Below are 56,397 nucleotides of genomic sequence, written 5' to 3' on the forward strand. Positions count from 1 at the left end.
GGCCGGCGAGCTGGGCGCAGTAGATGCCGTAGCTCGAGTCGGCGGCCCCCTCCGTCAGCTTGCGGAGGAAGGTGACGCCGTCCGCGCTCTCCTTCACCGCCATACAGCCGTTGCGCAGCCGGACCAGCGAATGCTCCAGATGGGCAAGCTCGTGAAAATGGGTCGAGACCAGTGCTTTGCAGCCGACGACGTCGTGAACGTACTCGATGACCGCCTGCGCGATCGCCATGCCTTCGTCCGTCGACGTGCCGCGCCCCAGCTCGTCGATAATGACGAGGCTCCGCTCGGTGGCCTGCTCGGTCATCACCTGGATGTCCTTCATCTCGACCATAAACGTGCTTTGTCCCCCGACGAGATCGTCCGCCGCGCCGATCCGCGTGAAGATCCGGTCCACGAGCGGCAGCTCGGCGCGCTTCGCGGGCACGAAGCAGCCGATCTGCGCCATGATCGAGATCATCGCTACCTGGCGCATATACGTGCTCTTCCCCGCCATGTTCGGACCGGTGATGAGCAGAATGGCCGCGTCTCTCGTCAGCGAAGCGTCGTTCGCCATGAACGGGACGCCCTCGGCGACCGCTTCGACGACCGGGTGCCGGCCGTCGGCCACGGACAGCCCGTATCCGTCCTCGCTCCAACCGGGACGCACGTACCGGCGCTCCGCGCTTACCTCGGCGAACGATTGCAGGACGTCAAGCGAAGCGACCTGCTCCGCCAGCTGCTGCAGGCGGGGAATATGGCCGGCGACGCGATCGCGGAGCTCCGCGAACAGCTCGTATTCCAACCCGGTCATGTTCTCTTCCGCTTCGAGGATGAGCGCTTCCTTCTCCTTGAGCTCCGGCGTGACGAACCGCTCCGCGTTGGCAAGCGTCTGCTTCCGTTCGTACCGGCCTTCCGGGAGCGCGGTCAGGTTGGCCTTCGTCACTTCCAGGTAATAGCCGAACACTTTGTTAAAGCCGACTTTTAGCGATTTGATTCCCGTCGCCTCGCGTTCCTGCCGCTCCAGCTCGGCGATCCACGCCTTGCCGTCGGTGCTGGCGACGCGAAGCTCGTCCAGTCTGGCGTTGAAGCCGGGACGGATCAGACCGCCTTCGCGCACCGACACCGGCGGCTCGTCGGCGATCGCCGTTCCGATCGCCGAGGCCACGTCCGCGCAATCGTCCATCGCGCCGGCCATCTCCGCCAGCGGAGCGGAGCCGAGTCCCGCGCACAAAGCGCGAATGGCGGGAATGCGGAGCAGGGAGCCGCGCAGCGCGTTCAGGTCGCGGGCGTTCGCCGTTCCGTAGGCGATTCGCCCTACGAGACGCTCCAGATCGTACACTTGCTTCAGTTCGTTTCGGAGCTCTTCGCGCTCCATCCACCGGCCGTTCAGCGCCTCGACGGCGTCCAGCCTCCGGTCGATCGCCGTCCGGTCGAGCAAAGGCTGGTCGATCCAGCGCTTGAGCAGACGGGCGCCCATCGCCGTACGCGTCTTGTCCAGCAGCCACAGCAGCGAGCCTTTGCGGGAGCGGTCCCGGACGGTCTCGGTCAATTCGAGGTTGCGCCGCGTGAACGCGTCGAGCGCCATGAACTGCTGCGGATCGTAGAACCGCACCGCGCGAACATGCCCGAGCGACCGCTTCTGCGTCTCTCCAAGGTAAGCCAGAAGCCGGGCCAGCGCATGAAGGCGCACCGCATCCTGGGCGTCCCAGGCTTCCCCCGGGAACTTGGCGGCGAGCTCGCTCGCCGAGCCGTTCTCCTCCCGCAGCGTGCAGAGCAGCGCCCCCTGCGAAGCTTCGCGGAGGCGCCGGTTCGCCGCTTCGTCCCCGACCGCTTCAGCCGGCCGATAGACGTTCAGCTCGTTGCGGGCCTTCTCGGTCGACGCGTCGAACGACGTAACGTACAGCTCGCCCGTCGTCAGGTCGCACGCGGCCCAGCCGAAGTTGCCGTTTTGCTCGGCTGCGCCGACGATGAAGTTGTTCGCCGATTCCCCGATCGTTTTCGTCTCCATGACCGTACCGGGGGTGACGATCCGGACGATCTCGCGGCGCATCATGCCCTTGACGCTTCCGGGATCGTCCACTTGCTCGCAGATCGCGACTTTGTATCCTTTGTCTACCAATTTCGATATGTATCCTTCCGCCGAATGGAAGGGAACGCCGCACATCGGAATGCGCTCTTCCTGCCCGCCGTCCCGTCCGGTCAGCGTAATCTCCAACTCTCGCGATGCCGTGAGGGCATCCTCGAAGAACATCTCGTAAAAATCGCCGAGCCGGAAAAACAGCAAGGCGTCCTTCGCCTCTTCCTTGACGGCGAGATACTGCTGCATCATCGGTGTGTAACCGGCCATCGGAATCCTCCCGGGTCGTGGGAGCCGTCGCCATCGGCTCTCCTTTTCTCCTATCCTAGCATTATAGCAAAAAAAACGGGCGGGTGCTCGGCGCAAAAACCGAGACATCCCGCCATTCTTGAGCAATATCCGACGAAAAAACGCAGCTCATTCGACACGGACGAGCCGGCTCGTCGCCTTAAGCGCCTGCAAGTCTTGCGCCCCGATTCCGAACATGGCCGCCCTCAATTCGAATTCGACGACCGCAAGCGTCTGGTCGAGCTTCTCGAGCGAATCGACCGCCGATGCGAGCAGCGAACGGCCGAAGCCGGCCAGGTCAGCTCCGAGCGCCAAAGCTTTGGCGGCGTCGAGGCCGCCGGCGAGCCCGCCGCTGCCGATAATGCAAGCCTCAGGCGCCGCTCTTCTCGCTTCGACGATGCTCTCGGCCGTCGGAATGCCCCAATCCGCGAACGCTTCCGCGGCCTGCCGCCGCACCGCATCCGCATGCGCTCTCCGCTTTTCCACTTGGCTCCAGGAAGTGCCGCCCGCCCCCGCCACATCGACGAAAGCGACGCCGGCGTCCAGAAGCCGCCCGACCGTTTCCCCGTCGAGCCCCCAGCCGACCTCTTTGACGCCGACGGGCTTCTCCGCTTCCCGGCACAGCCGTTCGATGCGCCGCAGCAAGCCGCCGAAGTCGGTGTCTCCGCCCGGCTGGAATACCTCCTGCAAGCCGTTCAGGTGCAGCACGAGCGCATCCGCCCCGGTCACGTCCAGCAGCCGCCGGCACTCGTCCGCGCCACAACCGTAGTTTAGTTGAACCGCGCCGAGGTTGGCCAGCAGCGGAACGGTCGGCGCCGCCTCGCGCACCTGGAAGGACGCGACGGCTTCCGGCCGCTCCAGCGCGGCGCGCCCCGAACCGAGCGCCATGGCCCATCCCCGCTTCTCGGCCGTCTCCGCCAGACGCCGGTTGATCCGGTTCGCCTCCGTCGTTCCGCCGGTCATCGAGCTGACGAGCAGCGGCACCTTCAGGGGAAGGCCGAGGAACGACGCGCTCGTGTCGATCGCTTCGAAGCTCGTCTCGGGGAGGGCGTTGTGCCGGAACCGATAGCGGGAGAGGCCCGTTCCGGAGCCCGTCCCCGCTACGTTCTCGTTCAGGCAGATGTCGATATGTTCGTTTTTGCGCCGTTCGATATCCGTCAATTCTCGTTCGTTATGCATGCAGGCCCGCTCTCTTTCGTTCCGCTTTCCGATTCGTCCGCCGTCATCGCATGAGACGCCATTCGGATGGCGTCGCGAATCGGCGGCAGTGACGGTTCAAGTGTACCACACTCTTCCATCGGATCGCGAGCGTCCGGCCAGGCCGGTCATCCGGGGACCTCGGCCGGAATGCGGCGCCGTTTGCGGCACGGCGTGCCGCAAACCATTCCCGAGAGCGCGGGCTTCGTCGAAAGATCAATAAGGCGCGATCCGCCACGCCCGGCGGATGTCCCTCGTCTCGTCCCAGCGCCACCCTTGCTCGATGGCGCGGAATACGGGTTCGATCTCGCGGCGGTACTCGGCGTAGCCGGCCGTGCGCCGCAGCGCCTCGTGTACGCGGCGAACGCCTTCCAGCAGCCGGTCGCGGTCCCCGCCGTAAAAGGCGTCGCGCATTCCGTCGTCGTCCAGCGGACGCGACGCGGCCAGCTCGCGCGCATGCTCGGCGGCGACCTTGGCCAGCGCGAGCGCCCCGCGCGCCAGCAGCGGCGACACGAGCCAGCTGGGCGGAGTCCGGTACTCGAAGCCGCCGTGCGGCTTCGGGCGGAAGTCGCCCAGCGCGCCGTAGCGCGGCCGGCGGCCGGCGGCTCCCGGCGGCTCGAGCAGGCGCAGCGGCAGCGCCACGGCGTTGTCGAGCGCGCGCAGCCGTTCCCCGGTCAGCAAGGCGCCGCTGATGTGCAGATGGCCGCCGAGCGGGAGACCGCGCACGGGCGAAGCCCCCGCGAGCCAGCGCAGCTGCGGCTCCGAAGCGGCGCGTCTGGCGGCGGCGGCGAGCAAGCCGCGCAGCCGGACGGCGACGGCGCGCGGCTCCCGCGAAGGCGCGGGGCGAAGCTCGGCAAGCGGCCAGCGCAGCACGCCGCCGATGAGGGCGGAGTCCGAGCCGGCGGCGGCGCGCGGGGAGAAGAAGCGCGAAGCGGGGACAACTTTGCCGGACGGCGATACGAGCACGAACTCCGCGTCCGCGCCGACCGTGACGTCCGGTCCGTATCCGCCGAGCTCATCCCGCCAGCCCGCCGCGAACGAGGCGGCGGCCTCCCGAAGCCGCCGCTCTCCCTCCTCCGTGCGGATCCGAAGCTTCGGAGTGAGGCCGACGATCGTGCCGCGACGTCCGCCGCCGCCCACCCGCCAGCGCACGGTCCCGAGATCGAGCCCGAGCGCCAGAAGAGCGCGGGCGGAGGCGCGCGAAAGCCTGCGCGCGAGCGATTCGGGGCGCGCGAAGCCGGACGGCGCGGGAACGATCTCAACCGCCTCCAGCCCGAACACCGCTACCGATATCTCGACATGGCCGCGCCAGTTCGGATCGCCCGCATCCGCGACATTGGCTGCTCCCGGCGCGCCGCCCCCTTTTCCCGAAACCCGCCTCTTCCCGGAACCAGGGCCGGCAGCGGACAGCTCCGCGGCGAAGCCTTCGCGCCGCAGCCGGCGTGCGATCTCCGCCGGTCCAAGTTCGGCCACCCGGTCCGCGCCGGCGTTCCATACCCATGGCTGCCTCCGCTCCGCCGCTTGTCCGGTTCCGGCGCGCGCTTGCGGCCAGCTCCCCAGCGCAAGCACCGCGTCGTCTTCGCCAAGCTCCGCCGGGCGGCGTTCGAGCAAGCGCACCCCGTCGACCTTCGACCACCACGCTCCCTCTCCATGCCGCGCGGACCCGGCCGACTCGCCCGTCCGCCCTCGCGACGGGCCTTCCGGCTCCTTTTCCCGGGCATGCGTTCCCGTCCAGACCCATACGCTGCCGCTCATGCCCGTCCCCCCTTCGAGCGAACCTGCCGGACCGCCTCCGGCGACGCCCCGTAAAAAGAAGAAGGGCCGTCCCGCCGGCGGATAAACGCCAAAGCCGAATGACCCTTCCCCATACGCGATCCGACGCGGCCGCTGGGCCGCATCCCGAAAAATAGGCTGCCTGCGATGTCTCGACCGGGCATCCGCCCTCGACTGTTCTCCCGTTTCGGCATAAGCTTAAGTACCGACCGCAACCGGGCCGCTTACAGGTCGTCTTCGAGCAGATCCGCATCGAGGTCTTCGAAGTCGCCTTCCTCCAGGCTGAAATCGATGTCCTTGGCGTCATCCTCCAAGCCGTTCGGATCGACGACGACGAGTACCTTCGTCTCGGCGATCATCTCGACCGCGTACTCGCGTTCCACGCGGATGAGCACCGACGACCCGCTCGAGCTGACCGTCGCTTCCACGCAGTTCGGCTCGTGCGTCGCTTCGGCGGACACTTCCTCGGTGGATGCCCGGTGGCGCGGATCTACATAAGAGAGGGGAACCAGCTCCGAATACGAGATCGTTTCTTTGGCGACGTCGGTTTGCGAGTTTTTGTCATAGGAGTACCAGATGTTGATATCATAGGACCCGATGACCTCGACCCCCGTGCCCGATTTCGCCGCTTCGTACTGATGGTTGATGATCCACGCGCCCAGAATGCTGGTCGGGTGGTGCGGCGGCGTCACGGTGTGGGTAACCGTCGAGAACTTCCGGCCTTTGCCGCAAACCGCCTTCGTGATGATCTCCCTGCGTTGCAGCCGTTTATCCGCAATAGCCATACGGTAGACCTCCTCCATACAATCAAGTCAATTAAGTCTATGCAGGACATTCGTCTAGAGTGACAAAAATGTATCCGTGCACGAGCGCTTCCGATTCATTCTATGACTGATTGTTGGGAAGATGACCGGCGTTTTTTCTCCCTCTTGGCGATGGACAAGTACCTTCTCAGTTCCCTGCACAGCTGCAGCAGCGCCGCCCTCGTCTCGAACTCGTCCCGCGTGGCCGGCAGCGCCATGCTCTTGAACTGACGTTCAAGCGAATCCAGGCCGGTCTCCGTCTGTCCCTCGTAATAGTCCGACCTCACGTCGTCCGCCAGCCGCTCGAACAAACCCGCGATGTCTTGGGCTTGCGGGACCCGCTCGGAGGCGAGGGCGACCGATTCCATCATCGATTGGATCGAATCGAGCTGTTGGCGCCGCATGTGAAAATAGAGCAGCCACGGCTCCGTCTGCGGAAGGAGCCGGTTCTCCCGGGCCCGATTGGCCACCGCCATCCCCTCTTCGACCGCCGACTCCGTCGCCAGCAGCTCGCCTCCGCTCCAGATGCGGTCCGGATTCCGCAGGTAGCGCGCCAGCTCTGCGAACACGGCGGCGAATCCCAGCTCCGTCTCCTCCCGGAGCTTCTCCAGCGTTTTTTTCTCCTTCGGCATGTAGACGAAGTTGAAGAAGGTCGCCCAGCCGAGCCCGATCAGCAGCAGGAACAGCTCGTTGCTTATCGTATGGACGCTGACGACGCCGGTCGCGAACAGATGGAAGACGACGACCGCGCCGGTCACGATGCCTTCCTTGAAGCCCGCGCGGGCGACGAGCGGGAACGCGATCAGAATATAGACCGATAACACCCAGATATGAAAGCCGAAAAAGTAAAACAAAGCCGAAGCGACGCCCAGCCCGACCGCCGAAGCCCCGAAGCGGGCCAGAACGGTCCGCACCCCGCGCCAACGGGTCGTATCCACGCCCATGATGGCGAGAATGCCCGCGGCCAGCGGGTTGTCGACATTCAGCAGCATCGCCGCATAGATGGCTGTCAGCGTCGCCACCGCCGTCTTGATGACCCGTATGCCCATCGATTGCGCTTCGTCCGGCCGAGATTCGACCCGCGAAGCGATCCCTCCCTCTCCTCGTCCTGCGCATGAAAGAAGGAACCGCCGGCGCCGGCGACGGCGCCAAGCGGTTCCTCCCGTTTCTTCCTTTACTTCAATCGGTATATCTCGCGGTATTTGCCCTCGAGGTAATCGGCCAGGTAGCGGGACTGCAGCGCCTCGCCGCTGACCCGCTCGATGATCTCGGACGGCTGCAGCAGCTTGCCGAAGCGGTACACTTCCTCTGTCAGCCACTGTTTGAGCGGCAGCAGGTCGCCGGCTTCGATCTGCTCTTCGAGCTTCGGCAGCTTCGTCTTCGCCGTATTCATCATCTGCGCGGCATACATGTTGCCGAGCGAATACGAAGGGAAGTAACCGAACGATCCGCCCGACCAATGAACGTCCTGGAGCACCCCTTCCGCATTGTTCGCGGGCGTCACGCCGAGCGCTTCCCGGTACTTGGCGTTCCAGACTTCGGGCAGATCTCGAACCGGCAACGCTTCATTAAAAAGCATCCGCTCGATCTCGTACCGGATCATGATGTGCAGATTGTAGGTGAGTTCGTCCGCTTCGATGCGGATAAGCGAAGGTTCGACCACGTTGATGCCGCGGTAGAACGCCTCTGCCGTTACGCCGTCGAGCCGGCCGGGGAACGTCTTGCCCAGCTCGGGGAAATACCGGTTCCAGAAGGCGCGGCCGCGGCCGACCATATTCTCCCACAGCCGGGATTGCGATTCGTGAATGCCCATCGACGTGCCGGCGCACAGCGGCGTTCCCGCGAGTTCCGCGCCGATGTTTTGCTCGTACAAGGCGTGCCCGCCTTCATGGATCGTGCCGAACAGAGCGCTCGTCAGATCGTGCGGCAGGTAGCGCGTCGTAATCCGCACGTCGCCCGGGCTTAAGCCCGTCGCGAACGGATGGACGCTCTCGTCCAGCCGGCCGGCTTCGAAGTCGTAGCCCATCTGGCCGAGGATATACAGGCTGAACTTCTTCTGCGCCGCGACGTCGAACGTTCCTTGCAGGAACGTCGTGTCCGGCCGGTCGCCGTCCCGCGCGATCGCTTCGGCCAAGGGAACGAGACGCGACTTGAGCTCGCCGAACAGCCGGTCCAGCTCCGCCGTCGACATTCCGGGCTCGAACAGGTCGAGCAGCGTGTCGTAAGGCGTTCCTTTGGCCCCCCACAGCTCGATGAACTGCCGGTTGTACCCGACGATCCGCTCGAGATAGGAAGAGAAGCCGGGAAAATCGTCATTCGCTTTCGCGAGTTCCCAGGCGGATTCGGCCTGCGAGGTCAGCACGACGTATTCGCGGTGCAGCTGCGGCGGAATTTTCCGGTTGCGGTCGTATTCCTTGCGCGTCTCTTCCACGAGACGGCGGTCGATCTCGCCCAGTTCGGCGTATGTATCCGGCTCCTCCAGCTTCTGCAGCAGCTCGCCCATTTCCTCGGACGAGGCGATGCGGAACAGCTCGGACGAGAGCGCTCCGACCGCTTCGGATCTTTGCTCGATGCCTTTGCGCGGAGCTCCCGTTCTCATATCCCAATACACCACGCCTAGCAGCTCTTCGTACTGCTTGATCGTCCGCATCCGCTCGCGGAACGGGCCGAGCGCTTCCGGCTCCCGCCTTTGTTCGTTCGTCATCCTCTCTCCCATCCTTTCGCTTCGGTTCGGCCATTCCCCTTGATCATACCTTCCGCTAAATTTATAATCAACATCATGAGTCGCGTTGCCTGACGCGAACAAGCTCTTCAAACCGGAAGAGGAGTGTGAAGAGATGAACGTAACGTGGAGCGACGAAGCGATCGCTGCCTTGCGGGACCGGCTCGGCCCCGGCAGCGCGCAGATCAGGCTGGTCTACGATACCGAAGGCTGCGGCTGCGCGGTCAACGGCGTTCCGGCGCTGTGGGCGGCGGATCGGCCCGAGCCGGGCGAAGTTCAGGCGGAAAGCGCGGTTTTCCCGCTGTGGCACCAGAAAGAGCATGAGATTTATTTCGACCCGGAGCTGCGGATCGGCTACCGGGCTCGGGAACGCGCTTTTACGCTGTCGAGCGACAGCCAGATTTACACGAACCGGCTGGCGTTTACGGACCGCAGGAGCGCCGCGGCGGAGCGCTGACGCCGACCGGTCTTGGGAAATACGAAGGGAGATCGAAACCATGCGGAGAGTCGAACAAATTCTTAAACACAACCGAGATTTCGTTGAAGGAAAAGAATACGAGCAATACTTGCCCCAGAAGCGTCAGGAGAAACGGATCGTCATCGTCAGCTGCATGGACGCCCGCCTGACGGAACTGCTGCCGAAGGCGTTCGACATTCAAAGCGGAGACGCCAAGATCATCAAAGTCGCGGGCGCGATCATCACCTCTCCGTTCGGCAACGTCATGCGAAGCATCCTGGTTGCGCTGTACGAACTGAACGCCGACGAAGTGATCGTCTGCGGCCACTACGACTGCGGGATGACGGGGATCGATCCGAAGGTCGTCGTCGGGCATATGGTCGAGCGCGGCATCCCGAAGGACGTCATTCGGACGCTGCACCATTCCGGCATCAACTTCGACCGTTGGCTGACCGGCTTCGAGGACGTCCGCAGCAGCGTCGAGAACAGCGTCGACATCGTGCGGAATCATCCGCTTCTGCCGCCGGGCACGCCGGTGCACGGCATGATTATCGACCCCAAGACCGGCAAGCTGGATTTGGTGGCCGACGGTTACGACCACCTGGAACAGGCAGCCGCAGAAACCAAATAAACGGCAAGAAAGCCGGCTTCCGATTTTTCGTCGGGGCCGGCTTTTATTTTTGCGGCGCATAGCGCCGGGCACAATCGTTAATCCTTACTCTGCCGCTGCGCCGATTTGGCTTCGGCCGCTTTCTCCCGAGAGGCGATCACTTCTCTGCGGTCCCGGAGGTGATGCCGGTGCACCACTTCGTCCGGGACGGCATGAAGCGGCGTCCGCCAGCTCCAGCCCCGCTCCTCGCAAGCTTGCCGGGCCAGCCGAAGCAGTTCGGGGTCGGCGATCGGCAGCTCGAACTCCTCGTAGACCGCCCGGTCCGGTGCGGTCCACTTCTCCCTCCGCTCGCGCAGCATGTCGGCCAGCCGCGTTCCGTCCAGCCCCATCATCCCCATCCATTCCGGCTCGAACTCCTCGGCCGTTTTGACGAGCAGCTTATAGGCGCCGGCCTGGTTGCCCCTGCGCGCATGATACTGCATGACCGCGATGCGGATCAAGGCCAGCCAGCAGCGGGCGAGCGGCGACTCCCCGTCCCGCTTCCAATGCTCTTCCATGATCTCATGGCACTCGAAAAAATCCCGCGAGCCGAAATATTCGGCCAAATAATCGATAAGCGATTCGGGATAGGGCGATAATGTCAACAGCATCGTCTCCTTTGCTCTACCAGCATAACGCAAAAAAACGTTTCAGGCACGCCGGATTTGAAACCGATCGCTTGTCCGCGCGTATGAGTTACCGTACAGACAAACAAACAGATCAGAAGGAGTCTGAGCAACATGTGGAAAAAAATCGTTTTGCTGCTTAGCCTGTTCGCGTTTACGGCAGCGGTGACCGTACCGGTGCACGATGCGGACGCCGCGCGCAAGTCGTTCAGTTCCGGCAAGAGGTCGTATACGAAAACGCCGGCCAAATCGCAGGACCAAGTATCCAACAGCACGAGCGGAACGAAGACGGGAACGTCGTCCTCCGCGACCGGCGCGAACGCGAAGCGCGGATTTTTCAGCGGCGGCAGCCTGATGAAAGGACTTATGATCGGCGGACTGGCCGGCCTGCTGTTCGGCAGCATGTTCAGCGGCATGGGCTTTTTCGGCAACTTCCTCGGTCTGCTGGTGAACGTCTTCGCCATCGTCGTGCTGATCGGAATCATTCAAGCGGTATTCGCCTCGCTGCGGCGCAGGCGCGAGACGCGGCATCGGCCGGACGATTCGCGCCGCTGGTAACGCCGATGAGACTGACCATGGACGAGATCGTCAACGCCGTCTGCCTTCACATGGCCGAGCGGCATGAGGTCCCGGTATCGGCCGTCGAGGTCGAGCTGCTGTGGGACGAGGAGCAGGGCTTCGGCGCCGAGGCGTGGGTGCAGGGACGAAGCCGCCTCCTGGTGGAAGCCAACCTGAAAGAGTCGATCGTGCGCTACGTCCTTGCGGAATACGCGGAGCGGGTCTACCCTTCGCAGATTCGACTCGAGGTGGATGACGAGATTTGGGCGGACATCGCCGTGTGACAAGGAGCAGACCGCTCGCCGGGCCGAAATGGCCGCAGGCGGGCGGTTTTGTTTTGGAGGGCTTGCTTGTCTGGGCCGGAATTTCGCCATTGACTTGATGCGGACGCGGTGTTATTTTGAAAAAGGAAGTGGTACTAAAATGGTATTATCATCTGTCGAACGCCGGTTGGCGGGAAGGAGCGGGTTATGCAGGAGCAGCCATTGCTGAAGGAGCGGATCGCGGAAGAGCTGCGCGCCCGGATCGTTCGGATGCAGTCGGACGGCTACGTCAAAATCCCGTCCGAGCGAAGCTTGACGGAATCGCTCGGCGTCAGCCGGATCAGCGTGCGCGCCGCGATCAAATCGCTCGTGCAGGAAGGCTTGCTCGTGCAGGAGCAAGGGCGCGGCACGTACATCCCGCCCCGCCGCGGCATCCGCGGCTTGCACATCCTTTGCTCCCCGGGCATCAAGCAGACGGACCCGTTCTACAACGAATTTCTCGTGCAGATGACGAACGCGGCCGCGCTGCGCGCGATTCAGCTGCGGATCGTCGATCCGGACCGTCTTCCGGCCGATGCGCAAGGCGACCCGCTTGTCGTCGTCGGGCAATTGGAGAGCGGCGTGCTGAAGCAAATCTCGGGCGTGTACGGACGGATGGCCGTCCTGCTCGGCGAGTCGGAAGAACCGGGCGGCGCGGTCTCGATCCAGTTCGACGACGAGAAGATCGGCCGGACCGCGGCGGAAGCGATGCTGGAACGGGGCCACCGCCGCCTGGCTCTGCTCGCCGGACCGGAGAAGTACCGATCGGCCCGGCTGCGGGCGAAAGGCTTCGCCGATCGCGCCGCCGAGGCGGAAGCGCCGCTGACCGTCCTCGCCGCCAAGATGAACTGGCAAGGCGGTTACGAGTCGGGCGATGCCATCGCGGAGCGGATCCGTTCGGAAGCGGCGCCGACCGCCCTGTTCGCCGCCAACGACTGGATGGCCGCGGGGCTCATCCAGCGCCTGAAGGAGCTTGGCTTGCGGGTGCCCGAAGACGTGTCGGTCGTCGGCTGCGACGATATTCCGCTGGCCGCCGAGTTCGTGCCTTCGCTCGCCACGTTCCGGCTGGACATGAAGGAGATGATCGCCCGAACGCTGACCGTGCTCAGCGGGGCTTCCGAATCGCGCGAGCGTTCTCCGGATTTTTCCGAAGGCGACGACGCGCCGGAGTCCCCCGCCTCTTCCGCCGCCCCGTCTGCCGTCCGTCTGGCCGCCGCGTTCATCCCCAGAAAGTCGCTCGCGAACCATCATTCCTGAGAGGAGAACGATCCGCATGATTCCGATCAAAATCAAGGCCGGCAACCGCCAAGGCCGCATCAGCCGCAACATTTATTCGCATTTCTCCGAGCATCTCGGCCGCTGTATTTACGAAGGGTTCTGGGTCGGCAAGGATTCCCCGATCCCGAACACGGAGGGCATCCGCAACGACGTCGTGGAAGCGCTTCGCAAGATCAAAGTGCCGGTTCTCCGCTGGCCCGGCGGCTGCTTCGCCGACGAATATCACTGGAAAGACGGCGTCGGCCCGTACGAGCAGCGTCCGCGCATGATCAACACGCATTGGGGCGGCGTAGAGGAAAACAACCATTTCGGCACCCATGAGTTCCTGCGCCTCTGCGAGCTGCTCGGCGCGGAGCCGTACATCAGCGGGAACCTCGGCAGCGGAACGGTGCACGAGATGCAGCAATGGGTCGAGTACATGACGTTCGACGGGGAATCGCCGATGGCGAACTGGCGCAAGGAGAACGGCCGCGCCGCGCCCTGGAAGCTGACGTATTTCGGCGTCGGCAACGAGAACTGGGGCTGCGGCGGCAACATGCGGCCGCAATATTACGCGGACGAGTACAAGCGCTACGCCACTTATGTGCGCAATTATTCGGACAACCAAATTTACAAGATCGCCTGCGGTCCGAACGATAGCAATTACGAATGGACCGACGTGCTCATGCGCGAAGCCGGCCGCCATATGAACGGCCTCAGCCTCCACTACTATACGCTGCCCACCGGCGAATGGAAGGACAAAGGCGACGCTACCGGCTTCGACGAGGAAGCTTGGTTCGAGACGCTGCGCCGTACGCTTTATATGGAAGAACTGCTGACGAAGCATTCCGCCATCATGGACAAATACGATCCGGAGCGCAAAGTCGGGCTGATCGTGGACGAGTGGGGAACGTGGTACAACGTCGAGCCGGGCACGAATCCGGGCTTCCTGTACCAGCAGAATACGCTTCGCGACGCGCTGGTCGCGGGCATCAACCTGAACTTGTTCCATGACCACTGCGAGCGCGTGCAGATGGCGAACATCGCGCAGATCGTCAACGTGCTGCAGGCGATGATTCTGACCGAAGGCGAACGAATGGTCGTGACGCCGACCTACCACGTGTTCGACTTGTACCAGGTGTTCCATGACGCCGAGCTCGTGCCGGTCGAATTCGACAATCCTTCTTACCGCTTCGGGGACCGCAAGATCGGCCAACTGAGCGTCTCGTCGGCGATCGGAACGGACGGCAAGCTGCATCTCGCGGTTTGCAACTTGAGCCATTCCGACGGAAGCGAGCTCGTCTTCTCGCCGGAAGGCTACGACTGGACGCGTGCCTCCGGCCGCATCCTGACGAGCGACAAGCTGGACGCGCACAATACGTTCGACGCTCCGGAGACGCTGAAGCCTTCCGCTCTCGAAGCTCCCCGTTCCGAAGACGGCTCGCTGCGCCTGTCCCTTCCTCCCGCTTCCGTCGCCGTTCTGACGCTGATCTGACGCATGGAACGGCTGGAGCGGACGGCGACGGACGGCGGGTGCAAAGGGTGTTCGGAGACCGTTCGCCGATCGCCGCAGGAGATCGAGGATTGGATGACCCGGCGCATGTCGGGGCCGGAATGGCCTTCGGTGCCCGACGACGAATACGAGCGGCGGCTGGATCGGTGCCGAAGCTGTCCGGAGCTGGCGTACGGCACGACCTGCAAGATTTGCGGCTGCTTCGTGCAAGTCCGGGCGAAGCTTCCGGACGCCCGTTGTCCTTATCCGTACGAGCCTCGGTGGTAACGGAAGCCCTAACATGCGCGCGGGCGGAATCTCGCCCCGGCCGGCGGAATTAGTGCCGAAATGCAACAACTCGCGCGGAATGGCGTCAGGCCGGCCGGTTTTGAGCGGCAACAAAAATGGCGGTGCGGGGGCAACCCATGCACCGCCGTTTTTTCGCATTTAAGAATCCAGACCAACTTCCCGTTTATAAGCAAAGATCTCGTCCACGGCCCTGCCGTACCCTCCCGCGGCCCGGAACGAATCGCCGATTTCGGCGCATGCTTTTCGAAACGACTCCTCCCGGAGCACTCGCTCCGCCGCCGCCCGAAGATCTTCTGCGGTTAACCCTTCTTGATCCAGATGGATGCCCGCGCCGATCTCCGCCACGCGTCGCGCCACGACCGGCTGGTCGGCGTTTTGGGGAAGCACGAGGAGCGGCACGCCGTAATAAAGCCCCTCGCTGGCGCTGTTCATGCCTCCGTGCGTGATAAACAATTGGGCTCGCTGCAGGACTTCGAGCTGCGGGACATAGTGGCGAACGATAAAATTCCCCGGAATGTCTCCCAATTCCTCCATGCCGGTCTGCGAGCCGACGGACAGAATGACCGTGTACTCCGTTTCGCCGAACGCCGCAAAACTTAGCTTGTAGAAATCGACCGCCCGATTAAAAACCGTTCCGAACGAGATATAGATCAGACGGCTCGTATCCGTCCGCGACCAATCAAACGGATCGTGCGAACGAGGCGCGACGGACGGTCCGACAAACTTGTACGTCTCGTCGAAGCTTTCTCCGTCGGGTTGAAAGCTTCTTGACGTATACACGATGGTCATAGGCGCGGGATTGGAGTAAGCTTCGTAGGCAGAGCCTACCTGCACCTTGTATTTCTCTTGAACTTGAAGAGCTATGCGTTGAAACTCGAGCCGATCCCGCTCGTTTACTTCATCCGGAAACGGGCTCGAGAGGTGGTCGAACAGACCGTCAAAGCCGCTTGGTCGAAAAGCAAAGCTCGAGCACGAGCTGATGGCCGGCAGGTTGAGCAATTGCGCCAATAACCGCCCGCAGCCGAACATCGAATCGTGAATGAGATAATCGAATCGTTGTCCGTCTATTTGCTCCATAACGCCCGGAATGACGATGTCGGCGGTGCGCAACAATCCGCCCACCCGGGCCCAGGGACTTCTTCCGCCGGCAATGAACGCCTTCACAAACCGGGCATCGTCGAACGTGATCACTTCCGCCCCTGTCCGCTCGACGCGATCGCGGTAGGATTCCCCCGCAAAATAAACGACCTCTTCGCCTCGACGAATCAGTTCCCGAACAACGCCTAGCGTCGGATTGATATGCCCTTCCGAACCGGCGTTGATTACCAAAACGCGTGCCATCTTCGTCACCTCCGGAATTTTTGGGGAAAACCTGTCAGGGGTCCTGCGCAACCTCGCGTTCCTTCACCTCGTCCAATAAATGTACAGCCCTGACGAATTTTCCGACACCGATACGAAAACGAGGTCGATATCGCTTGAACTCTTCCCTTCCATTCTGCCTGATCGTCAGTCGCGGCGCTCCCTACGAGGACGGAACGGCGTTGGTACTCGATAGAACCGTCACCCGCCTGGGCCGAAGGGCTTCGTCCGAAGGACCGGACATCGCCTTCGACAATGCCTATGTCTCCCGCAGGCAAGCTTCGATCCGCTTCCTGGACGGAAGCTACTACTTGACCGATCTGGCCAGCAAGCACGGCACGAACCTGAACGGCGTGCCGCTGCAGCCGTTCGTACCGGCGCTGCTCGCTTCGGGAGACCGCATCTCGCTGGCCCGCGGCATGATCGAGCTGGCATTCGGCCCTCGCCCGCTGGAGGAGACGCTGGACTTTACCCTCCGCCACGAGCGCCTGTCGGCCAAACTCACCGGGGTGAAGCCGGAGTACGAGCTCGATCCGGTCCGTTACACTCTGCGCCTGGGACCTCGCAGCTTCGCGTTTTCCGAGAAAGAATTCCGGCTGCTGGAGCTGCTTGTGCGCAAAGAGAAGCAATTCGTCTCGAAAGAGGAGATCGTCCGGTACGTGTGGCCGGAGCGTCCGGAAGGGATGGACCCCGCCCGCGCAGCCAGCGCGGAGGAGATCAATTCCCTTCTGTACCGCATCCGCAAAAAAACCGATTACGCCCTCTCCATCGAGAACATTCGCGGCAAAGGCTATGTTTTTCAGGAACCCGTCTTCAGCGACTGCTGAAAAATCCGCTTCACCTTCGGCGTCACGAAGCCGCTGCCTCCGCGCCCTTTGACGTCCTCGACCATGACGGCCAGAAGGAGCTTCGGATCGTTCGCGTTAAAGCCGACGAACCAGCCGTTCTCCGTCCCTTCTCCTCCCTTCGTCAGCTTCAGCTCCGCCGTTCCCGTCTTGCCCGCGATCGCGGCTCCGGGAACGGCCGCGCCGTGGCCGACGCCGTGCGGGTCGCTGACGGCCTTGATCAGATCCTGCTTCAGCAGCTCCGCCGTCTCCGGCGTCATCGCCCCTTCTCTCCAATAAGCCGGCGCCGAACCGCCGTCTTCCTCCGTCATTCGGGGATAGACGATGTTCCCTCCGTCTACGAGCGCGGAGTAGACCAGCGCCACGTGAAGCGAAGTCATCAACACTTCCCCTTGTCCGTAGCCGGAATCGGCAAGCTGAATCTCGGTGTTCATGTCTTTGTTGAACAGCTGCGACTTCTTGAACGGATACGGAAGCGGAAGCGCTTCGCCCATGCCGAACTTGGCGGCGTCCGTCACGTAGGCGCTTTTGCCGACGGTAAGCGCCGCCTGAGCGAAGTAAATATTGTCCGAATAGACGAGCGCATTTTGCAGATTGACCGGGTTGACGTCGTGCACGCGCTTGACGTAGTATTCGCCCCAGGAGGCGTCCTTCGTCCAAGTGAGCCCTTGGATCGTCTTCGCTTCGTTCGGGTCGAGCGTCTTCGAATCGAGGCCGATCGCCGCGGTCATCACTTTAAAGGAAGAACCGGGGGCGTACGTCTTCGTGAACCGGTTCAGAAAAGGCTGCCGGGGATCCTCGCTCCAAGCCTTGTACTGCTGCGGAGTCACTCCTCTGGCGAAGGCGTTCGGATCGTAAGCCGGCGTGCTGACAAGAGCCAGAACCGCCCCCGTCTTCGGGTCGATCGCCGCGGCGTTCGCCTTCTCGTCCTTCAGCTCGCCGTAGACCGTCCGCTGCAAATCCGCGTCGATCGTCAGCCGGATCGTCTCTCCGGGCTTGGCCGGCACTTCCGCCAGCACGCTTTTCTCCTGGCCGCTCTCGTCCGTGATCGCAATCTTCGTCCCCTGCGTTCCCCGGAGCCGGTCCTCGAACACCTGCTCCAATCCCGCTTGGCCGACGACGTCGCCCGCCCCGTATCCTTTCTCCTTCAGACGATCAAGCTGTTCGGCGGTCACTTCCCCGAGGTAGCCGGTCAGATGGGTGGCCGCCTCCGCGTACGGATATACCCGCACCTTCTTCTTCTGGAAAGTAACGCCCGGAATGTCCGTGTAGCGGTCCACATCGCCGTCCGGCACGATGGCGATCGGCACGAACAGATCCGGCTTGACCCAGGAAGCCCCGAGCTTCTTGCGGATGTCGGCCGCGTCGATGCCGAGCAGTCCGGCGAGCTTCGCCAGATCGGCGTCCGAATTCTCGCTCATCTTGCCGGGAACGAGCCCGAGCTGCAGCGCCGTTCCGTTCACGGCGAGGCCGTTCCCGTTGCGGTCTACGATCTCTCCCCGTTCGCCGCGCGAGGACGTGACCCTCACTTTATCCCCGTCCTTCATCCCCGGAAAAATAAGCGAGGGCTCCCATGCCACCTTCCAGCGTTTGCGCTGCTCCTCCTCGACCTGCACGAGCTTCGCCTCATGCTCGAACCGAATCGGTCCCGCCGACGTGTCCATCGCCAGCCGGAAGCCGAGCTCCGTCTCCCCCGGCGACGCGGCCGGATCGCTCTCCGCGGACGCCGTGGCAGGCGGGATCGCCTCCAAGGCCAGGTTCTCCTCGCCGATGCCGTCGTAGATTTTCCGGTAGCGTTCGGCGAACTGCTCTTCGGTCATCTTCGCTTTCAACTCGGGCGTCAACCGCGCGTACATGCCGGCGTAATTTTGGATCTTCCAATCCGCCAGATACGCCTGGAACGCCTCTCTCGGCGTCTCCTCCGGTTCTTTATCCTTGCACGAGACGAGGAGAATCGCCGCCGCCGCAAGCGATATTCCCAGCCATCCGAACTTTCTCTTCATCCTTCTCTCCCCTTCGTTCCGACGATTTGGGATATTCGCGCATCGCCGCTCAGGCCCAGCATAAGCGCAAGATCTCGTTGATTCAATAGCGGCCGAATCATCGAACCATCACAATTCGAGCCGTCGCCTAGAAAAAAAGGCCGGTTCAACCCGGATGAAGAGGTTGATCGGCCAGTCGAAAGGTAAGGTTAGTTGGAATCGCGCCGTCGTACGGTTACCATGCGTAAGCCTTCGGCGCGTCTCCTCCCGGACCCGGGAAGATCTCGTCGAGGCGGGCGAGCGTCCGCTCGTCCAGCTCGATCTCGACCGCGCGCAGCGAATCCTCGAACTGCTCGATCGTACGCGGTCCGATAATCGGCGCGGTCATCGCCGGGCGGGTCAGCGTCCATGCGAGCGCCACGTTCGCCTCGCTCTCGCCGAGCTCGCGGCACAGCTTCTCGAACGCTTCCAGTTGGGCGCGGTGCTTCTCGGCGCGCTCCGGATTGTTCGCGCGCCGGGAGCCGCTCTGCGGCTTCAGCGCATGTCCGCTCAGCAGGCCGCCGTCCAGCGGACTCCAGGCGATGACGCCGAGTCCGTGCTCTTCGGAGGCCGGAAGCACCTCCAGCTCGGGAAGCCGGCAGAGCAGGCTGAACTTGTGCTGCTCGGACACGAGGCCGAGCATATGGCGGCTCTTCGCTTCATACTGCGCCTTCACCAGGTCGCGAGCGGCGAAGTTGCTGGAGCCGACATAGCCGATTTTTCCTTGGTGAATCGCCACGCTGAAGCCTTCCCAAAGCTCGTCCCAGGAGACGTTGCGATCGACGTGGTGCATCTGGTACAGCTCGATATGGTCGGTCTGCAGCCGGCGCAGAGAGCCTTCCAGATGGCGGCGAAGCTTATAGGAGGACAGGCCGGAAGCGCCGTTCGGTCCGTCCATCTTGTCGCTCATATCCCCGTGGAACTTGGTAGCGAGCACCACCTTCTCCCGGCGCTGTCCGCCCTGCGCGAACCAGCGGCCGATGATCTCTTCGGTGCGGCCGGCGTTCTCGCCCCAGCCGTAGATGTTGGCCGTGTCGAAGAAGTTGACGCCCGCATCCAGCGCTGCGTCCATGATCCGAAAAGCGTCCTTCTCCTCCGTGTCCACGCCGAAATTCATCGTGCCCAGACACAGCCTGCTCACTTTCAATCCCGAGCGTCCCAGATACGCATACTGCATTCGTCAAACTCTCCTCTCCGAATCGGAATTCAATCCTATTATACCGATGTAAGATACGAAAAAAAAGAGAGCGCCAGCGGCAAACAACGCAAGAGCGAAGAAACGTGCCGACCGTATGTGTGCTATCATTTGACAATATGGAGGTGTGGACATGTCCATCTGGAAAAACGTGCAAGTGGAAACGATAACGCTGTTCGCGGAGGATCTGCCCCTTGCGAAGAAGTTCTATCAAGACGTATTCGAATTGCATCCGTTCTATGAAGACGAGAACAGCGCGGTGCTGAGCTTCGGGAACCTGAACGTGAATTTGCTGCAGATTCGGCAGGCACCCGGTCTGATCGACCCGGCGAAAGTCGCCGGGATCGAAGCCGGCTCGCGGTTCCAGTTCACGATCCTTGTAGACGACGTGAACGCCATGTGCGAGGCGCTGCGCAAACGCGGAGTGTCGCTGCTGAACGGCCCGATCGACCGTCCCTGGGGAAGGCGCACAGCCAGCTTCGCCGACCCTGCCGGCCATATTTGGGAGATCGCGCAGGATCTGTGAAGAAGCGAGGCTCGCCGGCTTTCGTCGGCGAGCCACTTCTTCGTTTGCGGTCAGTTCCGGTCTTCGTCCGCCCGGTCCGCCGTCACCATCCACAATACCCCGTACTTGTCCGTCACCTCGCCATAGAATAAGCCGTAGGGCTGCCTCTCGAACGGAACCTTCGCCTCCCCGCCGGACGCCAGGTTTCCGAAAGCGATTCTCGCCTCCCCTTCCTTCGGATATGAAAGGTTGAGGAGCAATCCGGAACCGTGCGAGACCGGCTCGAAGGAATCCTTCATGAAGATGGCTTGTCCCCCGGCAACCGCGACGCACAGATGGACCACTTTTTCTTTTCTTTCGTCCTGCAGACCCATCGCCTGACCGTACGTCAAGATCGACAGAATCTCTCCTCCCAAGGCTTTAACGTAAAACTCTGCCTGCCCCTTGGCATCGTCCGACAGAAGAAAAGGCTTTAAATTTGCCATCATTCGCATCCTTTCTTTTCAAAAATGTCATTCCATCATTATAAAGAAAGAACCGCTTGCGCGGTTCTTCCGGATTGCGGACTTGAGGATGGGGCGTTAAAGCTCCACGACCTTCGTCGCCACGTTCTCGCAAAATTCCCGATCGTGCTCCACGAACAGAATGGTCGGCGCATGCTCGAGCAGCAGGTCTTCGATCTGCATGCGGGAGATGACGTCCACGAAGTTGAGCGGTTCGTCCCAGATGAGCAAATGGACTTTTTCGCAGAGACTGCGGGCGATCAGAACTTTCTTCTTCTGGCCGCCGCTGAACGCGGAGATGTCCTTCTCGAATTGGTCCCGGGAGAAATCGAGCTTGCGCAAAATCGCTTTGAACAAGCTTTCGTCGATGTCGTGCTCACGGGCGTATTCCGTCAGATTGCCCTTCAAGTGCGACGTGTCCTGGGAGACGTAGGAAATCCGAAGCTGGCTTCCCTTGCGGAACGTTCCGTCGTACGGAATGGATTCGCCCAGAATCAGCTTGAGAAGGCTCGATTTGCCGGAGCCGTTCCGGCCGATCAGCGCGACCCGCTCTCCCTGCCCGATCGTAAAGCTGACATCGGAACAGACCGTCTTGTCGCCGTAATGAATCGACACCTTGTCCAGCTCCGCGAGCCTGCCCTTGTGGTAAGCAAGCTGCGTAATTTTCAAGCTTTCGGAGCTTTCGATGTTTTTGAGCAGCTTGGACTTCTCGTCGATCGCCGATTGCTGCCGCCGCTCCATCGATTTCGAGCGCTTCATCATTTTTGCGGCTTTGTGGCCGATATAGCCCCGATCGATAAACGCAGCCGAATTGTGGGAGGCGTATTTCGTCTTCTCGACCTCGTTCGACCAGTCGTTCGTCCGTTTCGCGGCTTCTTCGAGGCGCTTGATGTCTTTCTTCAGCTTCTCGTTCTCCGCCAGCTCGTATTGGTCCTGCCTCCGTTTATTTTCCCGCCAGTCGGTGAAGTTGCCCTTCTGAATTTCGATGTTCGTCCGGTTGATGGAGAGAATGTGATCCACGCAGCGGTCCAGGAAGGAGCGGTCGTGAGACACAAGAATGAACCCGCTCTTGCCCTTCAAATAATCGCCGACGAGTTGTCTTGCGTGCAGGTCCAGGTGGTTGGTGGGCTCGTCGATGAGCAGAAAGCTGTTTTCTTTCAGAAAAAGCGCGGCCAGCAGCACCTTCGTCTGCTCCCCGTTGGACAGCGTATCGAACGGGCGATAGAGAACGTCTTCGGACACCTGGAGCAGCGACAGCTCCCGCGCCAGCTCCCAGTGAACGTAGTCCGAGTAAATGCCGGCGACGACGTCCAGCGTCTGGTCGTCCTTGTTCTCGACCGGGTAGGGAAAATATTCGAACTGCACGTTGGCCGAGATGTGACCGCCGTATTCGTATTTGCCGAGCAGCAGGTTCAAGAACGTCGTTTTGCCCCGGCCGTTCCGTCCCGTAAAACCTAATTTCCAATCGGTATCGATCTGAAAGCTGACGTTCTCGAAGATGTTGTCGTAGCTGCCTTCGTAAGCGAATGTCAGGTTCGTCACTTTAATGAGCGACATGAAATCATCCCCTTGCCGTAAAAAATAGAAAAAGCTGCAAGAAAGTTACTTTCTCGCAGCTCAAATGGATATACGGCGAATCCAAGCCCTGGGTCAGGCCGGATCGGGGTATGTCGTTTGAGTTGGAAAGAAGAGTAACTTTCTTGCCTGGACCCTAAAACAGGCGAAACGAAATCGCTTCGATGTTTTAACGTCGGCAGCAAGAATCATTACTCCATCTTCCCATCTCCAATCCTTAAGATATGGGTATCTTATCACAGTCCGGAAACCGAAATCAACCTTCATTCCCGAAAAAAGCGGCCAGAGCCGGAGCGAGCGCATCGGCGGCGACATCGTGCGTTTGCCCCTCCAACGTGAGGCGATGAGCGAACGGCAGCGCAGACGCGACCGCATCCGCCGCTTCGCGCAGGAAGGGCGGGCTGCTTCCGCCATCCGCCACCAGCGAAGGAACCCGGATCGCTCGCGCCGCTTCCTTCGGCACCGAGCCGTCGCCCATGACCGCGTCGTCGTACGCCAGCGTCGGCGCGATCACTTCCATGCCCGGCCACATCGGCGCATGGCGCATGCCGGCGATTGCGTCTGCAGGTACTCCGACCTTCCGCATGAACAAAGCGACGGCGTCGCCCCTTCTTCCTTCCGCCAGCAAGGCGTTCAACTCCCGGGCGTAATCCGCCGCCGCATGGCGAGCGACGTCATCGCCGTCCCGCGTCGTCGTCGGCGGCTCGTAGAGGGCAAGCCTGCGAATTTGGCCGCCGAGAACGGCCGCCGCCCGGATGGCGAGCACGGCCCCCGACGACATTCCGTACACGTGGGCCGAGCCTCCCGCCGCTTCGATCAGGGCGGCGATATCCTCGATCTCCCTCTCCACCGCATACGGCGGCGTGTCCCCGCTCTCCCCTCTTCCCCGCCGGTCGTACGCGATGACGTCGAAGCGCTCCGCCAGCAGCGCGGCCAGCGGCTGCATTGGCCCGGCGGTGCCGCGGCACATCGCCCCGTCCACCAGAATGACGGGCTCCCCGGTTCCTTTGCGGTCGTACACAATGCGCGTTCCGTCCTTCGAAGTGACGAAATCCATCGAGATCGCTCCCTTCTAGTGATCTTGCAAAGTGACGGCCGGCAGCGCGCGGCCGGTCTCCAGCAGGCTCTTGAGATTGCTCAGAATGGCCGGCCAGCCGTTGTCGATGCCGATAAAGCCGTCCTCCTCGCCGCGGAAAGCGCCCGGAGACAGCCATTCGTGCTTCAGCACCAGCTTCACCGCCGATTCCATCGGGATGAGCCGGATCGTGACCGTCGGCTGCCGAACGTATTCCGTGTCGTCATGCACGCACTTCAGCGTGTAAGACAGGAGACGGTACGGCTCGCACTTCAGCACGGTGCCCGCGTCCGTCGTCTGCCCCGATTCATCCACGAAAACGACCGCCGATCCTTCTTCCCAATCGGATCGAACTTCCCTTCCGAACCAGTACTTTCTCGTGAAATCCCCTGTCGTCAGCGCTTCCCACAGCTTCTCGGGCGTCGTGGCGATGTACGTCGCGTACGCAAACGTTCCGTTATTCGGATTCATGCTTCACCTCCAACGTCTTCTTCAAGTCCTGCAGCGCTTCCACGCGCAGGCGATCGAACTTGCCGATCCATCGGTCGTAAATTTCGGCGATGGGGGCCGCGTTCAGGTAGTGCCGTTTGTTTCGGCCCTGCCATTCGACCACGATGAGCCCCGCCTCCTCCAGCAGCTGCAGGTGCTTGGTGATCGACTGCCGCGTCGTGTCCAGATGCCCGCACAGCTCGTTCAGCGTCTGGCCGTTTCGAAGAAACAACCGATCGAGCAGCGTTCTCCGGCTGCCGTCGGCAAGGGCTTTGAAGATTGAATCCATCTTGTCCATGTCCGCATTATATGCAGTCATTTGGCTGCATGTCAAGCAAAAAAACGATCGGTTGTATCCGACGAGGCAGCCTGACTGCCCACTGGCTCGCCAATCGCAATCGGCGATATTCCGTCCATGTAGGCAGCCTGACTGCCTTTTTAAAACGCGAAAGGGCTGCCCTCCGGTCTCTTCCAAGACCTTAAGGCAACCCGGCATTCCCCGGCTCTCCGCTCGCACTAACGGTCTAACGTTCGGCTTGAATCACCTTCAGCATGCTGCCGATAACCGACAGGTGAATCGCTTCATGAAGCAAGCCGAAGTTGAACAGCTCGCCTGCGAGGCGGAACGTGAGCGGCCCCATCTGCAGCGGCGACGGAAACGGCTCGTTCAATGCGCTAAGCGGCAATTCGGCCAGGCCGTCGAGCTGACGCGTCAGCTGTCCAAGCAGCTCCTCCTTCGAAGGGGGAGCGCCGGTCCAGTCCGACGGTTTCGTTCCGGAGTTGAAGAACGCCGCGTACGAAGGCGGCAGAGCCGATTTTTCCGAGAAGCTAAGCGAGCGATACGAGTCCATCCAGAATATGATGTGTCCGATATTCCAGCGGATCGTGTTGTTGAACGCAGCGGGTTGAATGTCGTAAAGCTCTTCCGGAATGGCTTGGACTTGCTGGAGCACCAGCTGGCGGACCGTTTGAGCGGAATGGACGATAATTTGGGACATGTAAACTCCTCCTTTAGTGGGTGACGCTTGGGATGAGTTCAGTATAAGCCCGCTGCTCCGTCCGATCGATACCGCAACGGTTATCGAAACGTTAAGCGGCAATTAACGGTCCGCTTGACAACAAGGTTTCGAAAAAGAAACAATGGAAGACGAAAGACGAATCCGGATGGGAGGCCAGAGCTTTGGAATTGAGGCAATTGGAGTATTTCATGGCCATCTGCGAAGAGCTTCACTTCTCGCGCGCCGCCGAGAGGATGGGAGTCAGCGCTCCGAATATCAGCCAGCAGATCCGGTCGCTGGAGGAAGAATTGGGCGTGCTTCTGTTCGACCGGATCGGTAGAAAAATCGCGCTGACGGAGGCCGGAGCGATTCTGAAGGAGCACGGGGCGGCCGCATTCGGGCATCTTCGGCAGGCCGGAGACGCGATCACGGACTTGAAGCTGAAGCAAGGGGGCTCGCTATCCATCGGCGTCCTGCCCGGCGACGCCGATCTGCTGTTCGATTCCCTCGTGATGAACTTCCACCGGACGTATCCCAAAATCTCCTTATCCTTGCGCGAAACGCTGAACGTAACGGAGGAGGTATTGGACGGCGCCATCGACATCGGCGTGACGATCGGCCCCGTCTCCGACGATCGGCTGACCGTCATTCCCCTTTTTCACGAAGAGTTCTCGCTTGCGGTCCATCCGCACGATCCCGTCGCCGGAGAGAACTCGATTCCGCTGGAAAAGCTGCGGTCCATGAATATGGTTCTCTTCCCCGCCGACCATCAGTGCCGCGCCCTGATCGACCGGTTCTGCATGGAAAAAGGATTCCGCCTCAAGCCGCACCTGGAGACGACGACGCTCGCTTCCCTGCTTCGGATGGTGCAGAGCGGAATCGGCGCCACCGTGCTCCCGCATCTGCTGCTCGCGAGCCTTGAAAGCGAGGAGATCCGGATCGTCCGCCTGAACCAGCCGGTTCCGAGCCAGGACATCTGCCTGATCTACCGCAGCGACCGATACATCGGGTACGCCATGCGCACGTTTATCCAGACGTTGAGGGAAACGATCGAGTCCGTGATCCGCCTAGCAAAATCTTCTTGACCGGATGCAAGAGGCCGACGGGGGCTAAGCCCCGCCGGCTTCTTGTCCGTTCAGGAGCCGATCATGACGAAGCGCTTCGGAGTCTTTTTACGAAGGCCAAACGAGTCGCCCCCTTCCTTGGGCGGAAGGCGCGTGCGTGTCGAATTTAACTTAATGGAATTAAATATTAATGGAGTTATTCGATTTCTTTCGGCGGATATGACGCTCAAGCACGCTTGTAATCCTCGTCTTCTTTCTTCGGTTTTCTCTCGCTCATCGGATTGGCGAAGAAGCTCGGTTCTCCTGCCCGTCAATTCAATTCCACCTTTTCCAATTCCGGGTACTTCACGGCGAGCGAATCGATCGACTCTTCGGTCTCCCCCTTTAAATGCCGGTCGAAAAACGACAAAGTGACGGCTTCCGTTATTTTTAGATTGCTGGCCGGGTCGAGATCACCGCCGATGCCGATGAGCTTGCGCAAAAAGCGGTCGCCGACGAAGAGACCGATATCCGTAAACTTCATGTGATCGCTGCCTTTGATCGTATACAAGCTGCCGGACGCCTTCAAAATCTCGGCCAAACGGACGCTTACCCGATTCGCCCGCTCGTAATCTTTCTCGTACGCTTTCTTGCTTCCGTAATCCGACAGGATAACCTGCTGCTGCCCGTCGGTCATCTCTTCAAACTTCTGCAGATAGCCCTTCCCGCTTTGAATCATTTGCACGTGATTAAGATCGTTCGCGAGCATGAGAAACGGCGCCATGGGTGCTCCTTCTTCGGGTTCGTCGTAGACGGTGCCGTCCAAATCGATGGCCGCCTTGACTCGGCTGTCGCGAATCGCCAAGCTGTAAGCTGCCGAACCTCCCAGAGAGTGGCCGATCGAACCGATCTCGTTCAGGTTCAATTTTCCTTTAAAGATGGAATCCGTACCTCCGTCGTTCATTTCGCCCAACTGATTCAACACGAACTCCTGATCGTCCGCCATGATTTGAGATAATTGGGCCGAAACATCCTTTTGAAACTGCGCGGTAATCTCTACAGGCGTCGCCGTCCGGTCCGGGAAGACGGTGGCTGCCGTCAAGTAAGTGTGGTCGATCGCCATGACGACATACCCGTTGCTGGCCAAGTCCTCGCATTGGGAAGTCTGAGCTTCCATCGTGGTGCCGGCTCCGTGAGAGAACAGGATGACCGGGTAGTCTGGCTGCTTGCCGGATAGCGGTAAATCTTCTTTCGAATGCGTCTTCGCCAATTTGAGCTGATCAAACGCGATCTCGGGCAGATGATACCCGGCCGTCAGCCATTGGATCAGTTCGGTCGAACCGTTAAAGTACGGAACGTACCGTTTGGAGCTGTCGTCCTGCGCCGGGTAATAAATTTTGACCATCAGCCTTCGCTTTCGGGACGGCGGAGCGAGAAAAGGATCGTCGCGTCTCTCGTCGACAAGCTCCATGTACCGGACGCCCACCGCATCGCTTCCGGTCGGCTTGGGAAGCGTGAATACGGGCAAAGCGTGCGCCAGATAGGACGTAGCCGCAAGACCGACGACGGATAGGCCGATGATGGCTGCCTTCAACGCTCGCGGGAGCTTCTTGCCGATGAACCTGCCGCTTATTTTGATAAGCGCGTACATCGCCAGCAAGGCGACAAACAGGTAGGAAAACGCCAGCTGGTAACGGAAGCCTTCGAACAAGCCGTGTACGAGAAGAAGCAGCAGATTGACGCCGGCCGTCCCGATCCAGACCCTTCTGGACGACATTTTAAAGCTCAGAAACAAGGACGACACGTTCGCCAGGATCAACAAGATTTCAAAAGTGCGCATAAACGTTCTCCTAAGTGTAATTATTACGTTTTTAGTTTGACTTCAGTCCTCGTTGCGGCCGCAAGCGAACCTTACGATCCGCTGTGAACGTCCGTCCGAACGTAATGGAAAAGGCAATAGGTTAGCGAAACGAGGAATACCACCGTAAGAATCAACGCCGCCGTCGGCTCGTAAGGGTTGGAGCCGGCCTGGGCGATTTCTTGCGCCATGCGGCGGACGGGTCCATAAGACGTCAGCCAAGGGAACAAAATGCTCTGTCTTCCGTGTCCGATCTCTCCGATCACCGTAACGATGGTCGCGAAGGAACCGACGACGGCGGCCGGAATGACGCTTTTTCCCGCCATGCCGAAGGCGGCCGCCACGGGAACCGTACCGAACGAGAGCACGATGACCATCAGGTTCATCCGGATTCCGAGCCAGATCGTATTCCATTCGGCGTTTTGTTTGATAAGCTGCACGACTCCCACTCCCAACGCCAGGATGCTGGACAGCGCGGCGGTGACGGCAATCAGGGCGAACACGACCGACAGCTTGGCGGCGAGAATCCGAATCCGCGAGATCGGATAGGAGAAGAGCTGATTGATCGTGCGCTCCTGATATTCGCGCGCGAAGATATAGGCAGCCATGATCGTGAACATCGACGGCCCCATCATGACCAGCATCATCCCTTGCCGGTAAAACACGTACATCATATCCACGCCGACCCGCGCGCCGTCCATCGATACTTTCGGCATCATCACGAACAGCGTAATCAGGTTGGCGGGCAGGGCTCCGACGAGAACGAGCCAAAACATCCTCGAATGCTTCAGCTTCAACAGCTCGGCATAAAACACGTTAAACAAGCGGATCTCCCCCGGTCATTTTCAGAAAATAATCTTCCAGCTTGTCCCCCGACAGCGCGATTCCCTTCACGCCGATCCCGTGGGTGGCCAGTGTGTAGTTGACGTCCGCCGCCCGATCCAGATGCTCGTACAGATGCAGGACGCCGGGGCCGGCTGCGACATAGTCGGATGCATTCAGCTGCTGCTCCAGGATATAAGCCGCCCGCCGTTCGTCGTCTACCTTGATCTCCAGGTAGCGCCGCGATTTCCGCTGCAGCGCCTCGTAGTCGATCTCCTCCAGCAGCTTCCCTTGATGAATGATGCCGACCCGCGTGGCCAATTGTTCGATCTCGCTGAGCAGATGGCTGGAGATGATGAAGGTGATGCCGCGCTGCTTCGCCAACCGGAGGAAGAGCTGCCGGATCTCCTTGATTCCTCCCGGGTCCAGACCGTTCGTCGGCTCGTCCAGGATGAGCAGCTCCGGGTGGTGAAGCAGCGCCCTCGCGATTCCCAGCCGCTGCTTCATGCCCAGGGAGTAGCTTTTCACCTTCTGGCGCTTGGCGCCGATTAAGCCGACCGTGGTCAGCACGTCGTCGATGGCCTCTTTATTGCCCATTCCCATAAGCCGGCGATGGATCTCCAGATTGTCGGCCGCGCTCAAGTTCAAATAGAAACCCGGATACTCGATAATCGCGCCCACTCGTTCGAACGCTCTTGCCCTCTCCCCTGCTCGCCCTTCGCCGAACCATTCGATCTCCCCCGCCGTCGGCCGAATGAGGCCCATAATCATGCGCAGCGTGGTCGTCTTGCCGGCGCCGTTCTGGCCCAGAAAACCGTAGATGTCTCCCGCCCTCACGTTCATATTCAGGTCTTGAACGATGGCTTTTTGTCCGTAGCGTTTGGTCAAATGGCGCGTTCGCAGTACGTAGCTCACGGATAGCCCCCCTTTCAAGAACCAGTTTACCTTGCCGTTTTCACAATTCGCTTATGGATTTCTTACAAAGATCTTAAATCCGGTTCAAACAAAAAGAAAAAACGGTTTTCTCGCCCGGCGCGCTCTTGGCGACGATTCGGCCGCCCTGCCGCTCGACCAGGTTCCTCACGATCGTGAGGCCCAGTCCGGTCCCTTGAAGGGCGGCGTTCCGGGAAGCTTCGCCGGTGTATAGCCGCTCGAAGATATGAGGCAAATCCTCGGGAGAAATTCCTTTGCCGCGATCCCAGACGTCGACCCAGACCCGGTCGGGCTCCTCCCGCAGGCCGATGCCGATCTCCTTGCCGTCGAGGCCGTAGCGCAGCGCATTGGACAGCAGGTTGTGCAGGATGCGCCGGAGCCACGTCTCGTCCGCCCGGACTTGGACCGTCCGATCGGGAATGTCGACCGCGGGGACGATCTCCGATTTCAAGAATTCGGGGTAAAAATCGAGCGCGGCCGCGCGAGCGGCCTCCGCCAGATCGACGGTTCCAAGCTCGGGCTCGTCATCGTCCGCTTCCAGCTTGGCCAGCTCGAAAAACTGCTCCAGCAGCGTCCGCAAGGCATCTCCTTTGGCGGAGGCGATGCGCAGGAAGGCGTCCCGCTCTCCCTCCGACAGCTCGTCGTCGTTGCGGAGCGCCTCCATATATCCGAGCAGCGCGGTGAGCGGCGTTCGCAGGTCGTGCGAGATGTTGGCGATCATGCGCTTCCTCTCTTCTTCCAGGAAGCGAGTTCGTTCGAGCGAAGTTTGAAAGAAGTCGACCAGCCGGTTCAGCTCTCCTCCGAGGTTCTCCAGGCCCTTGCGAGGAAGGCGCAGCCGGTAGCGCAAGTTCAAGTTGCCGTCGCGGATCCCCTTCGTGGTTCGGGACATGCGCTTCAGCTCGCGATGAAGGCGGGCATGCTGAGTCAGCAGAAAAAGGCAAAGGGCGCCGAGGAACGCATACAGAATAAGATTCGGCATGCTAGTTCCCCTCGCCCAGCTTGTAGCCGAAGCCCCACACGGTCTGAAGATAGACGGGGTTCGACGGATCTATCTCGATCTTGGCCCGGAGCCGGTTCATATGGACCATCACCGTATTGTCGTCGGCCAGGCTGTCTTCCTGCCATACGGCCTGGAAAATTTGCGCCTTCGTGAACACGCGGGTCGGATGGGACAGGAATAGCTTCAGGATGCCGAATTCCTTGGCCGTGAGCGGCGTCTTTCGGCCGTCCACGCTCGCTTCGTATGTCCCCGTATCAAGCTGCAATCCGCCATGCTTCAATACGGCAGGCGGCGCGGCGGCGGCGTTCGGCGTAAAGTCGATGTAGCGGCGAAGCTGGGCTTTAACCCTCGCGACCAATTCTCCGATCGTAAACGGCTTCGTGACATAATCGTCCGCGCCTAGCTCCAGGCCGGCGATTTTGTCGATTTCCCGGTCTTTGGCGGATAGAATGATGACCGGCGTCGTTTTCTTCTCGCGGATTTTGCGCAGCACTTCCGATCCGTCCGCTTTGGGCAGCATCAGGTCCAGGATGACGAGTTGGTATTCCTGGGCCGCCAGTCGGGACATCGCATCCTTGCCGTTATAGACGGATTGGACCTCGTAGCCTTCTTTGTTCAAATACTTGGCGATCAAACGATTGATTTCGGCATCGTCTTCCGCCACTAAAATTCGCGCCGGATGCATGGTTTAACCCCCTACCGTTCCATGGAAAAGAGCCGCGGTTCGGCTCCCTTTCCTCTACCGAATTCGCCGCGGCTGCTTTCATATCCTCCCGGACCGAACGTTCGCCTACCTATTGTAACTTCCCGTCTCGATCATCTATTCTGATTACGAGCTTGCCGCCAAATCGCCCATACGGCCATCGACACGAAAAACAGCCACGCCGCGCTCATGCACATTTTGCCATTCTCCCCACGACTTTTTATTTATCGGTCAATAAAAATAAAATAAACCGTTCGGCATCGACTGTCAAGCGTTTGAGTTCCGAGGCGACGAGCCGAGCGCCAAAAAAGCCGCGAACGTTCACGGCTTCCGTTGGGCCTCGCGCATGCTTCTCATGGGATTCTCGTCTGCCGCTCTTAGAACCGCTTGCGCTCGAACTGCATCAGCCCGCCCATATAAGCCATGACGCAATAGGAGAACAGAAGCAGAGTCGTATTCAATAGCTTCCCGGAGGGCACGCCGCCTCCGATCCACAGCGAATACCAATTCGTGTAGGAATACACGGACCAGACCGCCGCAGACGGGAACAGGAACGGCAGCAGCTTCGCCAGCACGTAGACGAGAACGATCAAGCCGAGCGCTCCGGCGCTGTTATGGAACCTTTGCGCCAGAAGGACCGACATGAGCGCGACCGCCAGCATCGGCAGGAACGCAGAGGCGTAGGCGACGACGCCGTCGATCAGGCCGCTCCCTGTCAGACCGCCGCCGGACAGCAGCTCGGCCGCGGCCGACGCGAGCCAAACCGCGCCGAGGGAAACCGCGATGAGCACGGCCAAGGCAAGCACTTTGGAGGCGAACGCCTTGGATCTCGAGATCGGGCGCGTCAGAACAAGCTTGATCGTTCGGGATGCGAATTCGCCGGTGAAGGAATCGACCGCCGCCATGAACAGGAACAGCGGCAAGAGCAAGGTCGTGAACAGGCCGAGCATCAGCATCGGCAGGTCGGAGCCGAGGCCGAAGCCGATCGCCGTGCCGCTTTGCAGCGAGGACAGGGCAGCCGCTCCCAATGCCGGAAGGAGAACCGTCGACAGCAGGAATGCTTTCGTTCGGCGCCTCATCCACAGTTTTTCCATTTCGTTAAGCCAACTCGCCGTCAAGCTGCCCATCATCTTCCGCCCCTTTCGTCTGTCGGATTTGCGACAAATAATACGCCTCCAGCGTGACGCCTGCCGGCACCAGGTCTCGCCGAAGACCCTGCCGAATCATCTCTCCCCGGCGCATGATGCCGAGCCGGTCGATCAGCTTCCCCATATCGTCGATCATATGGCTGGAGATCAGAAACGATATGCCTTCTTCCGCAGCCAACCGTTCGATCGTTAAGCGAACGTCGCGAATCCCTTCGATATCGAGACCGTTCGTCGGTTCGTCAAGCAGGACGAGCTGCGGCTCGGGCAGCAGCGCTCCGGCAAGCGCCAGCCTCATCTTCATTCCTAGCGAATAATGTCCGGCCTTTTCTCCCCGATAAGGAGTCAGACCTACCTGTTCAAGCACTTGGTCGATCCTGCTTTTCGGAAGACCGGGGTAAAAGCGCGCCGCCAGTTTCATCTGGTCGTAGGCGCTCATATATTCATAAACGTCCGCCGTCTCGATCACGGCGCCGACGCGCGACATTCCTTGTTCGAATCGCTCCGGGATGTCGCAGCCGAACAAGCGGATCGTACCCCGGTCCGGTCGGATCAATCCCGTTATCAGCTTGAGCAGCGTCGTTTTTCCCGCTCCGTTCGGTCCGAACAGCCCGGCGATCTCGCCTCGGCCGATCTCGAAGCTGACGTTCCGAATCCCGCGGCCGTTCCGGAATCGCTTAGAGACTTCCTTTGCTTCCAATATCGCTTCCATAAGCATGCTCCTCTCCGCAGGCGCAAGGCAGCCGAATCTCTGTTTGATCCGGCTGCCGGCTTCCGTTAATGATGCCAGGGCGGGCCCCCCGCTTCCCGTTTGACGACTTCCACTTGCTTGCCGGTCAGATCGATCGTATCCGGTACGGTCTGATTGAAGCCGGACAAATTGAAATCGAGCGAGATCACAAGCCGATGCGCCTGGCCGGCATCGTCGGTCCCCGTAACGACGATTTCTCCCGTCTGATGATTCAGGTAATGATCGGCGCCGATTCCGGCATCCAGATCGATCTGCCGAACCTGAACGTCTTTCGTCAAATGCGGCAGATCGGCCTTGATGTCCGGGAGCCCGTGAGCCTCGGTCTGCCAGTCGGCATGGGCGCCGCCGTCAGGTCCGAAGTTCCCCAGATTGGATGCAAGCAAGGAACCGATCGTATTCACGACCGCCGGAATCTGGCTGCCGGACAAATGCAGCGAGGCGTTCTCTCCTCCGTTCGGGGCGTCCTGCACCGTCGCCCGATCCTTCAGGTGACCCATCAGCGCGTCGACAACCGTCTCCAACCGCTTGGGCGGACCGGACTCGGACCCGTGATGCCGCCATTTCGCCGCACCCAGCTCCAGCTTGCGGTACGTATCGCTCGCGTCGCTTTTGAAGACGACTTCGTCCCCTTGCTTGAACACCTGGATCGCATGGGCCGCGTCTCCGTTCCCGATCTTGGCCGTGAGGCTCATCGCGCCTTGCTCCCGGGCGATCTTGGCGACAAAGTCGGCGTTCAACACCTCCTTGCCGTTATCCGTGAACGTAATTTCCCCTTGATTCGTCATGCTGGCCGCCTGCATGTTCATCTTCACGGCCGATTTATACGCATCGTAGCCCGAAGTGCCGGCCATGGCGGAAAAACCGCTGACCAGGAACAACGCCGCTCCGGCACCCAGCGTGCCGCCCATCATCCACCATTTCTTCTTCATAACGTCCCTCCGCTTGGCAAGATGGAAAGTCGTTCGGCATGCCGCTCTTTCGCCGCCCCTCCTCCGGGTCCGTTTGGCCGTCGGACTTCCTATCTCCAGATTAGCCCGCAACTCTAACAGCCTTCTAAACGAAGTTCTAAACAATGTCTAAAAACTCGATAGTGGATCATGGGCCGCGGTGGTATGATAAAAGACGGCAGAGCGCAACAATAGACGGGGATGACATTATGTGGCAACCGGATCGGCACAGCCGACAACCGCTTTACGAACAGATTGCAGCCGACTTGCAGCGAAGAATCTCGAGCGGCGAATTTCCGCCCGGAAGCCTGTTTCCGTCCGAGCGAAAATTGGCCGAGCGGCTTGGCGTGAACCGCAGCACCGTGGTCGCGGCCTATGACGAGCTTCGGTCGATCGGGCTCGTCGAGAGCCGGACCGGAAGCGGTACGCGCGTGAACGAGATTCGGCGAGGGGCCATGTCCCTGCACGCTCCTAACTGGAGCCGATACGCCGAGGACGGCAGCTTCCTGCCCAACCTTCCTTATATGAGAAAAATCCGGGAAGCCGTTGCCCGGGATTCCTCCCTGATCGATCTGGCCAGCGGCGAGCTGTCGGCGGACTTGGCGCCGTCCGGGGAATTCGCGGCGCTGCTCGGCGATTATCGCTACGACGCTTATTGGGGCTATGACAATCCGCAAGGCTATATGCCGCTCAGGCAAGCGCTCGTCTCTTACCTCGACAGGCACCGGGGCATTCGGACAACGGAAACGTCGCTTATGATTACGTCCGGTTCCCAGCAATCTTTGTACTTGATCACGCAATGCCTGCTGTCGCCGGGGGACGCCGTAGCGGTTGAAGATCCTTCTTATTGCTACTCTCTGCCGATGTTCCAATCGGCGGGACTGCGCCCGTTCCGCCTTCCCGTCGGCGATCGGGGGATCAATCCGGAGGATGTCTTCGCGTTGTACAAGAAGCATCGCATCAAGATGCTGTTCTTGAATCCGAACTTCCAGAATCCGACCGGTACCGTTCTGGTCCCGGAAAGGCGAAAGCGGCTGCTCGAAATCGCAAGCGAGCTCGGGCTGCCGATCGTGGAAGACGATCCGTTCAGCCTGACGGCGTTCGACAGGGATGTTCCGGCTCCTCTCAAGGCGGAGGATGCCGGCGGCTCGATTCTGTATATCGGCTCCTTCTCCAAGATCGCCGCTTCCGGGCTGCGAATCGGGTGGATGGTCGCCCCCCGTTCCGTCGTGGAGCGGCTGGCCGACGCGAGGCTGCAGATGGACTTCGGGTTAAGCGTCATCCCGCAGCAGGTGGCCGCCGAATTTATCAAATCGGCTTCATTCGAGCCTCATCTGGAGCGTTTGCGAAAGGGGCTGCGGCTGAAACGGGATTTGCTGATCGAGGCGCTGCGGGAACGGCTCCCGGGGCTGGTCGCGTTCGACACACCGCGAGGCGGTCTGCATCTGTGGTGCAAGCTGCAGCGCGAAGTTCACGATGGCAGGCTGCTGGACGAGGCGTTGAAGCGCGGACTTGCTTACGTGCCGGGAAGCGTCTACGGGTCGGACTCGGGATTCGTCCGGTTTACGTTCGCCAGACCGCAGGAAGGCGAGATCGCGGACGGCGTTGCCAGGTTCGCGGGAGCTCTGCGGAAGGCAATCGTCTAACGGGAACGGCGAAAAATGCGAACAACCGCCGAGCGTCAACGTCTCCGCGGTTGTTCCGTTTTCGGGATCGGGTTCCCGGCAGGCTTATTGGTTCAAGAGGGCGATAAGGCAAATGACGACGACAACGATCACGAGCAAATAAATGCCGCCGAGCCTTCCCCACTTCTTGCCCGTATTTTGCATATAACCGGCATTTTCTTCTTTATTGCTCTTCGATTGGCCGATCATGAGCGTGGCGACAAGCCCCGCCGCCATCACGACCACGACTGCAACGATAAGCCAAGTCATACGAATCCCCCGCCAACTGAGTCTTGATCTGCGAAAGGACGGCCTGTCCTCTTCGCGCAATCTCATTATAATGAAGTTATCGGTCGTTTACACCAGCCAATTGCGCGTCAATTGCCCCCATCCAGTTGAGAAACCATGCGAGATTGGGCCGGCGAGCCTATCGACAACCGCACTGCGCGCCCGGAGGAACTTAGCCATGTACCCTGCCTTAACCGCGGCCATCGCTCCGCTGAACTTGAGAAGCTGCCTGATCAGCCGTCGCGGGCGGCTCGAGTTCGAGCATTATCGGGACTCGGCGACAGCCCGTGAGATCGCCAAAATCAATTCGTGCACCAAAAGCATCCTGTCCGCGCTCCTCTGCATCGCGTTGGACCGGGAGCTTCTGCCCGGCCCCGAGACGCTCGCGTCCGAATTTTTCCCAACGCTCGCAAGCTCGGACGACCGCCGCAAACGTAAGATTACGCTGGAGCATCTGCTCACGATGACCGCCGGCTTCGAATGGACCGAGTTCGGCGGCCGCAACTCCTTCCCCCGCATGACGCGATCGCCGAACTGGGTGCGATTCGTGCTGGAGCAGCCGCTGGCGGACGAGCCCGGGAAGAGAATGGAGTACAACTCCGGCATCTCGCAGCTCTTGTCTTCCATTCTGACGCAGGCGTCCGGCATGACGGCGGCCCGCTTCGCCGAGATGCGTCTGTTTGGCCCTCTCGGCATCGAAGAATATGAATGGGAGTCCGATCCTCAAGGAATTTACGCGGGAGGGTTCGGCATGCGTCTTCGGCCGATGGACATGCTGAAGTTCGGCCAACTTTATTTGCGGAACGGACGCTGGGAGAATCGATCTTTGATCCCGGAGGAACTCGTAGCGCGTTCGGTCCGTACCGCCGCTTTGTCGGAAGACCCCCGCCCCGGCGGCTACGGCTGGCATTGGTGGACCGGCTCCTATTCGCCGGAGCCCGATCGTTCGTCCTGTAGGCGTCTGGACTACTTTTACGCGCGCGGATACGGAGGCCAATTTATCTACGTCGTCCCCGCCGCGGATGCCGTCGTCGTTCTGACGAAGGATCAGGGGAAAAGGCAGAAACCGATCGACGTGTTCCGCGAATTCATCGCTCCCGAATTGGCGTCAAGGCTCGATCCGGAAGAACTCGGCCTCTTCACAAAACCGAAAGAAAACGAATGAACATGAATTATCATGATGTTATCATTGACAATCATGAAACATCCGGCATAAGATGAGGTCGTAAGTCGGATATTAATGGGCGAGGGGATGCGTTATGCTAGCGGAAGAACGCCGGCAGCGGATTTTGGAGACACTGCGGGCCGAAGGCCATGTGGTCGCGAAAGAGCTGGCCGAACGGTTCGACATCTCCATCGATTCCGTGCGCCGGGATTTGACGTTAATGGAGGAACAAGGCCACCTCCAGAAAACATACGGCGGAGCCGTCGCCCCGGTACCGGCACCCAAAACGCGCGCCCTTCCGAAGCCCGAAGAGGAGCGATACGGCGACGGCTCGCCACACCAGGATGCGATCGCCAAGCGGGCCGCCTCCTATATTCGCAGTCACGATACCGTATTTATCGGCGGAGCCGGCATCCACTTCGGCATGCTCAAGCATTTGCCGTCGGACATCCCGTTCACGGTCGTGACGAATTCGATCAAAATCGCGGAAGCGATCCGGAAGCGGGAATTTCTGACGTCCTACCTGATCGGGGGCAAATTGCGGGCGGAGTCCGCCGGCAGCATGATCGACGTTCTCGCCATCGAGATGATCGGCAAGTTCGCGATGGACATCGTCTTTATGACCGGAGGCGGCATCGGGCCGGCGGGCGTCAGCACGGCGACTCCGGAGGGAGCCGCCTTTGCCCGCGCGGCCGCGCAAGCGTCGCGCCGGAGAATCTGCCTGGCTCCGCACGAGAAGCTCGGCCATCGCCAATTCGTCGTTTCCGTGCCGATCGACACAATCGATATTCTGATTACCGATCTCGCCGCGCCCAAGAACATAATAGAACAAATCGAACGACAACGCGTGCAGGTGGTGTACGCGGACGACAACGAGACGATGGGAAGTGGCGATCGTGAAATGGATTCGCGTTGAACAGACGACGCGCTTGGAAGGAAGCGTTCAAATACCGGGTTCCAAAAACAGCTCTTTGGCCCTTCTCGCCGCTGCATGCCTGGCCGACGGTCCGGTCGCCTTGCACGGGATTCCGAGGCTTGCGGACTTTCAGGCGGTATTTCGGCTGGCGGAAGAGATAGGCTGCCGCATGTACCGCGACGATTCCGGAATCGTTCACGTCGATTCGAGCGGCATCCGGGACACGGATCTCGATCCGGTTCATTCCTCCTCTTTTCGGACGGCCTATTATTTCATCGGCGCCTTGCTTGCCAAATACGGCGTGGTGTCGCTCGGCTACCCGGGAGGCGACGACTTCGTCAGCCGTCCGATCGACCAGCATATCAAAGCGCTGCAGCTGCTCGGCGCCCGCTTTACGTTTTACCCGAACCGCTATGTCGTCGAAGCGAAGGAATTGACGGGGGCTACCGTCTATTTCGATACGATCAGCTCGGGCGCGACGATCAACGCGATGCTGGCGGCCGCAAGGGCGAAAGGCACGACCGTGCTGCTGAACGCCGCCTGCGATCCCGAGGTGACGGACACGGCCATTTTGCTGAACCGGATGGGCGCCCGCATTACGGGGGCGGGCACGAGCACCGTCCGCATCCGGGGAGTCGAGCGGTTGACCGGCTGCGTTCATACCGTCATCCCCGACCGCCTGATCGCCGGAGCGTTCCTGATGGCTCCCGGATTGACGGGAGGAAGCGTTACCGTCGAGAACGTCATCCCCGATCATATGAGGGCGTGCATCTCGAAGCTGAGCGAGATGGGCCTTGACGTGGAGATCGGCGATCAACGCGTCACATCCCGTTCGGACGGCGCTATCAAAGCGACTCGGGTCCGGACCGCGATGTACCCCGGTTTTCCGACGGACCTGCAGCAGCCGCTGACCGCCCTTCTCACCCAAGCCCGCGGCAGAAGCATCGTCAGCGAGAAAATATACCCGAACCGCTTCGGCCACGTCCCTCAGCTGCTGCGCATGGGAGCGGATATTAAGGTGCGCTCGGGAGTCGCCGTCGTCAAAGGAAAAGCGGCGTTGCAAGGAGCTCACGTGCGGGCTTCGGACATACGGGCCGGCATCAGCCTCCTCCTCGCCGGGCTGGCCGCCGAAGGAAGCACGACCATCTCGGGCGTTCATCATCTCGAACGGGGCTACGAAAACGTCGTGGAAAGCTTCCGGTCGCTCGGCGCCAACGTGAGCTGGATGGAATCCGGCCGGGAAGAGTTCGTGCACGAAGAGGCGCGATAAATAGAGACTTAGCAGCAACAGCTTCCATTTCGATGGAAGTTTTTTTGTCATCGAGATCCTGACACTGTCAATCGTACGATATTCAAAGGAAGGCCGTTCCCGCTTCCATCCGCTATTCTGGGGTTGACCACCCGAGAATGGAGGCATCCGCATTGATCTTAATTACCGGAGGCATGGGTTTTATCGGCCTGCATGCGGCACAAGCGCTGCTGGATGAAGGCGAAGACGTCGTGTTGACGCGATACCGCGAGCACCGTCTTCCCCCTTCCCTTTTTCCGCAGTTGGACCGAAAATTGTTCGTGGAGCAAGTCGATATCGCGGAGCCGGACGCTCTTCTGACGGCAGGCCGGAAATACGGCGTAAGCGGTATCCTTCATCTTGCTTCCCCGCCGATGCTCGGTCCGGCGGCCGGGAGCATCCGGAGCCAAGTCGCCGGCTTATTGAACGTTCTCGAAGCCGGAAGCGCGCTGAACGTCCGAAGAGTCGTTCTGGCGAGCTCGATTGCCGTTTACGCCGGCGCGGACGGCGCTCTTTGGCGGGAGGATGTCCCGCTGCCGCTCGAGTCCCCGTATCCGATGACCGCTTACAAGAAGCTGACGGAAATCATCGGCTCCTTCTGCTCCGGGGCCATGAGCCTGGATACGGTCAGCGTCCGGTTCAGCGCCTACGGTCCGCTGGCGCGCGGCCTGCATTTCCTTCCGGCCCAGGCGGTGCTTGCGGCGGTCCGGGGCAAGCCCCTGTCCGCGTTCGTTCGCGGCGGCATCGATGCGCTGCCCTATGCGGAGGATGGCATCGACTTCGCTTACGTCAAGGACGTCGCCGCGGCGCTGGCCCGGCTGTTGGCGGCCCCTTCCCTTCGCCACCGCGTCTACAACATCGGCAGCGGCCGAATCGTGCCGAACCGGGAGATCGCGGAGGCGGCGCGCCGGGCCGTACCCGGAGCCGGGCTGGAGCTGCGGCCCGGAAGAAGCGGCGAGGCGATCTACCCCGCGTTGGACATCGCGCGGCTGCGGGAGGAGCTCGGCTGGTCGCCCCGTTATACGATCGAGCAAGGAATCGCCGAGTATGCGGACTGGCTTCGGCAAGGGAATGCATTTTAATAACCCCGCAAAGTGGGGCTTAGCTTCGAAGCTTGCTCAGGTACTTTGCGGGGACCCCGGGAACTTATACTTTATAGACCAAAAAGCCGATCCGTTCGGGGACGAACGGAGCGGCTTACGCGTATCGAGGCGAATGAAGCATGAGGACGACAGCTTACCCCGCGCGCGCGTTCCGCTTTCCGCCGCCGGAGCGGGACAGCGACGCGATCAGGCCGAGCACCGTCGCGATGACCAGCGCGGCGATCGCGCGCCGGTAGCCGCCGACGATCTGCGTCAGATCGCCGTGCGACAGGACCGCGTCCGCGCCCGAGTACAGCACATCCTTCAGGCGGGACGGCAGCCCGAGGCCGACGATCATCAGCGTAATCGCCGTGCTGAGCACCTGCCCCATATTGTTCAGCATGGAGCGAAGTCCGTTGGCGACGCCTCTTCGATTGCCCGGAACCGAAGTCATGATCGCCGTCGTGTTCGGGGTTTGGAACAACCCCGCGCCGATGCCGACAAGCAGCATCGCAGTCGCCGTCAAGGCATAGGACGGCACCGGGTCGATCGCGGCGAATAGCAGCGCCAGTCCGGCGAGCGTGATGACAAGCCCGGCCGATGCCAGAAACCTGACGCTGAAGCGCCGGGTCAGCGCGCCGGCGACCGGCGAAGCGACCAGCATGCCGATGACGACCGGAAGCACCCGGAAGCCCGCTTCGGACGAATTCATGCGGTACGCGAATTGGAAAAATAGCGCGAACAGCAGCACGACGGCGGAGCGGGCGAACGAGTTAAGGAACGTTGCCGCATTCGCCAGCAAGTACGGACGATTCCGGAGCAGCCGCATATCGAGCAGCGGCGACGCCGTGCGGCGCTCTCTCCACAGGAACAGCGGAGCGCCGGCCGAGAACAGCGCCAGCCCTCCCAGGACCGTTCCGCTGCTCCAGCCGAGATCCCCGCTTTCCGACAGCGCCATGACAAGCCCGCCCAGCGAAACGAAGAGCAGCGCTCCGCCGAGCACGTCGATCTTCTCCCGTCTCGGCCGCGCCGGAGCGGGACGCAAAATCCAGGCCCCCCACAGGACGGCAACGACGCCGATCGGCACGTTGAACCAGAACACCCAGCGCCAGCCCCAGCTGGCGGCGATTACGCCGCCGACAATCGGGCCGACCAGCTGCGCGGTCGACGCGGTCAGGATATTGATCCCCAGACCGGTGCCGAGCCGGGACGGCGGGAACGCGTCGGCGATCAGCGCGGTCGTGTTCGTGATGACGATCGCCCCGCCGGCCGCCTGCACGACGCGCAGCGCGATCAGCACGCCGGCGTTCGGCGAGAAGCCGATCGCCAGGCTGGCCAGCGTGAACAAGACCATGCCGCAGAGGTACAGCTTCTTGCGCCCGAAGATGTCGGAGATTTGGCCGAACACGAGGATCAGAATCGTGTTGACGAGCATATAGGACAGCAGGATCCATCCCGACGTAACCGCGTTCGCGTGAAAATGCCGGCTTACTTCCGGCAGCGCCACGTTGAGCGAGCCGATATTGATCAGAATCAAAAAGGCGCCGAGGCTCGTAACGGTCAGAACGAGCCAAGGGTAACGCCCGGCGCCCTCGTCCGGCAGATCTCCCGCAGAAGATTCAGCCCGATCGGGGGCGTCGACAACAGGACCGCCCACGATTACTCACCGGCCGATTGCAAGATTTGTTCCGTCGTCCGGACGCGGCCGATTCTCGGAAGAATGGTTTTTACGACATAGTTGTGCTCTTCCTCGGTAATGCCCGACATCGCGTCTTCGGCGAAAACCTGGTTGTACCCGAGCTGGAACGCTTCCCGCGCCGTCGTATCGACGCCGATACCGGTCGCGATGCCGCACAGCACGATCGTGTCGATGCCGCGACGCCGCAGCTGCAGGTCCAGCTCCGTTCCGTGAAAAGCTCCCCACTGCCGCTTCGTCAACAGAAGATCGCTGTCCTTCGCGCCGATCTCCGATACGATCTCGGCCCAGTCCGCGGGACGGGCCGACGGCTGCGGCGGCTGCTGATCCAGCTTGGGATGCAGCATGTCCTTGCCGTCCTTGCTCGACACCCGAACGAGCACGACGAACGCTCCCTTCTCGCGGAAAGCGCCGGCGAGCGAAGCCGCCCGGTTCACCACGTCCGTAGCCGCATACGGCTTCGTGTCATAGCCGACAATCCCCTTTTGCAAATCGATCACGACCAGCGCCGTTTTCTCCCAATCCAACAGCTTCTCCATACCGCAAGCTCCTCCTTGGCGATCCGTCGTTGTGACTTGCAGTGCAGTCGAGTGAACAGACGGTCATATTGACTTAACGTCACCTATTTTGTACGATGAGTCATAGATTGTCAAGCATCGGAAAGGAGCGGTCGCGGTGGGTACGACGAAGCAGGAGATTGTCCTCTCGGCCGGCAAGCTGTTCGCGCTGCGCGGCTTTCCGGACGTGTCGATCCAGGACATCGCCGACGATTGCCGGATAGCCAAAGGCTCCGTCTACAAATATTTTCCGTCCAAAGAAGATTTGTTCAACGAAGTGTTCGAGCAGATCTACGACCGGTATTTCGACGAAGCCGAGCGGATCCGGCGGCTGCCGGGGCTGACCGAACGGGAACACTTCGTGAAGCAGCTCGTGTTTCGCTTTCAGTATTTCCTGAATCACCGGCGCATCCTCGTGGAATACCAGGACTTGCCGATTCGTCAGGACGCCAAGTTCATGCCGCTGCGGCTCCGCATCCGCGGCCGGCTGATGAATTGGCATCAAGCGTGCCTTCTGAGCGTCTACGGAGAGCAGTTGAGACCGTATGTGTGGGATCTGGTGTTTCTTTACAAGGCGATGCTGAAAGAATATCTATACTGGCTGGCGCGGGAGCAGGAGCAGCTGTCCATCGAACGAACGGCCGAGTATATTCTGAAGCGGTTGGACGGCCTGTCCGCTCAGCTGATCGCGGAGGCGGAGCAGCCGCTGCTTACCGCCGCTTCGTTCGAGCGTTATCTTCATTGGGGGCGGGAAGGCGAGCCTCCGGATCGGGAGCAATGGATCGGGGCGCTGCTGGACAAGCTGGCGGAGAGCGTGAACGAGGTCGCCGTCGGCGATATCCAGCGGGGTGAATTGCGCGAATTGGCAAGCATCGTTCGCGAAGAAGCGCTCAAGGAGCAGCGGAGCCATCCGCTTCTGCTCGCCCTTCTCTCTTACTTGGAACGCGAGGAGGCGCTGCGAAGCCCGGCGGCGCAGCTTCGCCACGCGTTGATGCTGTAATGCCCCGTTACTTGGGCGCGGCGCGCTGCGGCATCTGCGCTTCGACCGGTCATTTCGATTGGTTTTTCCCGATCATGGCCATCTTCGTCGGGGCTTATTTTTTCCCGTTGGCGCCTCTTTTAAAAGTCAAGGCCCATTACCACCCTGCTCTGTCTGCTTGCGGCAGCCACACTGCTGCTCGCTCCAGCAAGAGGCTCGATCGGAGGGCGCGAGATTGTCGTCCGGTGGTCCGTCATGGGCTTTTGGCCTATTCCTGAACGGCAAAAGAATGCTTCAACCAAAAAGACCTCTATCGAAATAGCTTCCGCTATTACGATAGAGGTCTTTTTTTGCGCGGCTGTCCGGATTATAGTCCCGACTTCGACAGCGTATCGATGGAACCGCCCTGCGTGTTGATCTGGATGGCGTCCGCGATCAGCTTGGCGATCGAGATTACTTTCAGCTTGCCGCCCGGGTGCTCAGGGTGCGCGATCGAATCCGTAACGGCCACCTGCTCGATATGCGGGTGATCCAGCAGCTCCAGCGCACGGTTGGTAAACAGACCGTGACTGGCGACCACGTAGCACGGAAGCGATCCTTCTTCCAGGAGCAAATCCACGGATGGGCGAACGGTTTTGCCGGTATCGATAATGTCTTTGATGATGATCGGCGTTCTGCCTTCCACGTCGCCGACGATCCTCATTCTTCTCCCCGCCGCCCGGTCGGCCGGATCGCCGACCATGATCGCGAAATGCGCGTCCAGCGAATTCGCCAGCTTCTCCGCCACGGTCGCCCGGCCCGGATCGGGCGATACGACGACGGGGCGCTTGAGGCCCAGCCCCTTCAGGTACGAGGTTGCTTTGTTCAACGAAGTCAGGTGATCGACCGGAATATTGAAGAAGCCTTGAATCGCGTCCGCGTGAAGATCGAGCGTGATGATGCGGGAAGCTCCCGCCATGCTGAGCGAATCCGCGATCAGCTTGGCCGAGATCGCTTCGCGCGGAGCTCGCTTCCGCTCCTGCCTCGCATAACCGTAGTAAGGCATGATCACGTTGATCGTCTTCGCGGAAGAACGTTTGGCCGCGTCGATCATGACGAGCAGCTCCATGAAATGATCGTTGATCGGATGCGACAGCGACTGCACGATGAAGATGTCGCAGGTGCGGATCGGCTCCTGGTACGCGACGTACACTTCCCCGCTCTTGAACCGGGACAGCTTCACGGCGCCCATCGGCAGGCCGAGCAGCTCGCATATTTTGGCGGTGAGCTGCGGATTCGAGGATCCCGAGAAAATTTTGACCTTGGAAGAGTTCACATTCATCGACCTCCGTTGCGAATGAATCCATTGTAGACCCCCTCGTCCCCGGAATGCAAGAACGAAGAACGCGCCTCCGGCAATTCAAGGCGCGTTCGATTCACTCTTGGGAGCGTCTGGTGAACAGAAGAAGCAGAAAGGAAAAGAGCACGATGCAGGCGGTCCATGCCCAAGCCATCGAAGATTTGCCCGTGTCCACCGCGACGTAGATGGCGGTCGGAATCGTCTGCGTCCGGCCGGGAATGTTCCCGGCGACCATCAGCGTCGCTCCGAATTCGCCCAGACAGCGGGCGAAGCCGAGAATGAAGGCGGACAGCAGCGCTCGCGAGGCGAGCGGCAGCGTAATATGCCGCAGCACCTGCCAATCGCTCGCCCCCGCGTTGCGCGCCGCGTCCTCCAGATTTCGGTCGACGGAGGCGAACCCGACCTTGAGCGTCTGATAGGCCAGCGGGAAAGCGACGACGGTCGCCGCGACGACCGCCGCCCACCACGTGAACACGATCGGCGCTCCGAACAGCCATTCGATCGCGCGCCCGGCCCAGCTTCTGCGGCCGAGCAGCACGAGCAGCAGGAAGCCGACGACGGTAGGCGGCAGTACAAGAGGCAACAGGAACGCCGTCTCCACGAGCGTCTTCCCGTGGAACGACCGGCGCGACATCCGCCAGGCAATCGCCGTGCCGACGATGACGACGATGACGCTGGACAGCAGGGACACTTGCAGCGACAGCCGAACCGGCGACCAGAATGCCGTCCCGTTCATGTCCGGCCGATCATTCCGGCAGCGAGAAGCCGAACTTGACGAACACGTCCAGCGCGTCTTTGGACTGCAAGTATTCGTAGAAGTCTTCCGCTTCCGCTTCGTGCTTGGTCGCTTTGACGATGCCGATCGGATACGAAGCCTTCGTATAAGAAGCTGGATCCACCGCGAAGGCGACCTTCACCTTGTCCGACGTCAGAGCGTCCGTCTTGTAGACGAACCCTGCGTCGGTGTTGCCGGTCTCCACGTACTGCAAGACTTGGCGCACGTCCTTGGCTTGTACGGTCTTCGACCGGACCTGATCCCACAGACCGGCGGCGGTCAGCGCTTCCTGGGCATAGCTGCCGGCCGGGACGCTCTCGGGGATGCCGATCGCCACCTTTTTCACTTCGTCCTGCGCCAGATCCGCCAGCGCTCCGATGCTGGCCCCTCCGTCCGCCGGGACGACGACGACCAGCTCGTTCTCCAGCAGCTCGGCGTGCTTGCCGTCTTCGATCAGGCCCTTCCCGACCAGCGCATCCATGTTTTTGTCGGCCGCGGAAAGGAACAGGTCCGACGGCGCCCCTTGTTCGATCTGCTGCTCCAGCGTGCCGGAGCCTCCGAAATTGAACGTCAGCTTGACGTTCGGATGGTCGGCCTCGTACGTTTTCTGAATCTCCGTCAGCGCGTCCGTCAAGCTGGCGGCCGCCGAGACGGTCAGTTCCGTCGTCTCCTTCGGATCGGAGGATGACGACGAACCGCCGCAGCCTGCCAGCGCCAGCGTCGCGGCTGCGAGCAGCGCTCCGACTCCAAGCTTCTTCATTCCAACCCCTCCTCCATGTCCTTCATCCCCGTTCCATTTCCTCGTCCCCGTCCGATTCTCTTCCCTTTGTGCTACAATCAAGCTGATCATAACGATCGGCTGCGAATCTAAGCGAGGAGGATGCGAATGTCCGGAGACCTGTCTTACACCACCGAAGAAATCGCCCGGCTGCTCAAAATTTCGAAGTTGACGGTCTACGATCTGATCAAAAAAGGCGAGCTGCCGTCCTATCGGGTCGGCAAGCAGATGCGGGTCGACGCGGTCGATCTGGAAGCGTACAAAAGGCGGATGAAGGGACTCCAGAGCGGCGCCTCCGCGCTCCAAGCCGATTCCCGCGCCGCCCCCGGACTTTCCGCGCCCGCCGGAAGCGGAGTCCGTCAATTGGTCATCACGGGACAGGACATCAGTCTGGACATTCTGGCCAGCCGGATCGAACGGACCTTACCCGGCGTCCGGCCGCTCCGCTCTTACGCCGGCAGTCTCGACGGCCTGATCTCGATGTATCGCGGCGAGTCGGATATCGTCAGCACGCACCTGCTCGACGGCGATACCGGAGAATATAACCTCCCCTACATCCGCAAGCTGCTCATCGGCCTCTCTTACCTCGTCGTCAACCTGCTCTCGCGTCCGGCGGGACTGTACGTGCGCCAGGGCAATCCGCTCGGCCTCTCCGGCTGGAAGGACCTCCGCAGCCCCGGTCTTCGGCTCGTCAACCGCGAGCGCGGCTCGGGCGCCCGCGTCCTGCTCGACGAACAGCTGCGCCTGCTGGGCATCCCGTCCGGCGATTTGAACGGCTACGATACGATAGAGACAAGCCATATCGCGGTCGCCGGCCGGGTCGCCTCCGGCGAAGCGGACGTCGGCGTCGGCACCGGGAAAGCCGCTTCCATCGTCGGGCAAGTCGACTTCGTTCCGCTTGTCTCCGAACGGTACGATCTTGTCCTGCTCAAGAAGCCGGAAAATCGCGGCTGGATCGACTCGCTGCTCGGAATTCTGCGATCCGGCGAGTTCCGGGGCGAGCTGTCCGCCCTGTCCGGGTACGACTTGTCCCAGACCGGAAACGTCTTGTTCGAAGTTTAATTAGATCTAATTATAATTAAACCTTACGAATTATCATTAATATAGCGTGATCCTTGCCTGAATGCAATAGATGCCGGCTTCCGCGAAAGCGGCCATAGAGAAGACGCCCGCGCCGATATCCGGCCGGGCGTCTTTCGTTTTGCGGCGATCGAAGCCGCTTCTTCTCATTTGGGCTTCTTAGGCGTATCGCTCCCGCGATTTTGCAAAGTCTGCAGGTAGTCGTCCAATCGATCGAAGCGTTCTTCCCATAGCCGGCGGAACGAGTCCAGCCATTCGTCCAGCTCCCGGAACGGCTCGGGCCGCAGCTTGTAAATCCGCCGGTTCGCCACCGCTTTCGCTTCCACGATTCCCGCCTCGTTCAGAACGCGGAGGTGCTTGGAAGCTTGCGGCTGTCTCAAATGAAGCCGATCGCCGACTTCTCCGACCGTCAAAGGACCGGTTCGAAGCAGTTCGACGATATGCAGCCGGTTGGGCTCGGCCAGCGCAGTCAACGTTGCCGCATTCATGTCTCGGATTCCTCCTCCTTCCGATGATTTGGAGATTCGTTTTCCCGGTGCGACCGGTCTCTTTCTTTAATATACTCCACTCGGAATATTCTTGTAAGGAATATTTTGAACAAAAGAAAAAGCCCGGCAGGGTCACGGGACCGAACCGAGCGGTTGCGGGACGACGCCTTACGTCGTTACGACGGTCGTGGAGGTCGGCGCGAAGGTGGCCAGTTCCAGGACGACCGGCGTTCCGGTGACAATGGCGCTTCCGCCGGCCGGCACGGCGACGGCCAGCGAGCCCGTTCCGGCCGCTCCAGGCGTATAGGTGCTGATCCCGTCCATCTGCAGCACGCCGTTCACGGAAACCTGGAAGTAGCTGTTCCCCGCTTCAAGTGCCGGCAGCTCCGTAACCGCGGCTCCGGAATCGTCGAAAAACGATCCCGCGTCGATCGTCAAGGTCGCGCCGGCCGCCGTATCCGCCGTCGTCACGTAAAAGTACTTGCTCGAGTCCGGTCCGACCGCGGTCGTCGTCGCGGCCCCGACGAACAGCTTCATCAGTTGCAATGCCATGAATTCCCCCTCCTCTCCGATTGAAAGTCCCTTGGCTTCCCTGTCGGGGGGAGACAGGTCCTATTTATGTTATTCGGCTTCCATTCGGCTGCTCGGGCGAATCCAGTCCGTCAGCCTCCTATTTTCAACCGGCGAGGACGACAAGGTTGACCGATTCCAGCGCGATCGTCGTTCCGGCGGCGATCGACTGCCCCGTCGCGCGAAGAAGCAGGCCTTCCGGTCCGACGGCATAAAGCCCGCCCTGCTGGATCACGCCGTTCACGAACAGATTGAAGTAGCCGGAAGCCGCGGAAACAGGCCATTCTTCCGCTTCCTCCCCCAGATCGTCCACGAATAGATCCGCAGGCAGAACCAATTCCCGGGACAAGGACAATTCGGAAGAGGGAATGAAGAAGAAACGCCGGACGACCGGCCGGACGATCAAGGCCGGCGGCGGATTCGGACCCGGAGGCCCCTGCGGTCCGGGCGGACCCGGAACGCCTCTCTCGCCGTCCCGGCCCGGCGTCCCCTGCGCGCCGGGGCTGCCGGCGGCTCCCGGCATTCCGGGGTCGCCGATCGGTCCCGCCGGGCCGGCGCCGCCGGCAAGCGTGCCGCCGCTCGGAAAGGCGCACTTGGCGCGATGCGGACGACCGATTGGTCGCGCCGCCTGCCGCCGCTTGCGCCGCGCAAGCTTTTTGCTCCTTCCGGCCCTGCAAGGCCGGCAGCGGCGGAGACGGCGCTTCCTTGTACGGACAAGCGCTCTTTTGCGGATAGCCGCCACCTCCAGCACCCCCGGAAAATTTTCGCTTGGATCAATGTATGCTTTCGCCTCGCCGGACGAATGGGACGCAAAACCAGAAAACTTCCTTTTATGGAAAGGGCGCTCCGATCGTCCAAGCCCCGAAATCGGGCCGGACGGACTCCGAAAGACCCGATCAAGCCGCCCCTGGAGGCCGCCTCATTCGCATGTTTTCCCGCTAATATGAAAATATTTTAATGAGAAATCCCCGACTCCTCGACCGAAACGGCGCCGAAATGCTCTTGTTGCGACAAATAAACAAACAAAATGAACAGAGCCTTTGACAAGCTTTGCGATCGCTTCTCAGTACAATCAGGTTAAATCTCCCCACGCCTGGCACAAAAAAAGTACGAGGAGTGATCCCATGCTGAATCGGAAATCCGGTTTGATCGGCTTGTATCTGGCCGCATTCTTTGCGATATTCGTCATCTTCGGCATCTCGCACGCCTCTCACGCTTCGGCTGCCTCGAGTTCATCCGCGCCGGCGAAGCTCAACCCGGCTTCCTATGTCACGACCGCTTATTTCCTCAACGTCCGGGCCGACGCTTCCAACCGATCCAAAATCATCGATGTCGTCTCCAAAGGAACCGTGCTCTCCGTTATCGGCCAATCCGGCAGTTGGCTCCGGCTGGAAGGCGGCGGATACGTGCACGGTTCCTATGCCGACCGGCTCGATCGGCCCGTCAAGCCCCCGTCCGAACGGACCGTCGCCAGCATCGCCCCGGCCGTCCTGTCGGCGGATCCGCCCAAGCCCGCCCGCGCGCTCGTGATTCGCAAGCCCGACTCCAAAGTGCAGACGGCTTCCGGTCTGACGGAAGAAGGAATCAAAGAGATTTTCGCCGGCACCAAGCTGGAAGGCCAAGGATTGGAAAAAGCCGTGCTGGAGGTGGAGGCCGACTACGGCGTCAACGCCTTCTTCACGATCGCGGTCATGAAGCTGGAGAGCGGCAACGGCGGCAGCAAGATCGCCCGCACCCGCAACAATTTGTTCGGTCTGAACTCAAGCAACGGCACCGGTTATCTTCGCTTTGAATCCAAGGAAGAAAGCGTTCGCAGATTCGGTCAGCTCATCTCCAAAAATTACATAGGCAAAGGCTATACGACGATCGAGAAAATCGCCCGGAAATACTGTCCGGCCAACTCCAAATGGTCGTCGCTGGTGAAGAATGTCATGAAAAGCGATTACAAGAGCAGCGCCTGAGCGCCGCCTTCTATGCAGCAGCCGCCTTCCCTTTTACGGGAGGCGGCTGCTTTGACGTTTCGGGCGGCCGCTCCGCTACAGCTCTTCCACGATATCTCCGGCGATCAGCGATGCTGTCCGCCCGCGCGCGGCGGCGGCGCGGTCTCCGGCCGCTCCGTGCCGCCAGACGCCGAGCGCGGCGGCCGGACCTGGCGCCATTCCCTGGGCAAGCAGGCTGCCGATCAGCCCGGCCAGCACGTCTCCCGCGCCGGCCGTCGCCATGCCCGCATTGCCGTTGCCGTTCACGTACGCGTCGCCGGACGGAAACGCCACGACCGTTGCCGCCCCCTTCAGCGCCAGCGTCACGTCATGCCGCTCCGCGAAGCGGCGTGCAAGCCCGATCCGGTCGCGCTGCACTTCGCGCGCGGAGAGTCCCGCGAGCCGCGCCATCTCTCCCGGATGCGGCGTCAGCACGACGCCGCCCGGGCGGCGCGGCCATTCGGCGAAGCCGGAGGCCTCCGCGAGCAGATTCAGCGCATCGGCGTCCAGCACGAGCGGCAAGTCGCCGGGCAGCCGTTCCCATAGCTCGCGGAGCCAGGCCGAGCCGCCCTCCCAGCGGCCGAGGCCGGGGCCGAGCACGAGCGCGTCCTTGCCGGCGGCGAGCCGGATGAGCTCTTCCGGCGGCACCCGGCTCCATTCGCCGCGGCCTTCGTCGGGCAGCGGGGCGAGCATGGCCTCGGGGAAGCGGCCGATGAGCGGCTCCGCAAGCCGGTCGGGAACGGCCCACGTGACGAGGCCGCACCCGCCGCGTAGCGCCGCGCGGGCGCACAGCAGGCCCGCGCCGCTCATCGCCCGGCTTCCGGCCGCGATCAGAACGTGGCCGTACGTGCCCTTATGCGAATCGGCCCGGCGCTCCTGCGCCGGATCGGCTTCCAGCCGGCGGCGCAGCGACTCCTCGTTCAGCGCGAACGTGCGAACGCCCGAGCGTTCCGCCAATTCGCCGACCGGAAGCCCGATGGGCCGAACGACCGTCTCCCCTGCGGCTTCTTTGCCCGGATATTGGGCGTGCCCGCGCTTGGGCAGCGCCAGCGCCACCGTCCGCGCGGCGCGGATGCACGGATCGTGCGTCTCGCCCGTATCGGCGTCCACGCCGCTCGGAATGTCGACGGCTACGATGGGCAACCCGCTGGCGTTCGCCTCGCGGATCAGCGCGGCATAAGCCCCCTTGGGGGCGCCGCGGCTGCCGGTGCCGAGCAGCGCATCGATGACGCCGTCGTAGCGGCTCCAATCAATAGGGGCGCCGCCTTCCGCATAGACGCGCGACGGCAGGCCGAGACCGGCCGCGATGTCGCGCTGCGCCGCCGCCTCGCCCGCGAAGCCGGCCGGATCGGCCGCATAGACGATATCCGCCTCGTCGCCCGCGAGCCGCAGATGGCGGGCCGCCACCGCGCCGTCGGCGCCGTTGTTGCCTTTGCCGGCCAGAATAAGCCATCGCCGCGCGCCCGCCGCTTTCGCGCCGCGAAGAAGCGCCCGGGCTTCTTCGGCGACCGCTCTCCCCGCATTTTCCATCAACACGATGGCCGGGATGCCGATCCGATCGATCGCCTCCCGCTCGATGCTTCTCATTTCCTCCGCCGTCACGAGGAACATTTCGGATTCCCTCCTATTCAGCCGAATGATTCTCAGAACGCTCCTATACGGCCCCGCACGAATCGCGGACGATCAGTCTCGGCTTCAGCAGATGGCTGGCGGGCTCCGGCGTCTCCGTCTCCTTGGCTTCGATGCGGCGGAACAGCCCTTCGGCGGCCAGCTCGCCGATCTCCAGGAACGGCTGACGAACCGTCGTCAGCGATGGATACACCCACTCCGACAGCGTAATGTCGTCGAAGCCGACGAGCGACAGCTGCTTGGGAACGAGAATGCCGTGCTCCTGAACGGCCCGGAGCGCCCCGATCGCCGTCTCGTCGTTCGACGCGACGACCGCGGTGAAGCCGCCGGTCTCGAGCAGGCGCTTCATGGCGAGATAGCCGCCCTGGTTGCTCCAGTCCGACCGGGCGACCCATTCCGGCTTCGCCTCGAGACCCAGCTCGGCCATGGTCTGCCGGTAGCCCTTGAGGCGGTATTTGTTCGCCGCCGCGTGATCCGGCCCTGTAATGTATGCGATTCGGCGATGACCGAGCCCGTGCAGATAGCGGACGATATCGGCGACGCCCGCTGAATTGTCAACGTCTACCGAGAACAGCCCGTCCATCTCTCCGTGGTCGCCGACCAGCGCCACCGGACAATCGGAGTCCAGAAGCTCCTGCAAATCGTCCTTCTCGCGCTTCTGGAAGCTGACGAGAATCATGCCGTCGAGCTGCCCTTCGTACAGAAGGTTCAGGAACGAGATCTCCCGCTCGAAGTTCGAAGTCCAGCTGTAGAAGATGCAGCTGTAGCCTTTCCGGTTCGCGACCTGCTCGATGCCGCGGATAATGCCGGAATAGAAAATGTTCGAGATGTTGTCGACGACGACGCCGATCGTATTCGTCTTGTCCATGACCAGCCGCCGCGCGTTGGCGTTCCGATGGAAGTTCAGCTCCCGGATCGCTTTCTCGAGCGCTTCCTGCGTCGCTTTCTTCACCTTCTGCCCGTTCAAGTATCGCGAAACGGTGCTCTTGGAAGTATTAGCCATTCGGGCTACGTCGTGAATCGTCGGTCCCACAAAATCGCCTTCTTTCACGCGAATTTCCCGTTGATTTTGGGAACGTTACCATTTTAGCATAAATTCCTATCGAACACGGCGGATCGATCCTTATTTTTGCGAAAAGGCGCCGAATTATGACCGAAATATCGGGAACGTTCCCGGTTCGCTCGACGGTTCGATTTATTCCCCGCGAGGGCCCTCGTCCGACCGGGAGCCCTCGCGGCACATCGCCTACTTTTCGACTCGCGCATGTGCGGGATCGCATTTCGGCGGCGATACGGCTCCCGACTGGGCCAGCTTCATCAGGTAATAGCATTCTTCCCGCGCCATATGGTCGGGCATGAGCGGACTGATGATGTCGAGCACCTCCGCGCTCAGCTCCATCTCCAGCAGCTCGTGCAGGAACTGGCGAAACAACGCCATCTCGAGATCGATCTGTCTGTGGAACCGGTTCAAGGCGGGAAAATCCCCCATTCTCGTCCGCATGAAGCCGGCCATCTCCACCGCTTTCACATACAGCTCCCGAAAGTGGCGCTCGAAACTTTCGCTTCGATGAACCAGATCGGCTTCCACCCGGTCCAATCCCGAAGCGATGGATCCGGCATGGCCGTAGGCATCCAGCAGCCATACCAGATCGTGATGCAGCGGATGGTACATCGGAACCGGCTTGCCGGCCGCCAGCGCGGTCAGAATCCGCTCGTACTCTTCCAGCTCGTTGAGCATATGGTTGAAGAACGTCGGCGGTAACGATACGGTCACTTGGCCCGACAGCGAACGGGCAAGCAGGTTCAGCTTGAACTCCTTCAGCGCCTTGGTCTCCCGGTATGCTTCCCGATTGAGGACGTCCAGGTCCGCCTCCGGCGCGGCAGCCCGGGCCTGTTCCAGCAGCTTGTCGAAAGCCGCGATGAAGCGCTTGGCTTGGGCCGTATCGTCCGTCTCCTTGGGCGAAAGCGCATAGAAAATAAACCGCGAGTGGTCGCCCAGAATCTGCAGCCAGAATCGGTGCTCGAACAGCGGCGGCGAAGCGTCTAGGTCCCGCATGCTCATATGGAATCTCCCTTCGTATCGAATCGGCTAGAGAAACTTTATGCCCGATCCGGGAAAGAGATTCTTCATTCAAATGTGCCATGCGATAACGAAACTGTACGTCGTTATTCGGTTAAAACTCGACGGATGATCCGTCTAACGAATCTGAGCGGCCTTATGAGCCAGAAATCGTCGGGAAAACGGCGATTGCCTGCCCCATAAGGTCGTATGGATTCGTTACATTTTGAAAACTAATGATTTTGCTTCAATAACGTCTTTCATATTCGTTAGAGCACCGTATGTTGGAAAAGTGATCACATTCGCGCCCGGCGTCGCAGCGATTGAAGAACTCGCTTGACCCAAGGCTCGAACGACCGCATGGAATCGCCAACCCATTCGAATTCCGCTTCCACACGCCTTCCTGTCGCCGACGCTACATTCGGCTGAGCGCCAACCGGACGGCGCCGTCGGCCGCATCGCGGCGCGCGGGGAACACGGTCATCCGCGGGAATCGCTCCGACAGCAGCTTCCGAAACTTGTCCCGCACGTAATCGTTGCGGAGCAGGACGCTGCCGGCCAGCGCAAGCGGCCCTTCCGCAAGCGACAGCTTCTCCGCGACGGGGACGACCAGCCCGAGCAGCGCGCGGGCGCTCCGCTCCGCAATGGCGAGAGCGGCCGGATCGCCGGCCGCGCAAGCCTCCGACAGCAGCGGGGCCAGCGCCGCGATGTCCTTCTTGTTCCGCGTTTGGTCGTAAACGAAGCCGACGATGTCGCGGACGCCGTCTGCCTGCAACCGCTCGAACGCCAGCCGGGTCAGGACGGTCGGGCCGGAGCGGCCGTCTTCCGCGCGGACGACGGCGGCCAGCAGTTCGCGGCCGATGCTGTAGCCGCTGCCCTCGTCGTCGATCAGGTGGCCGAAGCCGCCGGTCCGGTGCGAGAGTCCGGCTTCAGTCTGCCCGTAGCAGATGGAGCCGGTGCCCGCGATCACAATGATGCCATGCAGACTGTCGACGCCGCCGCACAGTGCGGTGACGTGGTCGCCGGTCAGCAGCAGGCCTCCTTCGTAGCCGGAGCCGCGAACGGCGGCGGTCAGCCGCTCCGCCACCGTCGGATGGCTGATGCCCGCGGCTCCGATGCACGTCTGGATGCAGAGGGACAGCTCGCCGCATGCAACGCCGATCTGATCGAATATATCCTGCAGCGTAAGGCGCACGCTGATCTCGTCCTGTCCGGTGAAGTTAAGGGGCCCGGCTTCAAAGGAAGCGATCGTACGGCCGTCCTCGTTCGCGATCCGAACCGCCGTCTTCGTTCCGCCGCCGTCGATTCCCGCCGCGTACTTCAATTCGCTTCCCTTCCTTCCGTCGGTTCCCGCCGAATCCCATCCATTCTGTCCGCCAACGAACCGATCCCGATCCGCCCCGTCGGCTCCGCCTCGCCTCGAAGAATCGTCGCGAGTGAAGCGAGCGAGAGCGCCGTATACTCGAAGACGGCCAGTTCGCAAGCCGCTCCTTCCAGCGACGCCAGATCGTAAGGCTTGCCGAGTGCGATCGCCGTCACCCGGCAGCCTACCGCGGCCAGCCGATTCGCGAGCCGAATCTGGCCGGGATGGTCCAGACCGTTGAACAGCCCGAGCACGACGTTCGAATACCGGCTCGCAATCTCCAGCGTCCGCCCGATCTCCTCATCGCTCGGATCGATAGCAATCGTCAGATGGGGAGCGGCCAGCGCCTCTCCCAGCGAATCCGCGAACGACGGCGCCGCCTTCACCCGGCTGGATGCCTGGTCCGGCCGATTCGGCAGACAGCCGACGAACAGCGTGTCTCCCGA

57 protein-coding genes (2 of these 57 only partly in view) are annotated in these 56,397 nt (G+C 61.2%); 18 read left to right on the forward strand and 39 right to left on the reverse strand.

All coding sequences use genetic code 11. The features are described from left to right. From mutS to H7C18_RS05650, 6 genes are all read right to left on the reverse strand, one after another. On the reverse strand, positions 1-2,326 hold the 5' portion of the coding sequence (gene mutS / locus H7C18_RS05625) for a DNA mismatch repair protein MutS (RefSeq protein ID WP_185128044.1). Its footprint begins 320 nt before the window's first position; the window shows 2,326 of its 2,646 coding nt (coding positions 1-2,326); its start codon is at positions 2,324-2,326; its stop codon lies beyond the left edge, outside the window. Between the two features lie 147 nt (positions 2,327-2,473). Beyond that, on the reverse strand, positions 2,474-3,523 hold the full coding sequence (fni, locus tag H7C18_RS05630) for a type 2 isopentenyl-diphosphate Delta-isomerase (protein WP_185128045.1): 1,050 nt from the start codon (positions 3,521-3,523) through the stop codon (positions 2,474-2,476). A gap of 234 nt (positions 3,524-3,757) precedes the next feature. After that, positions 3,758-5,296, reverse strand: a complete 1,539-nt coding sequence (locus H7C18_RS05635) for a putative amidoligase domain-containing protein (protein ID WP_185128046.1) — start codon at positions 5,294-5,296, stop codon at positions 3,758-3,760. Positions 5,297-5,538: 242 nt separating this feature from the next. Beyond that, positions 5,539-6,099: an outer spore coat protein CotE gene (locus H7C18_RS05640; RefSeq protein ID WP_185128047.1), complete on the reverse strand. Its 561-nt coding sequence runs from the start codon at positions 6,097-6,099 to the stop codon at positions 5,539-5,541. 95 nt (positions 6,100-6,194) lie between these two features. Then, positions 6,195-7,166 carry an aromatic acid exporter family protein gene (locus H7C18_RS05645; RefSeq protein WP_185128048.1) on the reverse strand — a complete coding sequence of 324 codons (972 nt, stop codon included), beginning with the start codon at positions 7,164-7,166 and terminating at the stop codon, positions 6,195-6,197. A 125-nt stretch (positions 7,167-7,291) separates the two neighbouring features. Continuing rightward, complete coding sequence (locus H7C18_RS05650; RefSeq protein WP_185128049.1) at positions 7,292-8,821, reverse strand: carboxypeptidase M32; 1,530 nt, start codon at positions 8,819-8,821, stop codon at positions 7,292-7,294. A gap of 133 nt (positions 8,822-8,954) precedes the next feature. Here H7C18_RS05650 and H7C18_RS05655 point away from each other — a divergent pair, with 133 nt between their 5' ends. Beyond that, positions 8,955-9,296, forward strand: coding sequence for an iron-sulfur cluster biosynthesis family protein (locus H7C18_RS05655; protein ID WP_185128050.1), 342 nt, complete (start codon positions 8,955-8,957; stop codon positions 9,294-9,296). 40 nt (positions 9,297-9,336) lie between these two features. Beyond that, on the forward strand, positions 9,337-9,927 hold the full coding sequence (locus tag H7C18_RS05660) for a beta-class carbonic anhydrase (protein ID WP_185128051.1): 591 nt from the start codon (positions 9,337-9,339) through the stop codon (positions 9,925-9,927). A gap of 77 nt (positions 9,928-10,004) precedes the next feature. Here the strand turns inward: H7C18_RS05660 and H7C18_RS05665 are convergent, their stop codons facing one another. After that, entirely contained in the window at positions 10,005-10,550 is a 546-nt protein-coding gene (locus H7C18_RS05665) for a DUF309 domain-containing protein (protein ID WP_185128052.1), read from the reverse strand. A gap of 135 nt (positions 10,551-10,685) precedes the next feature. Between H7C18_RS05665 and H7C18_RS05670 the strand changes: the two genes are divergently transcribed. From H7C18_RS05670 to H7C18_RS05690, 5 genes are all read left to right on the forward strand, one after another. Next, positions 10,686-11,129: a hypothetical protein gene (locus H7C18_RS05670; RefSeq protein ID WP_185128053.1), complete on the forward strand. Its 444-nt coding sequence runs from the start codon at positions 10,686-10,688 to the stop codon at positions 11,127-11,129. Positions 11,130-11,134: 5 nt separating this feature from the next. Then, positions 11,135-11,413, forward strand: a complete 279-nt coding sequence (locus H7C18_RS05675; protein WP_185128054.1) for a DUF2653 family protein — start codon at positions 11,135-11,137, stop codon at positions 11,411-11,413. A 186-nt stretch (positions 11,414-11,599) separates the two neighbouring features. Beyond that, positions 11,600-12,688, forward strand: a complete 1,089-nt coding sequence (locus H7C18_RS05680; protein WP_185128055.1) for a GntR family transcriptional regulator — start codon at positions 11,600-11,602, stop codon at positions 12,686-12,688. A gap of 16 nt (positions 12,689-12,704) precedes the next feature. After that, positions 12,705-14,183 carry an alpha-N-arabinofuranosidase gene (locus H7C18_RS05685; RefSeq protein WP_185128056.1) on the forward strand — a complete coding sequence of 493 codons (1,479 nt, stop codon included), beginning with the start codon at positions 12,705-12,707 and terminating at the stop codon, positions 14,181-14,183. Positions 14,184-14,186: 3 nt separating this feature from the next. Continuing rightward, positions 14,187-14,468: a DUF6171 family protein gene (locus H7C18_RS05690; RefSeq protein ID WP_185128057.1), complete on the forward strand. Its 282-nt coding sequence runs from the start codon at positions 14,187-14,189 to the stop codon at positions 14,466-14,468. A 159-nt stretch (positions 14,469-14,627) separates the two neighbouring features. Here H7C18_RS05690 and H7C18_RS05695 read toward each other — a convergent pair whose 3' ends face one another. Next, entirely contained in the window at positions 14,628-15,830 is a 1,203-nt protein-coding gene (locus tag H7C18_RS05695) for a macrolide family glycosyltransferase (RefSeq protein ID WP_185128058.1), read from the reverse strand. 134 nt (positions 15,831-15,964) lie between these two features. Here H7C18_RS05695 and H7C18_RS05700 point away from each other — a divergent pair, with 134 nt between their 5' ends. After that, positions 15,965-16,675, forward strand: coding sequence for an FHA domain-containing protein (locus H7C18_RS05700; protein ID WP_185128059.1), 711 nt, complete (start codon positions 15,965-15,967; stop codon positions 16,673-16,675). Here the strand turns inward: H7C18_RS05700 and H7C18_RS05705 are convergent. Then, entirely contained in the window at positions 16,648-18,696 is a 2,049-nt protein-coding gene (locus tag H7C18_RS05705) for a penicillin-binding transpeptidase domain-containing protein (protein ID WP_185128060.1), read from the reverse strand. The genes H7C18_RS05700 and H7C18_RS05705 overlap by 28 nt on opposite strands. 214 nt (positions 18,697-18,910) lie before the next feature. Then, on the reverse strand, positions 18,911-19,891 hold the full coding sequence (locus H7C18_RS05710) for an aldo/keto reductase (RefSeq protein ID WP_185128061.1): 981 nt from the start codon (positions 19,889-19,891) through the stop codon (positions 18,911-18,913). Between the two features lie 151 nt (positions 19,892-20,042). Here H7C18_RS05710 and H7C18_RS05715 point away from each other — a divergent pair, with 151 nt between their 5' ends. After that, positions 20,043-20,435 (forward strand): VOC family protein, encoded by a 393-nt coding sequence (locus H7C18_RS05715; protein ID WP_185128062.1) that lies wholly within the window; start codon positions 20,043-20,045, stop codon positions 20,433-20,435. A 50-nt stretch (positions 20,436-20,485) separates the two neighbouring features. On the opposite strand, the gene H7C18_RS05720 is transcribed toward H7C18_RS05715, so the two are convergent. The 6 genes from H7C18_RS05720 to H7C18_RS05745 all read right to left on the reverse strand — a co-directional run bounded on the left by H7C18_RS05720 (position 20,486) and on the right by H7C18_RS05745 (position 25,054). Next, positions 20,486-20,899 (reverse strand): VOC family protein, encoded by a 414-nt coding sequence (locus H7C18_RS05720; protein ID WP_185128063.1) that lies wholly within the window; start codon positions 20,897-20,899, stop codon positions 20,486-20,488. A gap of 96 nt (positions 20,900-20,995) precedes the next feature. After that, complete coding sequence (locus H7C18_RS05725; protein WP_185128064.1) at positions 20,996-22,474, reverse strand: Lsa family ABC-F type ribosomal protection protein; 1,479 nt, start codon at positions 22,472-22,474, stop codon at positions 20,996-20,998. A 274-nt stretch (positions 22,475-22,748) separates the two neighbouring features. After that, positions 22,749-23,549, reverse strand: a complete 801-nt coding sequence (locus H7C18_RS05730; protein WP_185128065.1) for an alpha/beta fold hydrolase — start codon at positions 23,547-23,549, stop codon at positions 22,749-22,751. Between the two features lie 15 nt (positions 23,550-23,564). Further along, positions 23,565-24,038, reverse strand: a complete 474-nt coding sequence (locus H7C18_RS05735; protein WP_185128066.1) for an SRPBCC family protein — start codon at positions 24,036-24,038, stop codon at positions 23,565-23,567. Next, positions 24,025-24,345 (reverse strand): ArsR/SmtB family transcription factor, encoded by a 321-nt coding sequence (locus tag H7C18_RS05740; RefSeq protein ID WP_185128067.1) that lies wholly within the window; start codon positions 24,343-24,345, stop codon positions 24,025-24,027. The genes H7C18_RS05735 and H7C18_RS05740 overlap by 14 nt, the downstream gene beginning before the upstream one ends. Before the next feature lie 235 nt (positions 24,346-24,580). Then, a complete protein-coding gene (locus tag H7C18_RS05745) occupies positions 24,581-25,054 on the reverse strand; it encodes a DinB family protein (protein ID WP_185128068.1) in 474 nt (157 codons plus the stop codon). A gap of 182 nt (positions 25,055-25,236) precedes the next feature. Here H7C18_RS05745 and H7C18_RS05750 point away from each other — a divergent pair, with 182 nt between their 5' ends. Next, positions 25,237-26,139, forward strand: coding sequence for a LysR family transcriptional regulator (locus H7C18_RS05750; RefSeq protein WP_185128069.1), 903 nt, complete (start codon positions 25,237-25,239; stop codon positions 26,137-26,139). A gap of 289 nt (positions 26,140-26,428) precedes the next feature. Here H7C18_RS05750 and H7C18_RS05755 read toward each other — a convergent pair whose 3' ends face one another. The 8 genes from H7C18_RS05755 to H7C18_RS05790 all read right to left on the reverse strand — a co-directional run bounded on the left by H7C18_RS05755 (position 26,429) and on the right by H7C18_RS05790 (position 34,238). Continuing rightward, positions 26,429-27,937, reverse strand: a complete 1,509-nt coding sequence (locus H7C18_RS05755; RefSeq protein ID WP_185128070.1) for an alpha/beta hydrolase family protein — start codon at positions 27,935-27,937, stop codon at positions 26,429-26,431. Positions 27,938-28,008: 71 nt separating this feature from the next. Beyond that, on the reverse strand, positions 28,009-28,770 hold the full coding sequence (locus tag H7C18_RS05760) for an ABC transporter permease (protein ID WP_337913025.1): 762 nt from the start codon (positions 28,768-28,770) through the stop codon (positions 28,009-28,011). 1 nt (position 28,771) lies between these two features. Then, the gene (locus H7C18_RS05765; protein WP_185128072.1) at positions 28,772-29,692 is read right to left on the reverse strand and encodes an ATP-binding cassette domain-containing protein; all 921 of its coding nucleotides are present in this window, start codon (positions 29,690-29,692) and stop codon (positions 28,772-28,774) included. Positions 29,693-29,765: 73 nt separating this feature from the next. Beyond that, positions 29,766-30,689, reverse strand: coding sequence for a sensor histidine kinase (locus H7C18_RS05770; RefSeq protein WP_185128073.1), 924 nt, complete (start codon positions 30,687-30,689; stop codon positions 29,766-29,768). Position 30,690: 1 nt separating this feature from the next. Further along, positions 30,691-31,395 (reverse strand): response regulator transcription factor, encoded by a 705-nt coding sequence (locus tag H7C18_RS05775; RefSeq protein WP_185128074.1) that lies wholly within the window; start codon positions 31,393-31,395, stop codon positions 30,691-30,693. 395 nt (positions 31,396-31,790) lie between these two features. Continuing rightward, positions 31,791-32,543: an ABC transporter permease gene (locus H7C18_RS05780; protein ID WP_337912966.1), complete on the reverse strand. Its 753-nt coding sequence runs from the start codon at positions 32,541-32,543 to the stop codon at positions 31,791-31,793. Then, a complete protein-coding gene (locus H7C18_RS05785; protein ID WP_185128076.1) occupies positions 32,512-33,270 on the reverse strand; it encodes an ABC transporter ATP-binding protein in 759 nt (252 codons plus the stop codon). Before H7C18_RS05785 ends, H7C18_RS05780 begins: the two co-directional genes overlap by 32 nt. A gap of 65 nt (positions 33,271-33,335) precedes the next feature. Further along, the gene (locus H7C18_RS05790) at positions 33,336-34,238 is read right to left on the reverse strand and encodes a hypothetical protein (RefSeq protein ID WP_185128077.1); all 903 of its coding nucleotides are present in this window, start codon (positions 34,236-34,238) and stop codon (positions 33,336-33,338) included. Positions 34,239-34,465: 227 nt separating this feature from the next. Between H7C18_RS05790 and pdxR the strand changes: the two genes are divergently transcribed. Next, positions 34,466-35,902 carry a MocR-like pyridoxine biosynthesis transcription factor PdxR gene (pdxR, locus tag H7C18_RS05795; protein WP_185128078.1) on the forward strand — a complete coding sequence of 479 codons (1,437 nt, stop codon included), beginning with the start codon at positions 34,466-34,468 and terminating at the stop codon, positions 35,900-35,902. A gap of 84 nt (positions 35,903-35,986) precedes the next feature. Here pdxR and H7C18_RS05800 read toward each other — a convergent pair whose 3' ends face one another. Then, entirely contained in the window at positions 35,987-36,190 is a 204-nt protein-coding gene (locus H7C18_RS05800) for a hypothetical protein (RefSeq protein ID WP_185128079.1), read from the reverse strand. 196 nt (positions 36,191-36,386) lie between these two features. Here H7C18_RS05800 and H7C18_RS05805 point away from each other — a divergent pair, with 196 nt between their 5' ends. The 4 genes from H7C18_RS05805 to H7C18_RS05820 all read left to right on the forward strand — a co-directional run bounded on the left by H7C18_RS05805 (position 36,387) and on the right by H7C18_RS05820 (position 40,659). Further along, on the forward strand, positions 36,387-37,373 hold the full coding sequence (locus H7C18_RS05805; protein ID WP_185128080.1) for a serine hydrolase domain-containing protein: 987 nt from the start codon (positions 36,387-36,389) through the stop codon (positions 37,371-37,373). 94 nt (positions 37,374-37,467) lie between these two features. After that, complete coding sequence (locus H7C18_RS05810; RefSeq protein WP_185128081.1) at positions 37,468-38,289, forward strand: DeoR/GlpR family DNA-binding transcription regulator; 822 nt, start codon at positions 37,468-37,470, stop codon at positions 38,287-38,289. Further along, positions 38,270-39,559 (forward strand): UDP-N-acetylglucosamine 1-carboxyvinyltransferase, encoded by a 1,290-nt coding sequence (gene murA / locus H7C18_RS05815; protein ID WP_185128082.1) that lies wholly within the window; start codon positions 38,270-38,272, stop codon positions 39,557-39,559. The genes H7C18_RS05810 and murA overlap by 20 nt, the downstream gene beginning before the upstream one ends. A gap of 152 nt (positions 39,560-39,711) precedes the next feature. Then, positions 39,712-40,659: an NAD-dependent epimerase/dehydratase family protein gene (locus tag H7C18_RS05820; protein ID WP_185128083.1), complete on the forward strand. Its 948-nt coding sequence runs from the start codon at positions 39,712-39,714 to the stop codon at positions 40,657-40,659. A gap of 154 nt (positions 40,660-40,813) precedes the next feature. Here the strand turns inward: H7C18_RS05820 and H7C18_RS05825 are convergent, their stop codons facing one another. After that, entirely contained in the window at positions 40,814-42,316 is a 1,503-nt protein-coding gene (locus H7C18_RS05825; RefSeq protein ID WP_337912972.1) for an MFS transporter, read from the reverse strand. 2 nt (positions 42,317-42,318) lie between these two features. Further along, complete coding sequence (locus H7C18_RS05830; RefSeq protein ID WP_185128084.1) at positions 42,319-42,894, reverse strand: hydrolase; 576 nt, start codon at positions 42,892-42,894, stop codon at positions 42,319-42,321. A 136-nt stretch (positions 42,895-43,030) separates the two neighbouring features. Here H7C18_RS05830 and H7C18_RS05835 point away from each other — a divergent pair, with 136 nt between their 5' ends. Further along, positions 43,031-43,912 (forward strand): TetR family transcriptional regulator, encoded by an 882-nt coding sequence (locus H7C18_RS05835; RefSeq protein ID WP_185128085.1) that lies wholly within the window; start codon positions 43,031-43,033, stop codon positions 43,910-43,912. Between the two features lie 346 nt (positions 43,913-44,258). Here the strand turns inward: H7C18_RS05835 and H7C18_RS05840 are convergent, their stop codons facing one another. The 3 genes from H7C18_RS05840 to modA form a co-directional block, all read right to left on the reverse strand. Beyond that, the gene (locus H7C18_RS05840) at positions 44,259-45,206 is read right to left on the reverse strand and encodes a ribose-phosphate diphosphokinase (protein ID WP_185128086.1); all 948 of its coding nucleotides are present in this window, start codon (positions 45,204-45,206) and stop codon (positions 44,259-44,261) included. Between the two features lie 100 nt (positions 45,207-45,306). Continuing rightward, entirely contained in the window at positions 45,307-45,966 is a 660-nt protein-coding gene (gene modB / locus H7C18_RS05845; RefSeq protein WP_185128087.1) for a molybdate ABC transporter permease subunit, read from the reverse strand. A gap of 10 nt (positions 45,967-45,976) precedes the next feature. Beyond that, entirely contained in the window at positions 45,977-46,765 is a 789-nt protein-coding gene (modA, locus tag H7C18_RS05850) for a molybdate ABC transporter substrate-binding protein (protein WP_185128088.1), read from the reverse strand. 126 nt (positions 46,766-46,891) lie between these two features. Here modA and H7C18_RS05855 point away from each other — a divergent pair, with 126 nt between their 5' ends. After that, positions 46,892-47,845, forward strand: a complete 954-nt coding sequence (locus tag H7C18_RS05855; RefSeq protein WP_185128089.1) for a helix-turn-helix transcriptional regulator — start codon at positions 46,892-46,894, stop codon at positions 47,843-47,845. A 36-nt stretch (positions 47,846-47,881) separates the two neighbouring features. Here the strand turns inward: H7C18_RS05855 and H7C18_RS35485 are convergent, their stop codons facing one another. The 4 genes from H7C18_RS35485 to H7C18_RS34975 form a co-directional block, all read right to left on the reverse strand. Continuing rightward, positions 47,882-48,013 (reverse strand): hypothetical protein, encoded by a 132-nt coding sequence (locus H7C18_RS35485; protein ID WP_273385868.1) that lies wholly within the window; start codon positions 48,011-48,013, stop codon positions 47,882-47,884. Further along, positions 48,010-48,351 (reverse strand): ArsR/SmtB family transcription factor, encoded by a 342-nt coding sequence (locus H7C18_RS05860; protein WP_185128090.1) that lies wholly within the window; start codon positions 48,349-48,351, stop codon positions 48,010-48,012. The genes H7C18_RS35485 and H7C18_RS05860 overlap by 4 nt, the downstream gene beginning before the upstream one ends. Before the next feature lie 168 nt (positions 48,352-48,519). Next, positions 48,520-48,903, reverse strand: coding sequence for a DUF4183 domain-containing protein (locus H7C18_RS05865; protein ID WP_185128091.1), 384 nt, complete (start codon positions 48,901-48,903; stop codon positions 48,520-48,522). 124 nt (positions 48,904-49,027) lie between these two features. Further along, complete coding sequence (locus H7C18_RS34975) at positions 49,028-49,663, reverse strand: DUF4183 domain-containing protein (protein WP_185128092.1); 636 nt, start codon at positions 49,661-49,663, stop codon at positions 49,028-49,030. Positions 49,664-50,045: 382 nt separating this feature from the next. On the opposite strand from H7C18_RS34975, the gene H7C18_RS05875 reads away from it, so the two are divergent. Beyond that, on the forward strand, positions 50,046-50,882 hold the full coding sequence (locus H7C18_RS05875) for a glucosaminidase domain-containing protein (RefSeq protein WP_185128093.1): 837 nt from the start codon (positions 50,046-50,048) through the stop codon (positions 50,880-50,882). A gap of 75 nt (positions 50,883-50,957) precedes the next feature. Here H7C18_RS05875 and H7C18_RS05880 read toward each other — a convergent pair whose 3' ends face one another. From H7C18_RS05880 to H7C18_RS05900, 5 genes are all read right to left on the reverse strand, one after another. Then, a complete protein-coding gene (locus H7C18_RS05880) occupies positions 50,958-52,511 on the reverse strand; it encodes an NAD(P)H-hydrate dehydratase (RefSeq protein WP_185128094.1) in 1,554 nt (517 codons plus the stop codon). 43 nt (positions 52,512-52,554) lie between these two features. After that, complete coding sequence (locus tag H7C18_RS05885; RefSeq protein WP_185128095.1) at positions 52,555-53,562, reverse strand: substrate-binding domain-containing protein; 1,008 nt, start codon at positions 53,560-53,562, stop codon at positions 52,555-52,557. 213 nt (positions 53,563-53,775) lie between these two features. Further along, a complete protein-coding gene (locus H7C18_RS05890) occupies positions 53,776-54,591 on the reverse strand; it encodes a DUF2935 domain-containing protein (protein ID WP_185128096.1) in 816 nt (271 codons plus the stop codon). A 412-nt stretch (positions 54,592-55,003) separates the two neighbouring features. Continuing rightward, entirely contained in the window at positions 55,004-55,912 is a 909-nt protein-coding gene (locus tag H7C18_RS05895) for a BadF/BadG/BcrA/BcrD ATPase family protein (RefSeq protein WP_185128097.1), read from the reverse strand. Continuing rightward, positions 55,909-56,397, reverse strand: the end of a protein-coding gene (locus H7C18_RS05900; protein WP_202886944.1) for a glycoside hydrolase family 3 protein. The gene runs 1,161 nt beyond the window's last position; only the last 489 of its 1,650 coding nucleotides appear in the window; the start codon falls outside the window, past its right edge — the gene reads right to left on this strand; its stop codon occupies positions 55,909-55,911. Before H7C18_RS05900 ends, H7C18_RS05895 begins: the two co-directional genes overlap by 4 nt.

Origin of the sequence: Cohnella zeiphila (genome assembly GCF_014212055.1) — a bacterium.
GTDB lineage: Bacteria > Bacillota > Bacilli > Paenibacillales > Paenibacillaceae > Cohnella > Cohnella zeiphila.

Bases quoted from the DNA above. Each gene is read 5' to 3' on its own strand.
- fni (WP_185128045.1), bottom strand. From the start codon at position 3,523: ATGCATAACGAACGAGAATTGACGGATATCGAACGGCGCAAAAACGAA.
- H7C18_RS05635 (WP_185128046.1), bottom strand. From the start codon at position 5,296: ATGAGCGGCAGCGTATGGGTCTGGACGGGAACGCATGCCCGGGAAAAG.
- H7C18_RS05640 (WP_185128047.1), bottom strand. From the start codon at position 6,099: ATGGCTATTGCGGATAAACGGCTGCAACGCAGGGAGATCATCACGAAG.
- H7C18_RS05645 (WP_185128048.1), bottom strand. From the start codon at position 7,166: ATGGGCATACGGGTCATCAAGACGGCGGTGGCGACGCTGACAGCCATC.
- H7C18_RS05650 (WP_185128049.1), bottom strand. From the start codon at position 8,821: ATGACGAACGAACAAAGGCGGGAGCCGGAAGCGCTCGGCCCGTTCCGC.
- H7C18_RS05655 (WP_185128050.1), top strand. From the start codon at position 8,955: ATGAACGTAACGTGGAGCGACGAAGCGATCGCTGCCTTGCGGGACCGG.
- H7C18_RS05660 (WP_185128051.1), top strand. From the start codon at position 9,337: ATGCGGAGAGTCGAACAAATTCTTAAACACAACCGAGATTTCGTTGAA.
- H7C18_RS05670 (WP_185128053.1), top strand. From the start codon at position 10,686: ATGTGGAAAAAAATCGTTTTGCTGCTTAGCCTGTTCGCGTTTACGGCA.
- H7C18_RS05675 (WP_185128054.1), top strand. From the start codon at position 11,135: ATGAGACTGACCATGGACGAGATCGTCAACGCCGTCTGCCTTCACATG.
- H7C18_RS05680 (WP_185128055.1), top strand. From the start codon at position 11,600: ATGCAGGAGCAGCCATTGCTGAAGGAGCGGATCGCGGAAGAGCTGCGC.
- H7C18_RS05685 (WP_185128056.1), top strand. From the start codon at position 12,705: ATGATTCCGATCAAAATCAAGGCCGGCAACCGCCAAGGCCGCATCAGC.
- H7C18_RS05690 (WP_185128057.1), top strand. From the start codon at position 14,187: ATGGAACGGCTGGAGCGGACGGCGACGGACGGCGGGTGCAAAGGGTGT.
- H7C18_RS05695 (WP_185128058.1), bottom strand. From the start codon at position 15,830: ATGGCACGCGTTTTGGTAATCAACGCCGGTTCGGAAGGGCATATCAAT.
- H7C18_RS05705 (WP_185128060.1), bottom strand. From the start codon at position 18,696: ATGAAGAGAAAGTTCGGATGGCTGGGAATATCGCTTGCGGCGGCGGCG.
- H7C18_RS05710 (WP_185128061.1), bottom strand. From the start codon at position 19,891: ATGCAGTATGCGTATCTGGGACGCTCGGGATTGAAAGTGAGCAGGCTG.
- H7C18_RS05715 (WP_185128062.1), top strand. From the start codon at position 20,043: ATGTCCATCTGGAAAAACGTGCAAGTGGAAACGATAACGCTGTTCGCG.
- H7C18_RS05720 (WP_185128063.1), bottom strand. From the start codon at position 20,899: ATGGCAAATTTAAAGCCTTTTCTTCTGTCGGACGATGCCAAGGGGCAG.
- H7C18_RS05725 (WP_185128064.1), bottom strand. From the start codon at position 22,474: ATGTCGCTCATTAAAGTGACGAACCTGACATTCGCTTACGAAGGCAGC.
- H7C18_RS05730 (WP_185128065.1), bottom strand. From the start codon at position 23,549: ATGGATTTCGTCACTTCGAAGGACGGAACGCGCATTGTGTACGACCGC.
- H7C18_RS05735 (WP_185128066.1), bottom strand. From the start codon at position 24,038: ATGAATCCGAATAACGGAACGTTTGCGTACGCGACGTACATCGCCACG.
- H7C18_RS05740 (WP_185128067.1), bottom strand. From the start codon at position 24,345: ATGGATTCAATCTTCAAAGCCCTTGCCGACGGCAGCCGGAGAACGCTG.
- H7C18_RS05745 (WP_185128068.1), bottom strand. From the start codon at position 25,054: ATGTCCCAAATTATCGTCCATTCCGCTCAAACGGTCCGCCAGCTGGTG.
- H7C18_RS05755 (WP_185128070.1), bottom strand. From the start codon at position 27,937: ATGCGCACTTTTGAAATCTTGTTGATCCTGGCGAACGTGTCGTCCTTG.
- H7C18_RS05770 (WP_185128073.1), bottom strand. From the start codon at position 30,689: ATGCCGAATCTTATTCTGTATGCGTTCCTCGGCGCCCTTTGCCTTTTT.
- H7C18_RS05775 (WP_185128074.1), bottom strand. From the start codon at position 31,395: ATGCATCCGGCGCGAATTTTAGTGGCGGAAGACGATGCCGAAATCAAT.
- H7C18_RS05780 (WP_337912966.1), bottom strand. From the start codon at position 32,543: ATGATGGGCAGCTTGACGGCGAGTTGGCTTAACGAAATGGAAAAACTG.
- H7C18_RS05785 (WP_185128076.1), bottom strand. From the start codon at position 33,270: ATGGAAGCGATATTGGAAGCAAAGGAAGTCTCTAAGCGATTCCGGAAC.
- H7C18_RS05790 (WP_185128077.1), bottom strand. From the start codon at position 34,238: ATGAAGAAGAAATGGTGGATGATGGGCGGCACGCTGGGTGCCGGAGCG.
- pdxR (WP_185128078.1), top strand. From the start codon at position 34,466: ATGTGGCAACCGGATCGGCACAGCCGACAACCGCTTTACGAACAGATT.
- H7C18_RS05800 (WP_185128079.1), bottom strand. From the start codon at position 36,190: ATGACTTGGCTTATCGTTGCAGTCGTGGTCGTGATGGCGGCGGGGCTT.
- H7C18_RS05805 (WP_185128080.1), top strand. From the start codon at position 36,387: ATGTACCCTGCCTTAACCGCGGCCATCGCTCCGCTGAACTTGAGAAGC.
- H7C18_RS05810 (WP_185128081.1), top strand. From the start codon at position 37,468: ATGCTAGCGGAAGAACGCCGGCAGCGGATTTTGGAGACACTGCGGGCC.
- H7C18_RS05830 (WP_185128084.1), bottom strand. From the start codon at position 42,894: ATGGAGAAGCTGTTGGATTGGGAGAAAACGGCGCTGGTCGTGATCGAT.
- modB (WP_185128087.1), bottom strand. From the start codon at position 45,966: ATGAACGGGACGGCATTCTGGTCGCCGGTTCGGCTGTCGCTGCAAGTG.
- modA (WP_185128088.1), bottom strand. From the start codon at position 46,765: ATGAAGAAGCTTGGAGTCGGAGCGCTGCTCGCAGCCGCGACGCTGGCG.
- H7C18_RS05855 (WP_185128089.1), top strand. From the start codon at position 46,892: ATGTCCGGAGACCTGTCTTACACCACCGAAGAAATCGCCCGGCTGCTC.
- H7C18_RS35485 (WP_273385868.1), bottom strand. From the start codon at position 48,013: ATGAGAAGAAGCGGCTTCGATCGCCGCAAAACGAAAGACGCCCGGCCG.
- H7C18_RS05860 (WP_185128090.1), bottom strand. From the start codon at position 48,351: ATGAATGCGGCAACGTTGACTGCGCTGGCCGAGCCCAACCGGCTGCAT.
- H7C18_RS05865 (WP_185128091.1), bottom strand. From the start codon at position 48,903: ATGGCATTGCAACTGATGAAGCTGTTCGTCGGGGCCGCGACGACGACC.
- H7C18_RS05875 (WP_185128093.1), top strand. From the start codon at position 50,046: ATGCTGAATCGGAAATCCGGTTTGATCGGCTTGTATCTGGCCGCATTC.
- H7C18_RS05880 (WP_185128094.1), bottom strand. From the start codon at position 52,511: ATGTTCCTCGTGACGGCGGAGGAAATGAGAAGCATCGAGCGGGAGGCG.
- H7C18_RS05890 (WP_185128096.1), bottom strand. From the start codon at position 54,591: ATGAGCATGCGGGACCTAGACGCTTCGCCGCCGCTGTTCGAGCACCGA.